General features: G+C 39.1%; 65 protein-coding genes (2 of these 65 running past the window's edge). 54 read left to right on the forward strand and 11 right to left on the reverse strand.

The genetic code is table 11. The features are described 5' to 3' along the window. From AC1DEF_RS02360 to AC1DEF_RS02375, 4 genes are all read left to right on the forward strand, one after another. Window positions 1-462: the 3' portion of an amino acid ABC transporter permease gene (locus tag AC1DEF_RS02360; protein WP_013059114.1), read on the forward strand. It extends 198 nt beyond the left edge of the window; 462 of the gene's 660 nt are visible here — the last part of the coding sequence; its start codon lies off the left edge, out of view; it ends in the stop codon at window positions 460-462. Beyond that, window positions 455-1,177, forward strand: coding sequence for an amino acid ABC transporter ATP-binding protein (locus tag AC1DEF_RS02365; protein WP_097824577.1), 723 nt, complete (start codon window positions 455-457; stop codon window positions 1,175-1,177). The genes AC1DEF_RS02360 and AC1DEF_RS02365 overlap by 8 nt, the downstream gene beginning before the upstream one ends. A 159-nt stretch (window positions 1,178-1,336) precedes the next feature. Then, window positions 1,337-2,287 (forward strand): aromatic acid exporter family protein, encoded by a 951-nt coding sequence (locus AC1DEF_RS02370; protein WP_013059112.1) that lies wholly within the window; start codon window positions 1,337-1,339, stop codon window positions 2,285-2,287. Window positions 2,288-2,385: 98 nt separating this feature from the next. Then, window positions 2,386-2,910, forward strand: a complete 525-nt coding sequence (locus tag AC1DEF_RS02375; RefSeq protein ID WP_043976277.1) for a L,D-transpeptidase — start codon at window positions 2,386-2,388, stop codon at window positions 2,908-2,910. Window positions 2,911-2,985: 75 nt separating this feature from the next. Here the strand turns inward: AC1DEF_RS02375 and prli42 are convergent, their stop codons facing one another. Further along, window positions 2,986-3,081, reverse strand: a complete 96-nt coding sequence (gene prli42, locus AC1DEF_RS02380) for a stressosome-associated protein Prli42 (RefSeq protein ID WP_149917156.1) — start codon at window positions 3,079-3,081, stop codon at window positions 2,986-2,988. Window positions 3,082-3,231: 150 nt separating this feature from the next. Between prli42 and mce the strand changes: the two genes are divergently transcribed. The 12 genes from mce (at window position 3,232) to rnz (ending at window position 17,400) form a co-directional block, all read left to right on the forward strand. Then, entirely contained in the window at window positions 3,232-3,657 is a 426-nt protein-coding gene (mce, locus tag AC1DEF_RS02385; protein WP_028411573.1) for a methylmalonyl-CoA epimerase, read from the forward strand. Further along, window positions 3,650-5,200 carry an acyl-CoA carboxylase subunit beta gene (locus AC1DEF_RS02390; RefSeq protein ID WP_043976280.1) on the forward strand — a complete coding sequence of 517 codons (1,551 nt, stop codon included), beginning with the start codon at window positions 3,650-3,652 and terminating at the stop codon, window positions 5,198-5,200. The genes mce and AC1DEF_RS02390 overlap by 8 nt, the downstream gene beginning before the upstream one ends. A gap of 25 nt (window positions 5,201-5,225) precedes the next feature. Next, complete coding sequence (locus AC1DEF_RS02395; protein WP_097824576.1) at window positions 5,226-6,344, forward strand: tripeptidase T; 1,119 nt, start codon at window positions 5,226-5,228, stop codon at window positions 6,342-6,344. A 225-nt stretch (window positions 6,345-6,569) separates the two neighbouring features. Then, a complete protein-coding gene (locus AC1DEF_RS02400; protein WP_097824575.1) occupies window positions 6,570-7,931 on the forward strand; it encodes an NAD(P)-dependent oxidoreductase in 1,362 nt (453 codons plus the stop codon). A 21-nt stretch (window positions 7,932-7,952) separates the two neighbouring features. Beyond that, entirely contained in the window at window positions 7,953-9,233 is a 1,281-nt protein-coding gene (gene preA / locus AC1DEF_RS02405) for an NAD-dependent dihydropyrimidine dehydrogenase subunit PreA (RefSeq protein ID WP_097824574.1), read from the forward strand. 19 nt (window positions 9,234-9,252) lie between these two features. Next, entirely contained in the window at window positions 9,253-10,671 is a 1,419-nt protein-coding gene (hydA, locus tag AC1DEF_RS02410; protein ID WP_097824573.1) for a dihydropyrimidinase, read from the forward strand. A gap of 33 nt (window positions 10,672-10,704) precedes the next feature. Next, window positions 10,705-10,917, forward strand: coding sequence for a hypothetical protein (locus tag AC1DEF_RS02415; RefSeq protein ID WP_097824572.1), 213 nt, complete (start codon window positions 10,705-10,707; stop codon window positions 10,915-10,917). A gap of 393 nt (window positions 10,918-11,310) precedes the next feature. Next, window positions 11,311-11,502, forward strand: coding sequence for a hypothetical protein (locus AC1DEF_RS02420; protein ID WP_013084957.1), 192 nt, complete (start codon window positions 11,311-11,313; stop codon window positions 11,500-11,502). 139 nt (window positions 11,503-11,641) lie between these two features. Further along, window positions 11,642-13,273 (forward strand): PucR family transcriptional regulator, encoded by a 1,632-nt coding sequence (locus AC1DEF_RS02425; protein WP_097824571.1) that lies wholly within the window; start codon window positions 11,642-11,644, stop codon window positions 13,271-13,273. Between the two features lie 207 nt (window positions 13,274-13,480). Then, window positions 13,481-14,950: a CoA-acylating methylmalonate-semialdehyde dehydrogenase gene (locus AC1DEF_RS02430; RefSeq protein ID WP_043976292.1), complete on the forward strand. Its 1,470-nt coding sequence runs from the start codon at window positions 13,481-13,483 to the stop codon at window positions 14,948-14,950. A gap of 93 nt (window positions 14,951-15,043) precedes the next feature. Further along, window positions 15,044-16,402, forward strand: coding sequence for an aminotransferase (locus AC1DEF_RS02435; RefSeq protein WP_477727297.1), 1,359 nt, complete (start codon window positions 15,044-15,046; stop codon window positions 16,400-16,402). 68 nt (window positions 16,403-16,470) lie between these two features. After that, window positions 16,471-17,400 (forward strand): ribonuclease Z, encoded by a 930-nt coding sequence (gene rnz, locus AC1DEF_RS02440; RefSeq protein ID WP_162214938.1) that lies wholly within the window; start codon window positions 16,471-16,473, stop codon window positions 17,398-17,400. A gap of 31 nt (window positions 17,401-17,431) precedes the next feature. Here rnz and namA read toward each other — a convergent pair whose 3' ends face one another. Next, complete coding sequence (gene namA / locus AC1DEF_RS02445; RefSeq protein ID WP_477727298.1) at window positions 17,432-18,448, reverse strand: NADPH dehydrogenase NamA; 1,017 nt, start codon at window positions 18,446-18,448, stop codon at window positions 17,432-17,434. 137 nt (window positions 18,449-18,585) lie between these two features. After that, window positions 18,586-19,434 carry a pyrroline-5-carboxylate reductase ProI gene (gene proI / locus AC1DEF_RS02450; protein WP_013059097.1) on the reverse strand — a complete coding sequence of 283 codons (849 nt, stop codon included), beginning with the start codon at window positions 19,432-19,434 and terminating at the stop codon, window positions 18,586-18,588. A 268-nt stretch (window positions 19,435-19,702) separates the two neighbouring features. On the opposite strand from proI, the gene AC1DEF_RS02455 reads away from it, so the two are divergent. After that, a complete protein-coding gene (locus AC1DEF_RS02455) occupies window positions 19,703-20,659 on the forward strand; it encodes an MBL fold metallo-hydrolase (RefSeq protein WP_016765515.1) in 957 nt (318 codons plus the stop codon). A 23-nt stretch (window positions 20,660-20,682) separates the two neighbouring features. Continuing rightward, a complete protein-coding gene (locus AC1DEF_RS02460; RefSeq protein ID WP_013084950.1) occupies window positions 20,683-21,477 on the forward strand; it encodes an SDR family NAD(P)-dependent oxidoreductase in 795 nt (264 codons plus the stop codon). A gap of 73 nt (window positions 21,478-21,550) precedes the next feature. Here the strand turns inward: AC1DEF_RS02460 and AC1DEF_RS02465 are convergent, their stop codons facing one another. Next, complete coding sequence (locus tag AC1DEF_RS02465; protein ID WP_013059094.1) at window positions 21,551-21,766, reverse strand: CDGSH iron-sulfur domain-containing protein; 216 nt, start codon at window positions 21,764-21,766, stop codon at window positions 21,551-21,553. Between the two features lie 130 nt (window positions 21,767-21,896). Here AC1DEF_RS02465 and AC1DEF_RS02470 point away from each other — a divergent pair, with 130 nt between their 5' ends. Further along, on the forward strand, window positions 21,897-22,235 hold the full coding sequence (locus AC1DEF_RS02470) for an iron-sulfur cluster biosynthesis family protein (protein WP_028410692.1): 339 nt from the start codon (window positions 21,897-21,899) through the stop codon (window positions 22,233-22,235). Here the strand turns inward: AC1DEF_RS02470 and AC1DEF_RS02475 are convergent. Then, window positions 22,232-23,143 carry an alpha/beta hydrolase gene (locus AC1DEF_RS02475; RefSeq protein WP_043976305.1) on the reverse strand — a complete coding sequence of 304 codons (912 nt, stop codon included), beginning with the start codon at window positions 23,141-23,143 and terminating at the stop codon, window positions 22,232-22,234. The genes AC1DEF_RS02470 and AC1DEF_RS02475 overlap by 4 nt on opposite strands. A gap of 68 nt (window positions 23,144-23,211) precedes the next feature. After that, window positions 23,212-24,108 (reverse strand): hydroxymethylglutaryl-CoA lyase, encoded by an 897-nt coding sequence (locus tag AC1DEF_RS02480; RefSeq protein ID WP_043976308.1) that lies wholly within the window; start codon window positions 24,106-24,108, stop codon window positions 23,212-23,214. Window positions 24,109-24,285: 177 nt separating this feature from the next. Here AC1DEF_RS02480 and AC1DEF_RS02485 point away from each other — a divergent pair, with 177 nt between their 5' ends. The 4 genes from AC1DEF_RS02485 (at window position 24,286) to AC1DEF_RS02500 (ending at window position 27,400) form a co-directional block, all read left to right on the forward strand. Next, the gene (locus tag AC1DEF_RS02485) at window positions 24,286-25,473 is read left to right on the forward strand and encodes an acetyl-CoA C-acetyltransferase (protein ID WP_043976310.1); all 1,188 of its coding nucleotides are present in this window, start codon (window positions 24,286-24,288) and stop codon (window positions 25,471-25,473) included. 235 nt (window positions 25,474-25,708) lie between these two features. Next, window positions 25,709-26,398, forward strand: coding sequence for a CoA transferase subunit A (locus AC1DEF_RS02490; RefSeq protein ID WP_097824567.1), 690 nt, complete (start codon window positions 25,709-25,711; stop codon window positions 26,396-26,398). Between the two features lie 20 nt (window positions 26,399-26,418). Continuing rightward, window positions 26,419-27,087 carry a 3-oxoacid CoA-transferase subunit B gene (locus AC1DEF_RS02495; protein WP_043976312.1) on the forward strand — a complete coding sequence of 223 codons (669 nt, stop codon included), beginning with the start codon at window positions 26,419-26,421 and terminating at the stop codon, window positions 27,085-27,087. 64 nt (window positions 27,088-27,151) lie between these two features. Continuing rightward, window positions 27,152-27,400: a YqkE family protein gene (locus AC1DEF_RS02500; RefSeq protein WP_016765509.1), complete on the forward strand. Its 249-nt coding sequence runs from the start codon at window positions 27,152-27,154 to the stop codon at window positions 27,398-27,400. Between the two features lie 27 nt (window positions 27,401-27,427). On the opposite strand, the gene AC1DEF_RS02505 is transcribed toward AC1DEF_RS02500, so the two are convergent. Beyond that, window positions 27,428-28,345, reverse strand: a complete 918-nt coding sequence (locus AC1DEF_RS02505) for an aldo/keto reductase (RefSeq protein ID WP_097824566.1) — start codon at window positions 28,343-28,345, stop codon at window positions 27,428-27,430. A 93-nt stretch (window positions 28,346-28,438) separates the two neighbouring features. Next, entirely contained in the window at window positions 28,439-28,603 is a 165-nt protein-coding gene (gene mciZ / locus AC1DEF_RS02510) for a Z-ring formation inhibitor MciZ (protein ID WP_013059085.1), read from the reverse strand. A 71-nt stretch (window positions 28,604-28,674) separates the two neighbouring features. Here mciZ and AC1DEF_RS02515 point away from each other — a divergent pair, with 71 nt between their 5' ends. The 19 genes from AC1DEF_RS02515 (at window position 28,675) to lysA (ending at window position 43,822) form a co-directional block, all read left to right on the forward strand. Then, complete coding sequence (locus AC1DEF_RS02515) at window positions 28,675-29,226, forward strand: NUDIX hydrolase (protein ID WP_013059084.1); 552 nt, start codon at window positions 28,675-28,677, stop codon at window positions 29,224-29,226. A gap of 323 nt (window positions 29,227-29,549) precedes the next feature. Continuing rightward, window positions 29,550-30,194, forward strand: a complete 645-nt coding sequence (spoIIM, locus tag AC1DEF_RS02520) for a stage II sporulation protein M (protein ID WP_013084941.1) — start codon at window positions 29,550-29,552, stop codon at window positions 30,192-30,194. A gap of 112 nt (window positions 30,195-30,306) precedes the next feature. Beyond that, the gene (fur, locus tag AC1DEF_RS02525) at window positions 30,307-30,759 is read left to right on the forward strand and encodes a ferric iron uptake transcriptional regulator (protein ID WP_013059082.1); all 453 of its coding nucleotides are present in this window, start codon (window positions 30,307-30,309) and stop codon (window positions 30,757-30,759) included. 194 nt (window positions 30,760-30,953) lie between these two features. Beyond that, entirely contained in the window at window positions 30,954-31,181 is a 228-nt protein-coding gene (locus AC1DEF_RS02530; protein WP_013059081.1) for a YqzK family protein, read from the forward strand. 6 nt (window positions 31,182-31,187) lie between these two features. Continuing rightward, on the forward strand, window positions 31,188-32,081 hold the full coding sequence (gene xerD / locus AC1DEF_RS02535; RefSeq protein ID WP_013059080.1) for a site-specific tyrosine recombinase XerD: 894 nt from the start codon (window positions 31,188-31,190) through the stop codon (window positions 32,079-32,081). Window positions 32,082-32,278: 197 nt separating this feature from the next. After that, a complete protein-coding gene (deoB, locus tag AC1DEF_RS02540) occupies window positions 32,279-33,460 on the forward strand; it encodes a phosphopentomutase (protein WP_477727299.1) in 1,182 nt (393 codons plus the stop codon). A 16-nt stretch (window positions 33,461-33,476) separates the two neighbouring features. Continuing rightward, on the forward strand, window positions 33,477-34,307 hold the full coding sequence (locus AC1DEF_RS02545) for a purine-nucleoside phosphorylase (protein ID WP_097824565.1): 831 nt from the start codon (window positions 33,477-33,479) through the stop codon (window positions 34,305-34,307). A 116-nt stretch (window positions 34,308-34,423) separates the two neighbouring features. Beyond that, on the forward strand, window positions 34,424-35,590 hold the full coding sequence (locus AC1DEF_RS02550; RefSeq protein ID WP_028410701.1) for a D-alanyl-D-alanine carboxypeptidase family protein: 1,167 nt from the start codon (window positions 34,424-34,426) through the stop codon (window positions 35,588-35,590). A 102-nt stretch (window positions 35,591-35,692) separates the two neighbouring features. Next, window positions 35,693-36,043 (forward strand): anti-sigma F factor antagonist, encoded by a 351-nt coding sequence (spoIIAA, locus tag AC1DEF_RS02555; protein ID WP_013059076.1) that lies wholly within the window; start codon window positions 35,693-35,695, stop codon window positions 36,041-36,043. Next, window positions 36,043-36,486, forward strand: a complete 444-nt coding sequence (spoIIAB, locus tag AC1DEF_RS02560) for an anti-sigma F factor (RefSeq protein WP_013084935.1) — start codon at window positions 36,043-36,045, stop codon at window positions 36,484-36,486. The genes spoIIAA and spoIIAB overlap by 1 nt, the downstream gene beginning before the upstream one ends. 12 nt (window positions 36,487-36,498) lie before the next feature. Further along, complete coding sequence (gene sigF, locus AC1DEF_RS02565; protein WP_013059074.1) at window positions 36,499-37,260, forward strand: RNA polymerase sporulation sigma factor SigF; 762 nt, start codon at window positions 36,499-36,501, stop codon at window positions 37,258-37,260. A 161-nt stretch (window positions 37,261-37,421) separates the two neighbouring features. Next, window positions 37,422-38,042 (forward strand): stage V sporulation protein AA, encoded by a 621-nt coding sequence (locus AC1DEF_RS02570; RefSeq protein ID WP_097824564.1) that lies wholly within the window; start codon window positions 37,422-37,424, stop codon window positions 38,040-38,042. Further along, window positions 38,032-38,454, forward strand: a complete 423-nt coding sequence (locus tag AC1DEF_RS02575) for a stage V sporulation protein AB (RefSeq protein ID WP_014458301.1) — start codon at window positions 38,032-38,034, stop codon at window positions 38,452-38,454. The genes AC1DEF_RS02570 and AC1DEF_RS02575 overlap by 11 nt, the downstream gene beginning before the upstream one ends. An 18-nt stretch (window positions 38,455-38,472) precedes the next feature. Further along, window positions 38,473-38,934 carry a stage V sporulation protein AC gene (spoVAC, locus tag AC1DEF_RS02580; RefSeq protein ID WP_097824563.1) on the forward strand — a complete coding sequence of 154 codons (462 nt, stop codon included), beginning with the start codon at window positions 38,473-38,475 and terminating at the stop codon, window positions 38,932-38,934. 13 nt (window positions 38,935-38,947) lie between these two features. Then, a complete protein-coding gene (gene spoVAD, locus AC1DEF_RS02585) occupies window positions 38,948-39,979 on the forward strand; it encodes a stage V sporulation protein AD (protein ID WP_097824562.1) in 1,032 nt (343 codons plus the stop codon). Next, window positions 39,967-40,317 carry a stage V sporulation protein AE gene (gene spoVAE, locus AC1DEF_RS02590; RefSeq protein WP_025750441.1) on the forward strand — a complete coding sequence of 117 codons (351 nt, stop codon included), beginning with the start codon at window positions 39,967-39,969 and terminating at the stop codon, window positions 40,315-40,317. Before spoVAD ends, spoVAE begins: the two co-directional genes overlap by 13 nt. Window positions 40,318-40,323: 6 nt before the next feature. Further along, a complete protein-coding gene (spoVAEA, locus tag AC1DEF_RS02595) occupies window positions 40,324-40,890 on the forward strand; it encodes a stage V sporulation protein SpoVABEA (RefSeq protein WP_097824561.1) in 567 nt (188 codons plus the stop codon). After that, window positions 40,883-42,364: a spore germination protein gene (locus tag AC1DEF_RS02600; RefSeq protein WP_097824560.1), complete on the forward strand. Its 1,482-nt coding sequence runs from the start codon at window positions 40,883-40,885 to the stop codon at window positions 42,362-42,364. The genes spoVAEA and AC1DEF_RS02600 overlap by 8 nt, the downstream gene beginning before the upstream one ends. A gap of 138 nt (window positions 42,365-42,502) precedes the next feature. Next, a complete protein-coding gene (gene lysA / locus AC1DEF_RS02605) occupies window positions 42,503-43,822 on the forward strand; it encodes a diaminopimelate decarboxylase (protein WP_097824559.1) in 1,320 nt (439 codons plus the stop codon). Window positions 43,823-43,872: 50 nt separating this feature from the next. On the opposite strand, the gene AC1DEF_RS02610 is transcribed toward lysA, so the two are convergent. After that, window positions 43,873-44,748, reverse strand: coding sequence for a DUF1002 domain-containing protein (locus tag AC1DEF_RS02610; RefSeq protein ID WP_013059065.1), 876 nt, complete (start codon window positions 44,746-44,748; stop codon window positions 43,873-43,875). A 388-nt stretch (window positions 44,749-45,136) separates the two neighbouring features. On the opposite strand from AC1DEF_RS02610, the gene AC1DEF_RS02615 reads away from it, so the two are divergent. Then, a complete protein-coding gene (locus AC1DEF_RS02615; protein ID WP_013059064.1) occupies window positions 45,137-45,571 on the forward strand; it encodes a peptidylprolyl isomerase in 435 nt (144 codons plus the stop codon). 244 nt (window positions 45,572-45,815) lie between these two features. Further along, complete coding sequence (locus tag AC1DEF_RS02620; RefSeq protein ID WP_013059063.1) at window positions 45,816-46,169, forward strand: GNAT family N-acetyltransferase; 354 nt, start codon at window positions 45,816-45,818, stop codon at window positions 46,167-46,169. A 74-nt stretch (window positions 46,170-46,243) separates the two neighbouring features. On the opposite strand, the gene AC1DEF_RS02625 is transcribed toward AC1DEF_RS02620, so the two are convergent. Continuing rightward, window positions 46,244-46,765 (reverse strand): DUF309 domain-containing protein, encoded by a 522-nt coding sequence (locus tag AC1DEF_RS02625; RefSeq protein WP_097824558.1) that lies wholly within the window; start codon window positions 46,763-46,765, stop codon window positions 46,244-46,246. Between the two features lie 132 nt (window positions 46,766-46,897). Further along, entirely contained in the window at window positions 46,898-46,996 is a 99-nt protein-coding gene (locus AC1DEF_RS02630; RefSeq protein ID WP_170836726.1) for a YjcZ family sporulation protein, read from the reverse strand. Between the two features lie 198 nt (window positions 46,997-47,194). Here AC1DEF_RS02630 and AC1DEF_RS02635 point away from each other — a divergent pair, with 198 nt between their 5' ends. From AC1DEF_RS02635 to AC1DEF_RS02680, 10 genes are all read left to right on the forward strand, one after another. Then, window positions 47,195-47,950, forward strand: a complete 756-nt coding sequence (locus AC1DEF_RS02635) for a segregation/condensation protein A (RefSeq protein WP_097824557.1) — start codon at window positions 47,195-47,197, stop codon at window positions 47,948-47,950. Next, the gene (scpB, locus tag AC1DEF_RS02640; protein WP_097824556.1) at window positions 47,947-48,519 is read left to right on the forward strand and encodes an SMC-Scp complex subunit ScpB; all 573 of its coding nucleotides are present in this window, start codon (window positions 47,947-47,949) and stop codon (window positions 48,517-48,519) included. Before AC1DEF_RS02635 ends, scpB begins: the two co-directional genes overlap by 4 nt. A 118-nt stretch (window positions 48,520-48,637) precedes the next feature. Further along, on the forward strand, window positions 48,638-49,786 hold the full coding sequence (locus AC1DEF_RS02645; RefSeq protein WP_097824555.1) for a D-alanyl-D-alanine carboxypeptidase family protein: 1,149 nt from the start codon (window positions 48,638-48,640) through the stop codon (window positions 49,784-49,786). Beyond that, window positions 49,779-50,378 carry a nucleoside recognition domain-containing protein gene (locus AC1DEF_RS02650; RefSeq protein WP_013059057.1) on the forward strand — a complete coding sequence of 200 codons (600 nt, stop codon included), beginning with the start codon at window positions 49,779-49,781 and terminating at the stop codon, window positions 50,376-50,378. Before AC1DEF_RS02645 ends, AC1DEF_RS02650 begins: the two co-directional genes overlap by 8 nt. Continuing rightward, on the forward strand, window positions 50,375-50,908 hold the full coding sequence (locus tag AC1DEF_RS02655) for a spore maturation protein (protein ID WP_013084923.1): 534 nt from the start codon (window positions 50,375-50,377) through the stop codon (window positions 50,906-50,908). The genes AC1DEF_RS02650 and AC1DEF_RS02655 overlap by 4 nt, the downstream gene beginning before the upstream one ends. A gap of 86 nt (window positions 50,909-50,994) precedes the next feature. Continuing rightward, a complete protein-coding gene (locus tag AC1DEF_RS02660) occupies window positions 50,995-51,720 on the forward strand; it encodes a pseudouridine synthase (protein WP_013059055.1) in 726 nt (241 codons plus the stop codon). Between the two features lie 197 nt (window positions 51,721-51,917). Beyond that, the gene (gene resA / locus AC1DEF_RS02665) at window positions 51,918-52,439 is read left to right on the forward strand and encodes a thiol-disulfide oxidoreductase ResA (protein ID WP_013059054.1); all 522 of its coding nucleotides are present in this window, start codon (window positions 51,918-51,920) and stop codon (window positions 52,437-52,439) included. Window positions 52,440-52,451: 12 nt separating this feature from the next. Continuing rightward, window positions 52,452-54,074, forward strand: a complete 1,623-nt coding sequence (gene resB / locus AC1DEF_RS02670; protein WP_097824554.1) for a cytochrome c biogenesis protein ResB — start codon at window positions 52,452-52,454, stop codon at window positions 54,072-54,074. A gap of 11 nt (window positions 54,075-54,085) precedes the next feature. Continuing rightward, entirely contained in the window at window positions 54,086-55,264 is a 1,179-nt protein-coding gene (ccsB, locus tag AC1DEF_RS02675; protein ID WP_025750430.1) for a c-type cytochrome biogenesis protein CcsB, read from the forward strand. 349 nt (window positions 55,265-55,613) lie between these two features. Continuing rightward, window positions 55,614-56,191 carry the 5' portion of a response regulator transcription factor gene (locus AC1DEF_RS02680; RefSeq protein WP_013059051.1) on the forward strand. The gene runs 139 nt beyond the window's last position, so the window shows 578 of its 717 coding nt (coding positions 1-578); the start codon lies at window positions 55,614-55,616; its stop codon lies beyond the right edge, outside the window.

Genomic DNA, 56,191 nt, shown 5'->3' on the forward strand with positions numbered 1-56,191 from the left:
CTAGTACTGCAATTATTATTAATATACTTTGGATTACCTCAGCTGCTCGGGTTTGATATTGCCCCGTTTCCAGCGGCCGTTGCTGCGTTCGGGCTAAACTCTGCAGCATATATATCTGAAATTATTCGCGCTGGTATTTTAGCTGTTGATAAAGGACAGCGTGAAGCGGCATTAGCGTTAGGAATTCCTTATCGCCGCATGATGGGACAAATTATTTTGCCACAGGCACTTAAAAATATTTTACCTGCTTTAATGAATGAGTTCATTACATTAACAAAGGAATCAGCTATCGTTACAGTTATCGGAGCACTCGACATTATGCGACGTGCTTACATTGTAGGTGGAGAAAAATTCGCCTACCTTGAACCGTTAATTTTTGCAGGGTTGATTTATTATGTAATGGTAATGGGCTTAACGCTCCTTGGTAAAGCAGTCGAGAGGAGAATGAGAAAAGGTGATTAATGTTGAAAATCTACACAAATCATTTGGTAAAAATGAAGTTTTAAAAGGTATTTCAACTACGATTAAAGAAAAAGAAGTCGTGGCTGTTATTGGCCCTTCTGGTTCTGGTAAATCTACTTTTTTACGCTGTATGAACCTGCTTGAAGAACCGACGAGCGGAGTCGTTTCAATTAACGGTCAAGTGATTACAGATAAAAAAACAAACATTATGCGTGTGCGTGAAAACGTAGGAATGGTATTTCAGCATTTTCACTTGTTTCCACATATGACAGTGCTTGAAAATTTGACGTATGCTCCGATGACGGTAAAAGGCGTGTCAAGAGAAACGGCTGTTGCTAAAGGCAAAGAATTACTCCAAAAAGTGGGACTTTCTCAAAAAGCCAACGAGTTTCCAAGTCGCTTATCGGGTGGTCAAAAGCAGCGTGTAGCTATTGCCAGAGCACTGGCAATGGAGCCGAAAGTGATGCTGTTTGACGAACCAACATCAGCATTGGATCCAGAGATGGTAAAAGAAGTACTAGATGTAATGAAGTCGCTAACAGAAACAGGAATGACGATGGTCATTGTAACGCATGAAATGGGATTTGCACGAGAAGTAGCGGATCGTGTGCTGTTTTTAGACGGCGGTGTTCTTGTTGAAGATGCGCCTCCGGCTGAATTTTTCTCAGCGCCTAAAAGCAAGCGTGCTAAAGATTTCTTAGAAAAGATTTTATAATAAAAAAGTGCAGGAAGAGTACGATCTTTTCTGCACTTTTTTTATTGGAATTTATACGGTAAAGCAAGATTTAAGGTTGTGTTATTTTTCTATTCGTGTTAATAAAGAATAGAGTATTTTATCACACTAAAAAGAAACCAACATGTAGGAGTCTAGAAAATGAAATTTAAAATTGGGTACCGGACAATTAAAACAGCCGTCGGTACATCACTGGCTATTATTATAGCTCAGTTCTTTCACCTCGAGTTTTTTGTATCAGCTGGAATTATCACCATTTTGTGCATTCAAAATTCAAAGAAAAAATCGTTGCGAAGTGCAAGCGATCGTTTTATTGCTTGTTCTTTATCCATTCTGTTTTCGTTTATATTCTTTGAAGGGATTGCTTATCATCCACTTGTTATAGGACTAATGCTGCTTTTGTTTATCCCGGTTACGGTTATATTCAAAGTTAATGCAGGCATTGTTACAAGCTCCGTTATTTTGCTTCATATTTACTCCAAAGGCAATATGACATGGGGAATCGTCTTTAATGAACTTGGCTTAATTGTAATTGGGATAGGTGTTGCCCTGCTTGTGAATTTATACATGCCAAGTTTAGATCAAGAGCTTCGCACGTATCAGCAAGAAATTGAAGAGAATTTCCGGTCGATGTTAAAAGAAATTGCCCTGTATCTCAGAACCAATGACAGCAGTTGGGACGGTAAGGAAATTGCAGATACGGTAAAAATTTTAGAAAAAGCAAAAAGCCTTGCGTTTCGTGATGTAGAAAATCATTTTGTGCGTGGGGAAAACTATTATTACCGCTATTTTAAAATTCGTGAAAAACAGCTTGAAATTATTGAGCGAACGCTTCCTCTCATTACCGCTATTGATTTGGTCGTAGAACAGCGCTACATGATTGCCGATTTCATTGAAGAATTAAGTCTATCCATCCACCCCGGTAATACAGCAAAATTATTTTTAGCCAAACTTCAGCATTTACGAGAAGCGTTTGCAGAGATGCCGCTTCCCAAAACGCGGGAAGAGTTTGAAGCGCGTGCCGATTTACTGCACGTAGTCAAAGAAATTGAACAATATTTGGTTATTAAACAAACCTTAAAAATAAGTTAAACAGTATGCATGTTGTTTATCTTGCTTACGAACACTAAACAAGACAAGAGATATCTCTCTTGTCTTTTATTTAGGACTAACGTAAGGTGGTGGATTACGTGCATGTGTTTGCTTTTATCCTTTTACTACTATCTCCGGTTTGGCCATTAGGAGAAACTCCGTTGCCAAATGATCCTTATATTATTATTAATAAACAAAGCAATGAGCTTGCTTATATTCAAAATAAAGAAATTAAACAAATTATTAAAGTAGCAACGGGGAAAACAGTTAATCTGACGCCCGAAGGGGAGTTCACGGTAACAGTAAAAGCTGTTAATCCTTATTATCGGAGAAGTAATATTGAAGGAGGCGCTCCTCAAAATCCTCTAGGTGTAAGGTGGATTGGGTTTGATGCAAGAGAGACTGACGGACGTATTTATGGCATTCATGGTACAAATCAGCCGGATTCCATCGGTAAATATGTATCGAATGGCTGTATTCGCGTAGAAAATCGTGAAGTAAGCCATTTATATGATCAAGTCCCGTTAGGTACAAAAGTATGGATTGTATCTACAGATCAATCTTTTGAAGAGTTAGCCGCTCAAAAAGGCATTGTGAATATACAGCAAAAGACTGGTGACTAGTCACCAGTCTTTTTTATATGTTTGCATTGCACAAAGAAGCAGCAGCGCATCTATGTTTTTAGTCATCAGTCTCGATTAAAACCACATGGCAAGTCCCGCTAAAAGCGTAGATATTAACATGACAAGAAGCATTAAAAACACAATGGTTTTTTGGATTTTCTTATTAGACATACAACCAAAGTCCTCCTACACGTTTTTTTCCTATTTTACATGTCTTCCGCTGCTTAGACAAGCAACTTTCTGTAGATACGCGAGCAGGAGATTTCTTTTGTTTTCAAGAATATGTGTAAATGAAAACGCTTTTTTAAAAGAGGTGAGAAAGTGATAAAAGGAATTGATCACATAGGAATAGCTGTAAAATCAATTGAAGGCAGCCTCCCGTTTTATGAAAAGGTATTAGGACTGTCTCTATTAAAAGTAGAAGAAGTAGAAGAACAAGGCGTAAAAGTTGCTTTTATTCAGTGCGGCAACGTAAAAATTGAATTATTAGAGCCGCTCTTTGAAGACAGTGCGGTCGGTGCGTTTATCAAAAAGAGAGGTGAAGGTCTTCATCATGTTGCTTTAGGTGTGCGCACGATTGAAGAACGGATTAACGAGTTAAAGGAAAAGGGTGTGCAAATGATTGACGATGTTCCGCGCAAAGGCGCAGGGGAAGCATCCATTGCTTTTTTGCATCCAAAGTCAGCAAACGGTGTTCTTTATGAGCTCTGTGAAAAAACACTAGAGGAGGAGAAGAAACATGGTTGACATTTATGATAAATTAAATGAATTGTACGATAAGCGCCGAAAGATCGAGTTAGGCGGTGGAGACGAAAAAATTGAAAAACAGCACCATAAAGGAAAACTAACGGCACGCGAACGAATTGAAATTCTTTTGGATGAACATACATTTGTCGAATTAAATCCGTTTATTGAACATCGGTGTGCAGATTTCAGTATGAATAATCAAGTAGGACCAGGAGACGGGGTAGTAACAGGTTACGGCAAGGTAAACGGTCGCTCAGTCTATTTGTTTTCACAAGATTTTACAGTATTTGGAGGCGCGTTAGGTGAAATGCATGCTAAAAAAATTGCGCACGTAATGGACTTAGCGGCTAAAACAGGCGTACCGTTTATTGGGTTAAATGATTCAGGCGGGGCTCGTATTCAAGAGGGCGTCATGTCTCTCGATGGATACGGTCATATTTTTTATCGAAATGCCATTTATTCGGGTGTCATGCCTCAAATATCTGTTATTATGGGTCCTTGTGCAGGCGGGGCCGTTTACTCACCGGCGATTACGGACTTTGTTTTTATGGTAGAAGAAACAAGTCAAATGTTCATTACAGGACCAAAAGTAATTGAAACGGTAACGGGAGAAAGCATTTCCTCTGAAAATCTTGGAGGAGCAGCTGTTCATAACGAAATTAGCGGTAATGCCCATTTTAGAGGCGCAACAGAACAAGAGGTGCTAGAACAAGTACGAACGCTCTTAAGCTATCTTCCTCAGTCTAGCCAAGAGCAGCCTCCTTTAGCCTCAAAGGCAGAGTCTGATCATTATCGTCCGGATTTATTAGACGTTGTCCCGTTTGATGCCGTGCGCCCTTACGATGTGCGTCAAGTCATTCACCAAGTAGTGGACGAGCACTCATTTTTTGAAGTGCAAAAAGACTTTGCAAGAAATATTGTCATTGGTTTTGCCCGCATAGATGGAAAAGTTGTCGGACTTGTGTGTAACCAGCCTAAAGTAATGGCAGGCAGTTTAGATATTAACTCCTCAGATAAAGCAGCAAGGTTTATTCGATTTTGCGATTCATTTAATATCCCACTTATTACATTTGAAGATGTTACAGGTTTTTTCCCAGGTATCAAGCAGGAACATGGCGGAATTATACGTCATGGTGCTAAAATTTTATATGCATACTCCGAAGCTACCGTTCCGAAAATCACGGTGATTTTGCGAAAGGCGTACGGCGGTGCATACGTAGCTTTAAATAGTAAATCGATTGGAGCGGACCTTGTGTATTCGTGGCCCAATGCCGAAATCGCTGTTATGGGTCCTCAAGGTGCTGCAAATATTATCTTTGCAAACGACATTCGAGGCAGCGAAAACCCAGATGAAACAAGACATGAAAAAATTGAACAGTATCGCGAGAAATTTGCTAATCCTTACGTAGCGGCAAGCGCTGGAATGGTGGATGATGTTATTGATCCTCGGGAAACGCGAATAAAATTAATACAAGCGCTTGAAATGTTGCACAATAAAAAGGAAGAGCGTCCAGCAAAGAAACATGGTAACATACCATTGTAGGTTATTTTTGGAGGGATTACATATTATGATTAATGAACAACGAATCGTTGATTTATTTATTGAATTAGTACAAGTAGACTCAGAAACAAAGCATGAAGAAAAAATTGCTGTTGTACTAAAAGAAAAATTTACCGCATTAGGCGTCGAAGTAGTAGAAGATGATGCCAAAGAAAAAACGGGCCACGGAGCCAACAACTTAATCTGCACATTGCCAGCTACAAAAGAAGGCGTAGACACAATCTACTTTACTTCTCATATGGATACAGTCGTACCTGGAAACGGTATTAAACCATCTATTGAAGATGGCTATATTAAAAGTGACGGCACGACAATTCTTGGAGCGGATGATAAAGCAGGCTTAGCAGCAATGCTAGAAGCCATCACCGTATTAAAAGAAGAAAACATCGCGCACGGAAAAATTGAATTTATTATTACAGTAGGAGAAGAATCTGGCTTAGTGGGCGCTAAAGCTCTTGATTCTAACCTCGTAACGGCAAAATTCGGCTATGCTTTAGATAGCGATGGCAAAGTGGGAGACATTATCGTTGCTGCGCCGACACAAGCAAAAGTAAATGCAACAATTTATGGAAAAACAGCTCATGCAGGTGTAGCTCCTGAACGAGGCGTTTCTGCTATTACGATTGCTTCAAGAGCCATTTCTAAAATGCCGCTTGGACGTATTGATGAAGAGACTACAGCGAACATTGGACGTTTTGAAGGTGGAACGCAAACGAATATCGTGTGTGACCGCGTCTATATTTTAGCAGAAGCTCGTTCATTAATTCCAGAAAAAATGGAAGCACAAGTAGCGAAAATGAAAGAAGCGTTTGAAACAGCTGCACAAGAAATGGGCGGACGTGCAGAAGTTGATATTAAAGTGATGTATCCAGGCTTCAAATTTGGTGATGGAGATCATGTTGTCGAAGTTGCTAAAAAAGCCGTGGCTAATATCGATCGTCCTTCACGCCTGCTTCAAAGCGGAGGCGGAAGCGATGCAAATGTAATCGCAGGCTTTGATATCCCAACAGTAAATTTAGCAGTTGGTTATGAAGACATTCATACAACAAATGAAAAAATTCCGGTAGAAGAACTGGTGAAGACATCTGAACTAGTAGTGTCGATTATTAAAGAAGTAGCAAAATAATAGTTGCAGCCTTGCTTTTATATAAAAGCAAGGCTTTTTACATAGTGAATAGTAAATAGTCTGAATTTTTTAACATAATGTATAATGAAGAAAAGACGGTCGTTTTGTACAATAAAGTTAGTAATACATTTTACCAAAGTAGAAGTTGAGAATAACGTATATAAAAAATATGTAAGCGCTTTCAATTTGAGTTTTATCAACAGATATCCTTGGGAGGTTGATGCAATGCAGTCACAGGAAAGTTTGCAGTCCATCATTCAAAACTTTAATGAAGTAGAAAAAGGGTTGTCAAATAGAGAAGCGGTCGAAGAATCTAATCGATGTTTGTACTGTTATGATGCACCCTGTATTCAGGCATGCCCTACAGGAATTGACATCCCGACGTTTATTAAAAAAATTGCATCGGGCAATTTAAAGGGGTCTGCCGAAACGATTATGTCTTCTAATCCCGTAGGAGCAAGCTGTTCGAGAGTTTGTCCAACCGATGAACTATGTGAAGGAGCGTGTGTGCTTAACCACTCAACCAAACCAATTATGATTGGAGATTTGCAGCGCTACGCAACAGATTGGGCTATTCAAAATGAACAGGTGCTGTTTGAGAAAGGAAAAGCAAATGGCAAAAAGGTAGCAATTGTTGGGGGAGGTCCGGCTGGTCTCTCTGCAGCAAGAGAACTGGCCCGATTTGGGTATGACGTAACCATTTTTGAAGCGGAAAAACAAGCAGGAGGGTTAAATACATATGGAATCGTGTCGTTTCGTCTTCCTCAAGCGATTTCATTCTGGGAAGTTGAACAAGTGAAAAATTTAGATGTAAAAATTAAAACAAACGTAAGAATTGGAGAAGATATTCTTCCAAGCGAATTGCTGCAGTCGTATGACGCGGTTGTATTAGCTATTGGTATGAGCAAGGTGCCTTCTCTATATGTTGAAGGTGAAGAGCTAGACGGTGTGTATGATGCGATTGATTTTGTGAAAAAAACGAAGTCAGAAGCGTTATCAACAGAATTTGTGGGTAAGCGTGTTGCCGTCATTGGTGCGGGAAATACTGCGATTGATGGTGCTACGTGTTCCGTGCGCTTGGGGGCTGAAAATGTTCAAATTTTATACCGTCGTACACGAGAAGAAATGACGGCTTATGATTTTGAATTTGAATTTGCGAAACAAGATGGTGTTGAATTCCGCTGGTTAACGGCTCCTATACGAATTATTGGAGATGAAAATGGTAAGGTGAGCGGGATTGAATGTGTAAAAATGACGTTAACAGATCCAGATGCAGACGGCCGAAGAAAGCCTGTTCCTGTTGAAGGTTCAACGTTTACCATTCCAGTCGATGCTGTTGTTAAAGCAATTGGTCAAGAACGGTATCTGTCTTTGATTCAACAATTTCAGCTGCATCATGAAGACGGAGTTGTCATAATTAATCAAGAGACGTTTCAAACATCCAATCCAAAAGTATTTGCTTGTGGAGACGTTATTTTTGGTAAAGGGCAAGGAGAAGCAATGGTTGTGACCGCTGCTCAGCAAGGAAAACAAACGGCGTTAAATATTCATATGCAGTTAACAAAAGAAACAATGGAAACAGCTTAAAATCAGGAGGAGGAGAAATCTATGGCAGATTTAACAACAAATTTAGCAGGTATTCAATCACCAAATCCGTTTTGGCTGGCATCCGCACCGCCAACCAATTCAGGTTATCAAGTGCAGCGTGCATTTGAAGCAGGATGGGGAGGCGCAGTTTGGAAAACGCTTGGTGATCCGATTTTAAATGTTTCCTCACGATTTGCTGCCGTTGGCTTCAACGGTCAGCGCGTAGCCGGCTTTAATAATATTGAGTTAATCACCGATCGTCCTCTTGAAGTTAATTTGAAGGAAATCTATGAAACGAAAAAGAAGTTTCCTAACCACGCAATTATTGCCTCTCTTATGGTAGAGCCTCAGCAAGAAAAATGGCATGAAATTGTCAAAAAAGTAGAAGACGTAGGAGTGGATGGATTAGAGCTGAACTTTGGGTGTCCGCATGGAATGGCAGAACGAGGGATGGGTGCTGCCTCTGGGCAAGTCCCTGATTTGGTTGAAAAACAAACGTATTGGGCTAAAGAAGTTGCCCAAACGCCGGTCATTGTTAAATTAACCCCAAATATCACAGATATCACCGTTACAGCAGAAGCAGCGGTTCGAGGCGGTGCTGACGCTGTGAGCATGATTAACACTATTAATAGTTTAGCAGGAGTAGACATTCATTCATGGAATACGATTCCACACGTAGCAGGAAAAGGCGCTCACGGAGGTTATTGCGGCCCGGCTGTTAAGCCGATTGCATTAAACATGGTTGCTGAATGTGCAAGAAGTCCGTTTATTAACGTTCCAATATCAGGTATGGGAGGCGTTTCGAACTGGCAGGAAGCCGTCGAATTTATGCTCATGGGTGCTACAGGTGTGCAAGTATGTACAGCGGCTATGCATCACGGGTTCCGCATTGTAGAGGATATGATTCAAGGTCTCAATTATTATTTGGATGAAAGAGGAATTGAAAAAGTAAGTGACATTGTAGGGAAAGCCGTTTCAAAATATTCCGACTGGGGCAACTTAGATCTCAATTATAAAGTAGTGGCTCGCATCGATCCGGAGACGTGTATTAACTGCAATAAATGTCATATTTCTTGTGAAGATACTTCTCATCAATGTATTGATATGCTGAAAGACCCTTCAGGGAAATCTTATTTAAAAGTAAGAGAAGAAGATTGTGTAGGCTGTAATTTATGTTCGATTGTATGTCCGGTGGACGGGGCTATATCCATGGTTGAATTACCGAATGAACAGCCTCCAATGACGTGGAATGAACGCCAAGCTGCTTTACAAGCGACGGCTGCACAGCGATTAGACGTATAAATACAAAGGGGATGAAGAAATGAAGAAAATCGTTAAAAATGGTGTGGTAGTCACAGCAACAGATACGTATAAAGCCGATATTTTAATTAAAAATGGAGTTATTTCGGCAATTGGCTCGGCATTTGAAGAGCAGGGCTGTGAAGTGATTGATGCAAAGGGTAACTATATATTTCCAGGAGGCATCGATCCTCATACTCATTTAGATATGCCGTTTGGAGGCACAGTTACAAAAGATGACTTTGAAACAGGTACAAGAGCAGCAGCTTTTGGAGGCACGACAACTGTTATTGATTTTTGCTTAACCAATAAAGGCGAACCGCTGCAAAAAGCGATCGGCACATGGCATGAAAAATCGACAGGAAAAGCGGCTATCGATTATAGCTTTCATCTAATGATTGGAGAAATCACGGAAGATGTATTAAATGAGCTTCCTACGATTATTGAAAAAGAGGGAATTACTTCTTTTAAAGTGTTCATGGCCTATAAAAATGTTTTTCAAGCAGACGATGCTACCCTTTATCAAACGCTAGTGCAAGCTAAAAAACTAGGGGCGCTTGTGATGGTACATGCTGAAAATGGAGATGTTATTGAGTATTTAACGGCACAAGCACTAGAACAAGGACAAACTGATCCTATCTATCATGCACTGACTCGTCCTCCAGAAATAGAAGGAGAAGCTACGGGAAGAGCCGCGGTGCTAACGGAGCTGGCTGACTCACAGCTCTATGTTGTTCACGTTTCGTGCGCTGAAGCGGTTAAAAAGATTGCTGAAGCAAGGGAAAAAGGCGTAAATATCTGGGGCGAAACGTGTCCGCAATATTTGACGCTTGACCAAACCTATTTAGAAAAACCGAATTTTGAAGGAGCAAAGTACGTATGGTCGCCGCCTTTACGTGAAAAATGGAACCAAGATGTTTTGTGGAATGCTCTGCGTAATGGCGACTTGCAAACGATTGGATCAGATCAGTGTTCGTTTGATTTTAACGGTCAAAAAGATCTGGGAAAAGGAGATTTTACGAAAATTCCAAACGGAGGCCCTATTATCGAGGATCGCATGAGTATTTTATTTTCAGAAGGAGTAGTGAAGAAACGAATTAATATCAATCAGTTTGTAGATATAACATCAACAAAAATTGCTAAGCTGTTCGGACTGTACCCGAAAAAAGGAACAATAGCGGTTGGCGCAGACGCGGATCTGCTTATATTTGACCCTTCTGTTGAACGTACGATTTCAGCAAACACACATCATATGGCAGTCGATTATAGCGCATTTGAGGGAATGAAAGTCACGGGTGAGCCGGTTTCAGTACTTTGCCGCGGGGAATTTGTCGTAAAAGATAAGCAGTTTGTCGGTCAAAAAGGCTACGGACAATTTACAAAACGAGCAAAGTTTAATGAGTTAAACACGGCTAACGAAGCTGAAAAATTAATGTTATAAAAACAGATGAAGAAATAGATCGGGGGCAGGGAAATGTCAAGTTACCATGAATATATGGCAGAGCGAGAAAAGATTGATTTTTTGCTGCAAAAAGGATTTAAAATAACAGCCGTAATGGAGAATCTAAGCGGGGCATTTGTGACGTTTGAACGCATCGAAAATAACCAAACCGAACAAGAAACCCTTCATATATTGACGGCGGATGCTAGAAAATATTTTTCATCCGTACTGATTCAACAAGTATAAAAACGGAGGCCGGGACAAAATTATTTTAGCTGAAGGAAGATCCGAACGATGAATCGTTCGGATTTTTTTATTGCTAGGGTGAACGTAGGTTTCATGTACGTAGGTGCTTCTAGCTGTTGATTGGAATTTTAATTATGTTTCAATCTCTTTATTTGTTTACTAATCCCTATAAGTTTTTTACTATATTGTCTGACAAAAGTGATCCGTTTTTGTGTTTTTTTCGTTTTGGATGTGAAACAAAATAACTAGATATTATCCATTGACTGTATTACAGTTGTTACATTTCGTTTACATCGAAAGAGAAAAGGTTTAGTTATCTAGTAAATTGTAGTAAATATTATAGTAGAACGTTTTCAAACTAAATCTATTAAATACGAAAAGGGTGTGACACGGATGGATCAAGCTATGCAGTGTATGACACAGGAAGAAACAAAAATCATTGATAAATTAAAAATGGAAATGTTAAATGCAGTGTCACTACAAGATTTGCGTTTTTATAAAAAAGAAATTCATCGAATTAAAGAACAAGCGGTTAAACGCCAAGGTTTTTTTAATAAATTACAGCAAACAGCTCAGAAGCTGTAACGATCCATTATCGTTACAGCTTTTTTCGTTTCTTTCATTAAATATTTTATTTCTTCTAAATATTTAATATAATGTAAGAAGATATAGCTTTTGTTCTACACATATGCGAAATACGCGTTAATGATCCAGGAGACATGATGTGAAATTCGCTAGGGGCGGTGTTGACTTGAAATCATATTTAACAGTAACAGAGATTTTAACAAGGAAACATTTTGTAAACTGTGAAGTAATAGCTGGAGAGAAAGGGCTTACTAATTCTGTTAAGTGGGTGCACGTGATGGAAGTGACGCGCATTAATGAGCTGCTAAAAGGAAACGAGCTCATTTTATCAACAGGGGTAGGCTGGGGAGAAGATTCTCAATCTTGTTTATCATTTCTTCAGCAATTAATTTCTTGCAAGGCATCAGGACTGTGTATTGAACTTGGCACTTATACTTCTAAGATTCCGCAAATTGTAATTGATAAAGCGAACGAATGTGATTTTCCGATTATTTTATTTCACGAGGAAGTTCCGTTCGTTGAAATTACGCAAGATGTTCACTCGCTTTTAATTAATCAGCACTATCAAATGATTTCCGATTTAGAACAGTATTCTCATAGGCTAAATCAGCTGCTGTTAACAGTTAATGATCCGGCCCTCATCTTACAGTGTTTATATGAATCTACGGGGCTTCTTGTCGGCCTTAAAGTTTCAAATGAATTGTTTACCTTTGCTCCTGAGATGGACTTGCTCAAACAGCAGCTTCTACTTCATTATATAAGCAGGGAAAATGAAAGTCCGCATTTTACTGAGCAGCCTATTCATTTATTAGGACAAGATTATGCTCAGCTATATGTTGCTTCTATAAATGAAGCGTTAACAGAACTTGAAGTGCTCACCGTTGACCGAACGGCGACTGCACTTGCTCAGCATTTTTTGAAGGACCTGTATGTTGAAGAGAAAAAAAGAGTAGATGAAACCGAATGGATGACGAAATGGATGAACGGAGAGTTAACTCTTGAACAAATAAAAGACTCTATGCACGAAGTGTGTTCAGATTCGCCTATCCGCGGAGGTGTCGTTGTTTGCTGTAAGTGGCAAAAGCGGGAGAAGTTTGATCGAACATATTTTAAGCTGATCTTGCGAAGCATTTTTGAACAAGAAGGCTTTCACTTATTAGTCTCCGAGCGAAATCGGGAAGTATTATTTATTCTTTTGAACAAACGAATGGTTAGCACGTGGAGAGAGAGACTAGAAAACAGCCTTCATCGCTGGATGAATCAATATGAATCGGATGAAAATTCAAAGAGGAACGCCATTAGCTTTATCGGAATTGGCCAATACTGTGAACAGCTTGACTGCATGCATAAAAGCTATGAAACGGCTAAAGAAACGATTTCGATTCAAGAAATGCTGCAAAAACAAACCATTATTCATTTTTATGATGATTTGCATATGTACCGGATTATTTCGCTTTTACATCAGCATGAAGACCTACAGGAAGTGGTGTTTGAATATCTGCAGCCCGTTATTACATATGATGAAACGTATAATGCAAAACTCATGGAAACATTAAAAATTTATTTAGCATGCAACGGATCTAAACAAGAGACGGCTAAGCGTTTATACATTGTCCGGCAAACGCTGTATCACCGTATCGAAAAACTAGAAAAGCTGCTGGGTGAAGACTTTATGGAGCCGGAAAAACGACTGGCAATTGAGTTTATGATTATGGCATATGAATATTTGTTTATGATGAAAAAGTCGCGCGCGGAATTTATAAACGGATAAGTAAGCAGCTGGAAACAGCTGTTTTTTTATGTTGAGGATGATTTTACTATATGTTCATTTTAGTTCATGCTTTCTCCTAGTTCACTGCGCAAAATGTGAAACGAGAATCTAGAGTTGTTTCACATTTTGTCTAATGCAACCACCATTTATTTATTCAATAATAAAGGTAGATTTGTCATTTCTTATTTTTTGAGGAGGCCAAGCGATATGTCAGTTGTGAATAATGATACGCAAGTTTTAAAAAATTACGTGGGCGGAAAATGGGTTGATACGGCAGGGGGAAAATTTGGAGAGGTAATTAATCCATCGACGGGCGAAGTCATTGCAAAAGTACCGCTTTCTACAAAAGAAGACGTAGCCAATGCGGTGGAAACAGCTCAAAAAACATTTGAAACATGGCGTAACGTTCCTGCTCCAAAACGAGCAAGATTAATGTTTGCGTTTCAGCATTTACTAGTTAAGCATCATGAAGAGTTAGCTAAATTAGTGGTACAAGAAAACGGCAAGGCTTTTAAAGAAGCTTACGGTGAAGTACAGCGCGGTATTGAATGCGTGGAGTTTGCCGCGGGTGCTCCTACTTTATTAATGGGGGAATCATTAAATAACATAGCGGAAGAAATTGATTCTGAGATGTTCCGTTTTCCACTGGGTGTCGTTGGCGGCATCACACCTTTTAACTTTCCGATGATGGTACCGCTTTGGATGTTCCCTCTTGCCATTGTATGTGGAAATGCGTTTGTATTAAAACCGTCTGAGCGAACGCCGCTTTTAGCAACGCGACTTGCTGAACTTTTTACAGAAGCAGGAGCACCGGATGGATTATTAAATATTGTGCACGGGGCACACGACGTTGTGAACGGATTAATAGAGCATGAAAAAGTTAAAGCGATTTCATTCGTCGGATCGCAGCCGGTAGCAAAATATGTTTATGAACAAGCTGCATCTCAAGGGAAACGAGTTCAGGCTTTATCTGGAGCTAAAAATCATCATGTTGTGATGCCAGACTGCGATATGGATAAAGCGGTATCACATATTATCAGCTCCGCTTATGGAAGTGCCGGCCAGCGATGCATGGCGTGCAGCGCAGTGGTCGTGGTTGGTGAAAAAGGCGATGAATTCGTCGCAAAATTAAAGCAAAAAGCAGATGAATTAATTATGGGAAGCGGCTTTGATGATGAAGTGCTTCTAACGCCTGTGATTCGAAAAGAGCACCGTGATAAGGTGCTGGATTATATTGAACTTGGCATGAAAGAAGGAGCGGAACTCATTCGTGACGGACGTAAAGAAATGGATGAACATACGGAAGGCAATTTCTTAGGAGCAACAATTTTTGACCGCGTAACTCCTGATATGACCATTGCTAAAGAAGAGATTTTTGCACCTGTACTAAGCTTGCTTCGTGCTGACACATTAGATGAAGCGCTTCGCTATATGGAAAAATCCCGTTTTGGAAATGGAGCAACGATTTATACCAAAGATGCAAAAGCGGTGCGTCAATTTAGAGAAGAAGCAGATGCTGGTATGCTCGGTATTAACGTAGGAGTACCTGCTACAATGGCCTTCTTCCCATTCTCCGGTTGGAAAGACTCTTTTTACGGAGATTTGCATGTCAACGGCAAAGACGGTTTGAACTTCTTTACACGTAAAAAGATGGTTACATCACGCTTTGACTTTTAACATATAGATGAATATAGCAAGTGGCTTCGGCATTTTGTCGAAGTCTTTTCATACAGAAAAAAATACCGCGCTAGCGATTTGGGAGTGGATAAGATGGTACAGGTCAGTCAAAATGAAAAAGATCTGCGTGCAAAAGATGAGCAGTATGTATGGCATGGAATGAAACCATACAGTCCGGATGCAACGATGGTAGCTACAAAAGCAAAAGGTGCTTGGATTACAGATGAGCAAGGAAATCGCTATTTAGATGCAATGGCAGGGCTTTGGTGTGTAAATACCGGGTATGGACGGGATGAGTTAGCGCTCGCAGCCTATGAGCAGCTAAAAGAACTGGCTTATTTTCCCCTCACTCAATCTCACGTACCTGCTATCAAACTGGCAGAGAAGCTAAATGAAATGCTAGGTGATGACTATGTTATCTTCTTTTCAAACAGCGGATCTGAAGCAAATGAAACGGCTTTTAAAATTGTGCGTCAGTACCATCAGCAAAAAGGAGAGCATTCTCGCTACAAATTTATTTCGCGTTACCGAGGGTATCATGGGAATTCAATGGGCGCACTAGCAGCAACGGGCCAAGCTCAGCGTAAATATAAATATGAACCGCTTGCCCCTGGCTTTATTCACGTTGCCCCGCCTGATTCGTACCGAGGGCAAGATGACTACGATGCACCGAAAGAACAGCTTCAATCTGTAAAAGATATTGACAATGTTATGACGTGGGAGCTAAGTGAAACGATTGCCGCTGTTATTATGGAGCCAATTATTACAGGAGGAGGAATTCTTTTACCGCCTCAAAATTATATGAAAGGCGTAAAAGAAACGTGTGAAAAACACGGTGCACTTTTAATTGCAGATGAAGTTATTTGCGGCTTTGGACGTACAGGAGAAGCCTTTGGTTTTATGAATTACGATGCAAAACCAGATATCATTACCATGGCAAAAGGAATTACAAGCGCATATCTTCCGCTCTCTGCAACTGCTGTTAAAAAAGAAATTTATGAAGCGTTCAAAGATAGCGATCAGTACGAGTATTTTCGCCATGTTAATACATTTGGAGGAAGTCCAGCTGCGTGTGCACTGGCATTAAAGAATTTAGAAATTATGGAGAGAGAAAATCTTTTTGACCGTTCTAAACAGCTTGGAGCTTACGTATTAAGTGAGCTAAAGCCGCTTATCGATAGCCACCCATACGTTGGAGACGTAAGAGGTAAAGGGCTTTTAATTGGAATTGAACTTGTAGCTGATAAACAAACGAAGGCACCGTTAGACGTTAATCTTGTAAACGAAGTGATTGCTAAATGCAAAAGCAAAGGAGTCATTATTGGAAAAAATGGAGCAACGGTGGCCGGCTATAATAATGTTCTCACCCTCTCGCCGCCTCTCAACATTGAGGAAAGTGATATTGAGCTGTTATTAGCTACTATTACGTATGCGCTTGACAGCATCAAATAGGTAAGTTTGCAAAAAGCCTGTATAATATACTTACAGGCTTTTTGTGCGTGTGAAGGAGGAAGTAGAAAATGGAATTGTTATTTTTAGGAACGGGTGCAGGAGTACCGGCGAAACAGCGGAATGTTTCATCTCTTGCGCTCGAACTTTTGCAAGAAAGAGGGGCGGTGTGGCTTTTTGATTGTGGAGAAGCAACTCAGCATCAAATTTTACATACAACCGTTAAACCGAGGCGAATTGAGAAAATTTTTATTACGCACCTTCACGGTGATCATATTTACGGATTGCCTGGACTCCTTGGAAGCCGTTCGTTTCAAGGCGGAGAATCGCTGCTTACTGTATACGGGCCAAAAGGAATTAAAGAATTTATTGAAGTCACGCTGGCTGTAAGTCAAACTCATCTGCAATATCCTCTAGAGATTGTTGAAATAGAAGAGGAAAGTGAAAGTGGAACGATTTTTGAAGATGAAACTTTTTCAGTGGAGTTTGGCAAACTTGAACATGGCATTTTATCTTATGGATATCGAGTTGTCGAAAAAGATTTGCCAGGATCACTGGACGTTCAGCGTTTAAAAGAGATGAATATTCCCCCGGGGCCTCATTATCAGCAGTTAAAGGAAGGGAAAGAAGTAGTATTAAAAGATGGGCGTATAATCAATGGTCAAGAATTTGTAGGAGAGCCTAAAAAAGGGAAGGTCATCACGGTTTTAGGAGATACAAGAAAGTGCATGCAAAGTGTTCAGCTTGCTATGCATGCAAATGTTTTAGTCCATGAAGCTACTTTTTCAGCGGGAGACGAGGAGCTTGCTTACAACTATTTTCATTCTACTGCAAAAGAAGCCGCTGAAATCGCTAAAACAGCATCGGCCGAGCGTCTTATTTTATCTCATATTAGTTCGCGTTACCAAGGAGACGCAGTCAGCCGGCTAGCAGAAGGAGCAAAAGAAATTTTTCCAAATACCGACATAGCAGAAGATTTGAAACGGTTTACGATTTCATAAAAAAAGACGAGGATATCCTCGTCTTTTTTTTTTACCATCCGCGTTCGTACTGAACGGGTGCTGAAATTGTTTCATTTAGTTCTTTTGCCGCCGTGCGCGGGAAGTACGGATCGCGCAGAAGTTCGCGCGCAACAAAAATTAAATCAGCGCGTTCGCTTTGCAGAATCTCTTCTGCTTGTCGTCCTGTTGTAATTAATCCAACTGCGCCTGTATCAATATTTGCCTGCTGCTTAATTTTATCTGCAAACGGCACTTGATAGCCAGGGTATACGTTGATTGGAGCGTGTACAAGAGCACCGGAACTAACATCGATTAAGTTGACGCCTTGTTCTTTCATCCATTTTGCAAATGCAACGTGATCATCGACTGTTAATCCGCCTTCTGTATAGTCAGAAGCAGAAACACGGACAAATAAAGGGCCGTCCCACTCTGTTTTCACAGCTTCAATAATTTCCTTTAAGAAACGATAGCGATTTTCTGCGCTGCCGCCATATTCGTCGCTGCGTTTATTGCTTAGCGGCGATAGAAATTGATGTACTAAATAACCGTGTGCAGCGTGAAGTTCGATAATATCAAATCCAGCTTCTTTTGAGCGTCGAGCGCTTTCTTTAAAGGTAGAAATCGTTTCATGAATTTGTTCTGTGGTCATTTCCACAGGTTTTTTACTTTTATCATCAAAAGCAATAGCGGAAGGAGCATAAATATCGCCTTCAACAGTTGCTTTACGTCCTGCGTGTGCAAGTTGAATAGCTGTTTTTGCACCGTTTTCTTTTAGCTGTGTCACAAGTTTCGTTAATCCATCTTTTTGTTCATCATTCCAAATTCCCAAGTCTTGAGCTGAAATACGACCCTGTGGCACGACAGCTGAGGCTTCAACCATAATGAGACCTACTTGTCCAACCGCACGAGTTGTGTAGTGAACCATATGAAAGTCGGTTATTACGCCGTCTTCCTTTTCGCATGAATACATACACATTGGTGACATTACAATTCGGTTTTTTAATGTTACATCTTTCACTGTATAAGGTGAAAATAGTTTTGTTGTCATTCGGTTTAACCTCCAATTATTTCGATACTCTAAACAAAATTTATTATATCACCGCATTGAATTTTCTTTCACATAATCTGCTTATCCATTTTTAATCATAAAAAAACCTCTTTCTTTTTTTAGAAAGAGGTGAACCTTTACGAACGTTTACTCGAGATTTTTTCGTCAATCGTATCTCCTAAATATTTGGAGCGAATTGTAGCTTGTTCAATACACTGCATCATGGCTTCTTGGAAGTTATGAGAAATAAGCTGTTCGATTCCTGCTTCCGTTGTGCCGCCCGGACTCATCACTTCTTTTCGAAGTACGGCTGGCGTTTTAGGTGACTGTTTCAGCATTTCTGCAGCACCGATAAGAGTTTGAAGAATTAGTTCATTTGACACTGACGTATCCAAGCCTTGTTTTTCAGCTGCTTTTTCCATTGCTTCTACTAGATAGTAGACATACGCTGGGCCGCTTCCAGATAGTCCTGTTACAGCGTGAAGCTGCTCTTCCTCTACAGTTGTAACCGTACCAATCGTTTCAAATAAAGCAGTAGTAACGTTCATATGCTCTGCTGTAGCAAACTTGCCGGGTGCAATGGCTGTAGCCGATAATCCAATAGAGGCCGATGTATTTGGCATAGCTCTTACAACCGCTACTTCTTGGTCAAACAAGTTTACAATTGTGGCAGTCGATACACCTGCTAAAACAGAGAGAACGAGGTGGTGCGGACGAATATAAGACTTAATCGTATCGATGCTTTCCGCTACGTCTTTTGGTTTAATAGCAAGCACGACGATATCGCTTTTTTCGATTAACAAGGCATGATTACGCGTAATGTTAATTTCATATGCGTTTCGAAGTTCGTGAAGTCTTTTATCGTTGCTATGATTTGTTACGGTGATTTGATTGGGGCGAAGCTTTTTATCTGACAGCAGCCCTGAGATCATAGCTTCAGCCATTGATCCAGCTCCAATAAAGGCGATGTTTAAATCCGTTTTCATTAAAAGTTCCTCCAGTCATTTGCTATCCAATGAAAACAGATACTGAGATTTCAGTATCTGTTAAAGGTTTGTGTTTGTGTATCTCTTCTTTATAAAATGCATAGTTATCTAAAGATATGAATAAAACTTCACTATATTTCTGTCATTATGCAATGAAAAAGAGAAGGATGTCAATGTAATTTTCAGAAAACGAATGCAATTGTATAAATAATAGGAAAAATCGTGTAAACTTAAAAGAAAATGCGATGGTAAAGGAGCAAAAATACAGATGAATGAGCAATTATATAAAATTGTGCTGCCTACTCCTTTTGCGGTAGGAGATGTGAATGTTTTTGTTATAAAAGGTCAGACCGTTACGCTAATTGATGCTGGTATTAAAACGGAGGCGGCGTGGTCTGTATTTAAAGAAAAGCTTAATGAAATAGGATTAAAACCAGATGATATTAAGCAAGTTGTCCTAACTCATCACCATCCTGATCACGTAGGAATGCTTGATTTTTTTGATAAAGATATCGCCATAGTCGGTCATGCGAAAAATCAGCCTTGGATCTCCCAAAATCCAGATTTTTTTGAGTGGTACGATGCGTTTTTTGAAGACCACTTTATGAAAGCCGGCGTAGATGAAAGGTTTCGCCCTTATTTAAAACGTTTAAAAGCATCAATGAAGTATTCATGTCATCGTTCTCTTACAACTTCTGTGCAGGAAGGAGATTACATTCCGGGCCTAGAGAGTTGGAAAGTACTTGAAGTACCAGGTCATGCTCAAAGCCATATTGCATTATACAATGAAAGAACAGCGGTTATGATTGGAGGAGATTTACTGTTAAAGCATATTTCATCTAATCCGCTCATTGAACCTCCTATGAAACCAAGCGGCGAGCGACCTAAAACGCTTCTTCAATATAATCATTCATTAAGACGTCTGCTTGATTTAGAGATAAACTGTATCTATACAGGTCATGGAGATGAAGTGTTACATGTTCGCGAACTTGTACAAGAGCGGTTACAAAAGCAGAGCGACCGAGCGGATAAAGTGCTTAGCATGATAAAAGAACGTCCTCAAACAGCATTTGATATTTGCAAACAGCTATTTCCTACTATTTATGAAAAAGAACTAGGGCTAACTCTTTCTGAAACAATTGGTCAGCTCGATTTTTTAGAAGATGCAAATAAAATCAGTACACATGAAAAAGAAAGTACGCTTATTTATTCTGTGTGCTCTTAACTTATAAAAAAGGTGTGTTATATTTGAAATCCTCGTTAAAGAACCAACATGTCGTGATTACAGGCGCTTCGGGAGGTCTTGGAGAGCATTTAGCTTATGAAGTGGCCAAAAGAGGGGGCGTCCCCGTTTTACTTGCACGTACAGAAGAAAAGCTGCACCGAGTAGCCGAGCAAATTAGTCAAAAATATGGGATTACCTCTTACATATACAAAGCTGACGTAGCGAACGTAGAGGAAGTCAAAAGAGTCGTTCAGAAAATGATGAGTGAAATTAAGCGTGTTGATGTCCTGATTAATAATGCAGGCTTTGGTGTATTTGAAGAAGTGAAAGAAGCATCGATTAAGACAATTGCCTCAATGTTTCAAGTCAATGTTATTGGATTAATTGCATGTACACAAGAAATTTTAGCTTATATGCTAAAAGAAAACAAAGGACATATTATTAACATTGCTTCTCAAGCAGGCAAACTTGCGACGCCTAAATCCAGTGGCTATTCAGCTTCTAAACATGCCGTGCTAGGGTTTACCAACAGCCTGCGAATGGAATTAGCGAAAACAGATATCTATGTAACGGCAGTGAATCCAGGTCCTATTCAAACCAACTTCTTTTCAATAGCAGACCAATCAGGAAACTATGAAAAAAGTGTAGAAAAGTTTATGTTAACCCCTCAATACGTAGCTGAAAAAACGGTCAATATTATTGGGAAACCAAAACGAGAAGTCAACTTGCCTAAGTGGATGAATATAGGCTCGAAGATGTATCAGCTTGCCCCGGGGCTCGTAGAAAAATTGGCAGGGGATGCGTTTAATAGAAAATAACCTGTGCTTTAACCACAGGTTATCAATGTTTTTCGTTAATGGTTTCGTTCAGTAAGGCTGTATTTCTATGAATCTACTGCTCGTCTAAAATTTTTGCAGCGCGCACACAAGAGTCAAATTTTCCTTTATGATTTCCGTCGCAAAAGGGCATCTTTTGCGACTGGCCACATCGGCATAGTGAAAATGTCGGCTTTGTTTCAAATTTGTTGCCGTCTGCATCAATTAATTCAACGTCTCCAGTGACACGGAAAGAGCCGTTATCCATTACTTTAATTTGTACTTTTGACATAAAAAAACCTCCTTTTTGTACACATCTATATGAAGCGCCAGAGTTTAATGAAAGCGAGATGTGTATTATACTCATTATATAAGCAATTTTCGTTTGTTTATACAATTAGTTTAAAAGGAGTTAAAGGAAAATGAATATTACCTTTACTGATAAAGCGATAGCAAAAGTACAAGAAAAGTACGGGAAAGATTCTTCACTATATTTAAAATTAAAATACGATACGGATGGATGCGGCTGTGTTGTGAGCGGTGTAACGACGCTATGGATTGTTGATGAAAAAGAGAGCGATGATGTAACCATTGAGACGAATTTTGTTCCTGTTCTTGTCGAAAAAACAAAGCAAGTATTTTTAGATGATAATATGACGATTGACTACAATGAAAGTGCCTATGCGTTTATGCTAAAATGTCCTTCTCAAATTTTAAATCCGCGCATGTCATTTATCGATAAAACAAAAGAAGCGCTTTAAAGCGCTTCTTTTTGTATTTTTTCTAAAAATGATTCAATAACTTGTTCATATTCCTCTGGATTATCAGCATACGAGCGGGCATGAGTGCCTACAGGTGCTAAATACATCCGTTTTGCTCCCATTTTTTTGGCATGCAGCTGCTCCGTCATTTTAGGAAGAATATAGTCATCTTCTTTACTATGGATAAACAGAACAGGATGTTTGATTTGATCTACGACTGAAATAGGTGATACGTCTTTAAATGAGTAACCTTCTCGCCATTTTAAAATAATATTAGCTGCTGGCATGACAAGCTGTTTGGGCAGGTGGAAATCTTGTTTTAAGCGATAGGCAAGAAGTTCTTCCAAGTCAGAAAAAGGGCAGTCGACAATATAAAAATCAGCTCCGTCTTCCATTCCAGCATACAAAAGAGTGGTCGCAGCTCCCATAGACTCCCCGTGAATCCCAAGGGAAATAGTTGAACCGAATTGTTCTTTTACCCAATGAACAACGGATTGAAGGTCCAGTTTTTCATAATAGCCGTAGCTCGTTGTTTTCCCTTCAGACTTGCCGTGTCGGCGATGATCATAAAGAACGACGTTCCATCCAAGCTTTAGAAAAAGCCGAGCATATTTCATAGAGTTCAGTGAATGAACTGTAACTCCGTGCGAAAGAATCATAAATCGGTTGTGTTCGTGTTGTTTAATAACGGTCCCAGCTATGTTATAGCCTAAAGAAGAAGGAAGCACAAATGCTTCTTTAGGAAGAGTGCTATAGACTTTCTCATCATAAAAGCCATCTTCCGTATCGCGGTCAATAATAACTTTGTCGGTCTTTTTACGGATGTACATCATTTGATTTGTAAAAAAGATGCCAAGAGCGGCAAATGCTCCAAAAACACTTCCTATTAATAATAGCCATTTTTTCATGATTAGCGGCTCCTTTTGTTAATATAGCTATTATTTATTATAGCATCGCTCTCATAAAAACCTAATTTTTAACGCTGTGCAAATAAAGAGTATTGCTTGCTTTCAATCGGTCTTGAAATGTGAGGAGCGATAAAGGCGACCGCTTCGAGCAGCTTTTCTTCATTAATAGAAGTGGAAATACCCATTTCATGAAGCATAAAGACGAGATCTTCCGTAGCTACGTTTCCCGTTGCTCCCTTAGCGAATGGACATCCACCTAACCCCCCAGCGGATGAATCGAACCTGTTAATACCGGCTTGCAGAGCTGCATAGATATTTGCAATGGCTAATCCTCTCGTATCGTGAAAGTGCGCAGCAAGTAGCGTGTGGGGAAAGTTTTGTTTTAATTTCGAGAAAAGTGAAAATACATCTTTAGGGTTTGCCATACCAATTGTATCAGCAACGCTTAGCTCATTCACTCCAGCTTCCACAAAGCTTTCGCAAAGGGCCAGCACGTCGCGTTCGTGTATTTTTCCTTCATACGGGCAATAAAAGGCGGTGGAAATGCAAGTTCGAATAAAACATTCTTGCTGCTTGAGCTGCTGAATGAGAGGAAGCAGCGTTTGTACAGCTTCTTTGGTGTTTTTGTTAATATTTTTTTGATTAAAGGTATTGCTTACGCCAATAAACAGCGCAACGGAGCGGCAATTAGCTTGCAGTGCTTTTTCCAAGCCTTTTTGGTTCGGTACAAGCACAATGTTTCGGCATGTATCAGGCTGAAATGTATCTGCAACAGTAGAAGCATCTTTCATTTGAGGAACCCATTTTGGAGAAACAAAGGATGTAATTTCGATTTCGGATAGTCCAGCTTCTTTTAATTTTTTGATAAAATTAATTTTTTTTTCAGTTGGAACAAAATTCTTTTCATTTTGAAGGCCATCTCGTGGACCAACTTCTATAATTGTTACTTTTTCAGGAAATCCCATAAACCGCTCTCCTCCTACATTGTAAACGCTTACTAATATTTATTTTAATTCTAAAAAATTAAAATTCAATAAAAATTATAAATTTTTACAAAAAAAGAGGAATTTCGCAAGCGATGTCGAAATTAATACAGGTGACAGTTAATCACAGTAATCAAACAGTAAGGAGAGGTTTTCGACATGGGTCAAACAGAAGTAGTCATTGTAAGCGCTGTACGTACAGCAATCGGCAGCTTTGGGGGAAGCTTACAAAATGTATCCGCAACAACTTTAGGTGGTACTGTAATTAAAGAAGCTTTAAACAAAGTAGGGGTATCAGCAAACGAAGTAGATGAAGTTATTATGGGAAATGTCCTACAAGCAGGTTTAGGACAAAATCCAGCACGACAAGCAACTTTAGCAGCAGGTTTACCTGAAACTGTTTCAGCATTAACCATCAATAAAGTATGCGGATCAGGACTAAAAGCAGTACATCTCGCTACACAAGCGATTCTTGCTGGGGATGCTGATGTGATTGTTGCTGGTGGAATGGAAAACATGAGCCAAGCACCATACTTATTAAAAAATGCACGCAACGGGTTTAAAATGGGCGATCAAAAAGTAGTTGACAGCATGATTCAAGATGGATTATGGTGTGCATTTAACGACTACCATATGGGCGTTACAGCTGAAAATCTGTGTGATAAATATGAAATTACTCGTGACGAACAAGATGCGTTTGCAGCTTCAAGTCAGCAAAAAGCAGAGGCAGCTATTCAATCTGGTCGTTTCAAAGATGAAATCGTGCCAGTAGAAGTGCCTGGAAGAAAAGGTCAAGTAACTATTTTTGAACAAGATGAGTTCCCACGTGCAGGCACAACGGCTGAAAGCTTAGGGAAACTACGTCCAGCCTTCAAAAAAGACGGTTCTGTAACAGCTGGTAATGCATCTGGTATCAATGACGGTGCAGCGGCAGTAGTGGTAATGAGCCGTAAAAAAGCAGACGAGTTAGGCCTAACACCATTAGTGTCAATTAAAGGTAATGCAACTGCCGGAGTAGACCCAAGCATTATGGGAATCGGTCCTGTAAGCGCAGTGAAAAAGGCGCTGGAAAAAGCTGCTGTTTCATTAGAAGATGTTCAATTAGTAGAAGCAAACGAAGCATTCGCTGCACAGTCAATCGCTGTGGATCGTGAACTTCAATTTAATCATGATATTTTAAATGTAAACGGTGGAGCAATTGCGCTTGGACATCCTATTGGTGCAAGTGGTGCACGTGTCCTAGTTTCACTTATTCATGAAATGCAAAAACGCGACGCAAAACTTGGGTTAGCAACGTTATGTATTGGCGGAGGCCAAGGCGTTGCAACAATCGTTGAACGTCCTTAATTTGATATAGTTTTAACAAACATTAAAGCTATATCACAACGCCACAGATTCCAAACATACAGCTTTGGAACTCGTGGCGTTTTTGTTTTTCCTTTAATTTGTCTAGTAATATAACTTTTTTGACAAAAAAATGATTAAATTATAATTTTCAGTTATATATATATTTAAAAAGAAATAAAAATCTTTTATAATAGATTAGAAAGCGTTTTCAAAAATAACGAAGGGGTGGTTATGTATGAAACAAGTACATACGTCGTTTAAAGAAGCGGTAAAAGATATTCACGACGGTGCTACGATTATGGTCGGTGGTTTTGGTTTATGTGGAATTCCGGAGAATTTGATTTTAGCGTTAGTTGAAACAGGGGTAAAAGATTTAACCGTAATTTCAAATAACTGCGGCGTAGACGACTGGGGACTTGGACTGCTTCTGAAAAACAAACAAATTAAAAAGATGATTGGTTCTTACGTGGGAGAAAATAAAGAGTTTGAAAGGCAAGTATTGTCAGGAGAAATTGAAGTAGAATTGCTACCTCAAGGCACGCTAGCTGAAAAGATTCGCGCCGGCGGAGCGGGCATACCTGCATTTTATACACCAGCGGGAGTGGGAACACCCATTGCTGAAGGAAAAGAAGTTCGCGTGTTTGAAGGAAAAGAATATTTACTAGAAGAGGCGTTAAAAGCTGATTTTAGTTTGGTTAGAGCTTGGAAAGCCGATCATATGGGTAACTTAGTGTATAACAAGACAGCGCGCAATTTCAGCCCAATGATTGCAGCAGCAGGAAAAATGACGATAGCAGAAGTGGAGGAACTTCATCCAACAGGCTCACTTGATCCAAATATTATTCACACACCTAGTGTATATGTTCAATCGTTAATTATTGGTGAACAAGAAAAACGTATTGAGCGTTTAACCGTTCAAAAATAACAAAAGGGGAGAGATTTTTCATGATTGAAAACGGCGTGAACGTGAGAGAGCGAATTGCAAAACGTGCTGAAAAAGAAATTTTGGACGGATTTTATGTAAACCTTGGAATTGGTATTCCAACGCTTGTGGCTAATCATATCTCAGATAATAAAACGGTGGTGCTTCAGTCCGAAAACGGTCTGTTAGGCATTGGACCATATCCGAAAGAAGGAGAAGTAGATCCTGATTTAATTAATGCAGGTAAAGAAACCGTCACGGCGACAACAGGCGCTTCTTATTTCGATAGTGCTGAATCGTTTGGAATGATCCGCGGAGGGCACATTAATATTGCGATTTTAGGAGGAATGGAAGTCTCAAAAACTGGTGACTTGGCAAACTGGATGATTCCTGGAAAAATGATTAAAGGAATGGGCGGTGCAATGGATTTAGTTCACGGAGCACAGCGCATCATTGTTATTATGGAACACGTGACGAGAAAAGATGAGCCTAAAATCTTAAATGAGTGCAGCCTCCCTCTGACAGGAAAAGAGGTAGTGGATCGCATTATTACAGATCGAGCGGTCATTGATATTACGGCAGAAGGTCTAAAGCTTGTTGAAGTAGCGAAAGGCTATACGATAGAAGATATTCAACAATCTACAGAGCCAACTTTAATTATTGATGAACATGTAAAACTAGATGCATTTTGATTTTTGGTAACAAAAGCAAGAATATGATACAATATCTCTCAATTAAAGTAGCGGGGGAATTGTGATGGCTAAAAAAAAGCAAAAACAATCAGCACAAAAACAAAATGATCAGCTCAGTATCAAAGATCAGCTAAATGATAGCTTATTAAAACAGCTTCAAGCTAAAAAACAGGCGCTTTCTTTAAAAGAAGAAGAGCAGAAAGAAACAGAGCGTAAAGAAGCTGCTCGAATTCGAAAAGAAAAAGAAAAAAATAAGTCGTTTGAAGAACTGTTAAATGAAAGTGATTTGAACTGGTCTGAATTTAAAAAATAAAAGCGCCGGTAAAGGCGCTTTTATTTTTTAACGGTGAGCTTCGTATTGATTTGCTTTAAAGATTGATTGCAGCTTGCTAATTTCAGTAGGCTGAAGCGGGGAAGCCTCGACAGCTTTGACGTTTTCACGAAGCTGTGAAGAAGAGCTTGCTCCTGCTACAACCGAGGCTACCGTAGGATTAGCTAAACAGTATTGAAGTGCCGTTGAGTTTAGAGAGTGAGTTGGTCGTACGTGACGCAATTCTTCTATCGTTTTTGCTAATTCCGTACCGCTATAATCTAAGTAGCCCTTGCCCTCGAATGCAGCAAGTTTTTGCTCTCCTTTTTCGGTTAGCAGCCCTTTGGCTACTGGACCTCTCGCTACAACGCTAATGCCGTTGTCATGTAAAAGAGGAAGTGCACTTTCTTCAGGGCGTCTGTCTAACAAGCTGTATTGCATCATGACGCTAACAATAGAAGAATTTTGCACATACTCTCGAATCACATTTGGACGGATAGATGAAATGCCATAGTAGCGAATGACGCCTTCTTGTTTTAATTCTTCAAATGCTTCAATCGTTTCCTCAATATTGTCTTCAATGGTTCCTCCGTGCAGTTGATATAAATCGATGTGATCTGTTTGAAGACGGCGCAGGCTTTCTTTTACTTCTTCTTTTATGTAAGCTTTAGACGGATCCCATGTCCAGCTGTCTTTTGCATCATTCCAGCGATTCCCCACTTTTGTGGCTAAAATAATATCATTTCTGCGTTTTTTTAGGGCTTGTCCCACAAACTCCTCGTTTAAGCCAAAATCATATAAATCTGCTGTATCGAAATAATTAATGCCATATTCGAGAGCTTCATCAATCATATTGACAGCGTGTTTTTGTTCCGTTCCAAGAGACATGCATCCTAAACCTAATGTACTGACAAGCAAGTCTGAAGTACCTAAGCGTCTTTTTTCCATATATGTCACTCCTTATTTTTTACTTGTTTCTATCTATTGTAGCGCTATGATAGAGGGAAACTCAAATAAGAAGATTAGAAAACTGCAGCACAATTAGTGTCTGCAGTCTGCTTGTTTGTAAGAATTAAAATTTTGAGAGATAGCGTTCGTCCATTCATCTACATACTGAAATTGTTCGCCGTATTCTTTTAACTTTTGCTTGATTTCCCATGCTTTACCGACCAAAATGATTTGCTTCTCGTGAACATAAACTTTCATTTTTTCTACCTCCCAAGGTTCGTATGATAGAATATATGTAAGAGTCAAAAAAATAGAACGAGGTGTAGAAAATGGATCATTTAACAGAAAAAATGCTGTCTTCTGAAAAGCTATTTGGAGGCAGAGTGATTGATTTGTACTTAGAAGAAGTAGAGCTTCCAAACGGAAAAACGAGTACAAGAGAAGTAGTTAAGCACCCTGGAGCTGTAGCTGTCATTGCGTTAACAAGCGACCACAAAATGGTTATGGTCAAACAGTATCGCAGGCCGATGGATCGTATTTTAGTCGAAATTCCAGCCGGCAAGCTAGAAAAAGGAGAAGAGCCGATTGTGACGGCAAAACGTGAGTTAGAAGAAGAAACGGGCTATACGACAGATTCGCTTAGCCATATTATTTCTTTTTATACATCACCAGGTTTTGCGGATGAGTTGGTGCACCTTTATTTAGCGGAAGATTTAAAAGTGATGACCACCAAAGCGGAATTAGACGAAGATGAATTTGTTGAAGTGATGGAAGTTACGGTAGATGAGGCCCTTACTCTTATTCAAAACAAGGAAATTTATGATGCAAAAACAGCCTATGCTGTGCAGTACTTACAGTTAAAAAGCGGGTTAGGAGAGTAAGAGAGTTTTTTTTTACATACGAACGGCAATCTAGCAATTAGAGGTTTACATTGAAACGTCATTTGGTGTGAGAAAAAACAGGCATGCGTGTATCTCTAACTAAAAAAAATGTGTGACAACCATATTTTAGTTAAAGGAACATCCGAACGATGAATAGAGATTCTTGATAGGGAATCAAATTCGTTCGGATTTTTTTAAGGTGATGGTGAATGTAGATTTCATTATGTTTCATCCTCTTTTTTATTTGATAGATTCAAAAGATTCTTGGCATAGTTTTTGTACTCTATCATACACTCTATTAAGCGATTAATAGGAGGAAGACGATGAGAAAAAAACAATTGCCATTATCGTATGCAAGACATTTTCAAGAAAACAGTTCTATTTATTTGTTTGTGACCGTGCTGTTTTTAATGGGAATCATTTTTGGGGCTATTGTTGTAAATAGTTTAACGCTTGATCAAAAAGAAGACCTGTACTTCTATTTAAACCGGTTTTTCGGACAGGTAAAGAGCGGAGAAGTAGCAAGCAGCGTTGAAATGTTTCAGCAAAGTTTTTTTCATAATGTTAAATACTTGGGGCTCATTTGGATATTAGGAATCGCCATTATTGGTTTGCCTGTAGTGTTAATTTTGCTGTTTTTAAAAGGAATGGTGATTGGTTTTACCGTAGGCTTTTTAGTCAATCAAATGGGACTCTCTGGGTTTGCGCTATCTTTTGTATCTGTTATGCCGCAAAATATCTTTCTCATACCGGCATTTCTGATCTTGTCTGCAGCTTCAGTTGCCTTTTCTTTGAAGCTTGTGCGGCAGCAGTTTTTTAAAAAAGCAGCGGAGCCTATTTCCGCCTCATTTTTACGCTACAGCGGAACCATGATTGCTATGATATGTTTGGTTGCCTGTGCAGCTACAATTGAAGCTTACGTATCACCTACTTTAATGAAAAGTGTAATGGCTCTATTAAATAAATAAGAATAAGTATTAAGTAAAAAGAATTCTTTTTTCTTATTAATAATAACTTTATTTTGACACCCTCGACACATCTGATATAATGGATTAGTGAATGGCGAGGGAGGGAATAATTATGGAAAGTCGAATTGAGCGAATTAAGCAGCAGTTGCACTCAGCTAGCTATAAATTGACACCTCAACGTGAGGCGACTGTAAGAGTACTTCTTGAACATGAAGAGGATCATTTAAGTGCCGAAGATGTATATCTCCTCGTCAAGGAAAAGTCTCCGGAAATTGGATTGGCAACTGTTTATCGTACGTTAGAATTGTTAACTGAACTTAAAATTGTTGATAAAATAAACTTTGGCGATGGCGTTTCTCGCTACGATTTAAGACAAGAAGGAGCCGCACACTTTCATCATCACCTTGTGTGTATGGAATGTGGATCTGTGGACGAAATTCAAGAAGATTTGCTTGAAGACGTTGAAGAAATTGTGGAAAAGCAATGGAATTTTAAAATTAAAGATCACCGCTTGACATTTCATGGCATTTGCCATCGCTGTCAGGATAAAGAAGACAAGCAGTAAAAGCCTTTTCCCTAATGGAGAAGGTTTTTTGTTGTACATAAATAAAAAAATAACGAGTTTATAAGCTACATGGTTTTATAGAAAGAAAGGAAATGAGCAGGAGAGAACTCAGTGTATAAAGGCAAGAAACATGTATAAAACCTGTCCCAATTGGCATATCTTCTAATAGAATCAAAAATTGGAGGAATTGTTTCATGAAATCATGGGCTGAAATGGTATATAATACATGTAAAGTATTTATCTTATTTACCGGGTTTACTCTTTTGTTTTATTTTGGAATGATATGGGTATCTCAAGAGTATCAAAATTATAAACGTTATGATGAGCCGTCGGGTTCAGCAGTTAAGGTCATGCAAGCAAGTGTGAACAAAGATCAGACGTGGTTAGAGCGTTTATTTATGTTTTATCAAAACGGGGAGTAGAGGCTATTGAATGATCAAATTCAAGATTTTATTCATTATTTAGTAGTAGAGCGGGGACTAGCGAAAAATACAATTGATTCGTATGAACGAGATTTAAAAAAGTATGCTCAATATTTAGAGCATGTAGAGCAGCTCAAATCATTTAATGAAGTAACAAGACTCCACATCGTTAATTTTCTGAAATATTTAAGTGATCAGCAAAAGTCATCTAAAACGATTGCGAGACATGTGGCTTCAACTAGATCTTTTCATCAATTCTTACTAAGAGAAAAAGCAGCGGATACAGATCCATCTGTTCATATTGATACCCCGCAGCTTGAGCGCAAGCTGCCAAAAGTGCTAAATGCAGAAGAAGTAGAGGCGCTGTTAAATGTGTTTGATACTTCGACGCCTTTTGGCATACGAGACAAAGCGATGCTTGAGTTGCTTTATGCTACTGGAATTCGTGTGTCTGAACTCGTTAACTTAAATATTGATGATGCACATTTGACGATGGGATTTATTCGTTGTATCGGAAAAGGAAATAAAGAAAGAATTGTCCCCATCGGAAGGTTGGCAACGGAGGCTATCGAAGAGTATTTACAGCATAGTCGGAGTGTTTTAACAAAGCAAAAGGAACAGGACAAAGCACTCTTTGTTAATCATCACGGAAGGCGTTTAACAAGGCAGGGGTTTTGGAAAATATTAAAAAAGTTAGCTTCTGAAGCAAAAATTGAAAAAGAATTAACTCCACATACGTTACGGCATTCGTTTGCTACTCATTTGTTAGAGAACGGCGCGGACTTGAGAGCCGTTCAAGAAATGCTGGGGCATGCGGATATTTCGACCACTCAAATTTATACACATGTTACAAAAGCACGTTTAAAAGATGTATACAATCAGTTTCATCCGCGAGCGTAGGAAGATTCCAATGTCCAATGAGTTCATAGACATTGGTTTTTTTGATTGAAAACACTTTCATTTATGTGTACAAAAAAATAAAAAGCGTCTATACTAATAGAGAGGTCAGACTTCTGACCAATAAGAGAAGATGGTTAAATTATTTCCAAACGGGAATTTTATAGAGAATAAATAAATTGATATTTGGAGGGAATAAAATGGCGCATACATATAAACGCGTATTTTTAATTGTCATGGATTCAGTGGGTATCGGTGAATCACCGGATGCTGAAAAATACAATGATAAAGGTGCGGATACGTTTGGTCATATTGCAGAGCACTGCAACGGTCTTCGTATGCCTAATATGGCTAAGCTTGGCCTAAGCAATATCCGTGAAATTAAAGGAATCGATAAAGCCGAAAAACCGTTGGCTTACTATACAAAAATGCAGGAAGGTTCTGCAGGAAAAGATACAATGACAGGTCATTGGGAAATTATGGGTCTCAATATTGATACGCCTTTTAATGTATTTCCAGATGGATTTCCAGAAGAACTGATTTCACAATTAGAAGAAAAAACAGGTCGAAAAATCATTGGGAACAAACCAGCGTCTGGTACAGAAATTTTGGATGAGCTAGGAAAACAGCATATGGAAACAGGTGACTTAATCGTCTATACATCAGCAGATTCTGTTTTGCAAATTGCTGCTCATGAAGAAATTGTTCCAATTGATGAATTGTACAAAATTTGTGAGATTGCTCGTGAATTAACGCTTGATGATCCATATATGATTGGACGTGTTATCGCTCGCCCGTTTTTAGGTGAACCAGGTAACTTTACACGTACATCCAATCGTCATGACTATGCATTAAAGCCTTTTGGACGTACAGTAATGAATGAATTAAAAGACAATGACATCGATGTTATTGCTATCGGTAAAATTTCTGATATTTACGACGGAGAAGGGGTAACAAAATCTCTTCGTACCAAATCGAATATGGACGGCATGGATAAGCTAGTTGATACATTAAACATGGACTTCACAGGCTTAAGCTTCTTAAATTTAGTTGATTTTGATGCTCTCTATGGTCATCGCCGCGATCCACAAGGATATGGGCAAGCACTTGAAGAATATGATGCACGCTTAGAAGAAGTATTTGATTTATTAAAAGAAGATGATTTATTGATTATTACAGCGGATCATGGAAATGACCCTGTTCATCATGGGACAGACCATACGCGTGAATACGTGCCGCTTCTTGTGTACAATAAAGGCATGCAAGAAGGAAAAGAACTTTCTATTCGTCAAACGTTTGCGGATATTGGCGCAACGGTAGCAGAAAATTTTGGCGTAGCAATGCCTAAGCATGGAAAAAGTTTTTTAAAAGAGTTGAATTAAGCAGGGGGAATGGAGTATGAAAAAAGAATATATTGAAAAAGCAGCAGCATATATTAAAAATCAATCAGCTGTTACACCAACAATTGGGCTTATTTTAGGCTCTGGACTAGGGGTATTAGCTGACGAAATTGAAGGCGCGGTAAAAATTCCGTATAACGACATTCCTGAGTTCCCGGTTTCAACAGTTGAAGGTCATGCAGGTCAATTAGTAATAGGTACTATTTATGACGTACCGGTTGTAGCTATGCAAGGACGTTTTCACTTTTATGAAGGGTACGCTCTTGATAAAGTAACATTTCCAGTGCGCGTAATGAAAGAAATCGGTGTAGAAACGTTGATTGTAACGAATGCAGCGGGCGGAGTAAACGAATCCTTTAATCCAGGAGACTTAATGATTATTTCTGATCATATTAATAATTTTGGAACCAATCCTTTGATTGGACCTAATGACTCTGATTTCGGAGTAAGGTTCCCGGATATGTCAACTGCTTACTGCAAGGATCTTCGTCAATTAGCGAAGAAGGTAGGAGCTGATTTAAATATCGCCTTACAAGAAGGTGTATATGTAGGAAATACAGGTCCAACATATGAAACGCCTGCTGAAGTGCGTATGCTTCGCATTATCGGGGGAGACGCGGTCGGTATGTCTACAGTGCCAGAAGTTATTGTGGCACGCCATGCAGGTATGAAAGTGCTAGGTATTTCTTGTATTTCTAATATGGCAGCTGGTATTTTAGATCAGCCGTTAAATCATGAAGAAGTAATTGAAACGACTGAAAAAGTAAAACAGCAGTTTTTATCGCTTGTAAAAGAAGTAGTAAAGCAGCTTCCAGCTTATCAAAAATAAGAAGAAAATATGACTTTAAGCATCGAGAATTTCTCGATGCTTTTTTTATTTCCCTTAGTATAAATCGATTATACCTTGGAAAAAATAGGTTGTATAAAGAATGGAGGTTTGTGGAGATGAAGCGAACTATTGTAAAGTTACTCGTTGTCATATTTTTATTTCCACTTATGACGCAACCTGTTTTAGCCGCAGAAAAAAAGAATTCCGAGCTTGCTGACAGTGCTAGGTCAGCTATTTTAATTGAACGGGATACAGGAAAAATTCTATACGAAAAAAATAGTAATCAAGAACTTCCCCCTGCCAGTATGACTAAAATTATGACAATGATTTTAATTATGGAGGCTTTGGATAAAGGGAAAATTACCTTAAAAGATAAAGTGCGGGCAAGTGAATATGCCGCTTCAATGGGAGGCTCACAAATCTTTTTAGAGCCCGGAGAAGAAATGACGGTAAATGATTTGCTAAAAGGGATTGCGATAGGTTCCGGTAACGATGCTTCTATGGCAATGGCTGAATATTTAGCTGGATCAGAAGAAAAATTTGTAGCAAAGATGAACCAAAAAGCCAAAGAGCTTGGTTTGACTCATACAAAATTTCAAAATCCGACAGGCCTGCCTGTAGAAAATCACTATAGTACAGCTCATGATATGGCCATGATGGGCAGAGAGCTGCTAAAGTATGAAAAAATTATTAACTATACAAGTAAATACGAAGCTTATTTGCGCACGGATACAGATAAGAAGTTTTGGTTAGTAAATACAAATCGCTTAGTAAAGTTTTATCCCGGCGTTGATGGACTCAAAACCGGATTTACAGGTCAAGCTAAGTATTGCCTAACAGCTACCGCTAAAAAGGGAAATATGCGAGTGTTAGCGGTTGTATTCGGTGCAAGCACGCCAAAAGATCGCAATAATCAAGTAACCAAAATGTTAGACTACGCATTCAGTCAATATACAACGAAGCCTTTATACAAAAAAGGAGACGTTATTACCAAGATAGATGTAAACAAGGGGAGCGAAGATCAGGTAACAGCTGTTACGTCCGAGCCTATTTCTGTTTTATTGAAAAAAGGAAATGCAGCCAAAGACGTTAAAACAGAAGTGAAAATGAACGAGAAGCTAAATGCGCCTATTCAAAAAGGCGACAAAATTGGAACGTTGACCATTAAGAAGGATAACAAAGTAGTTAGTTCTTCACCGCTTCTTGCAAAAGAAGATATCGATGCTGCTTCTTGGTGGAAGATATTCAAACGTACATTCTCTATTTTCTCTCAAACATCTTAAACAGCTAAATGTGACGAAATAGAACTAGTTTTGTCGGTGAGAAGGATTCTATTCTGTCGGCAGCGAAAGACTGACTATAAGATTTCCGAGGAGGTTTGTATAGTGAGTCTTTCGATTGAATTGGAATTCAAACAAGATGTCTTGTTGGTTCGATTAACAGGAGAATTAGATCATCATACGGCAGAAGAGCTAAGAAGCAAAATCACCGAAGCGATAGAGAAGGAATCTATCAGCCATTTGATTTTAAATTTACAGCATTTAACCTTTATGGACAGCTCTGGCTTGGGGGTTATTTTAGGGAGATACAAACAGGTTCATAATAACGGCGGGGAAATGGTTGTATGCGCTATTTCTCCTGCCATAGAACGTTTGTTTAATATGTCAGGCTTATTTAAAATTATTCGTTTTGAACCTAATGAAGAAAACGCGCTTCAAAAATTGGGGGTGGCATAATGAAAAATCAAATGAACCTCCAATTTTCCGCGCTTAGTCAAAATGAATCGTTTGCTCGCGTCACGGTAGCATCATTTATTACGCAGTTAGATCCAACAATGGATGAGTTAACAGAAATTAAAACAGTCGTATCTGAAGCAGTAACAAATGCTATTATTCACGGCTACGAAAGCAATCCGGATGGTGTGGTATATATTTCTGTGACGCTTCATGAAGACGGTGTAGTCGAGCTGATGATTCGTGATGAAGGAATTGGTATCGATAACGTGGATGAAGCCAAGCAGCCTTTATACACAACGAAACCAGATCTAGAACGTTCTGGAATGGGTTTCACCATAATGGAAAACTTTATGGACGAAATTCGAGTGGAGTCTACTGTATTAGAAGGTACGACCTTATATTTAAAAAAGCACTTAACAAATAGTAAAGCGCTATGTAATTAAGGAGACTTGCCAATGGATGTGGAGGTCAAAAAAAATAAAAACGAACCGTATTTAAAGGATCATGAAGTTAAAGACCTCATCAAGCGCAGTCAGCAAGGTGATCAAATTGCACGAGATACAATCGTCCAAAAAAATATGCGGCTCGTTTGGTCGGTTGTTCAACGTTTTATTAACCGTGGTTATGAGCCCGATGATTTATTTCAAATTGGATGCATAGGGCTATTAAAGTCCGTTGATAAATTTGACTTATCGTATGATGTTAAATTTTCAACATATGCTGTTCCAATGATTATTGGTGAAATTCAGCGATTTATTCGTGATGATGGCACGGTAAAGGTTAGTCGTTCTCTGAAAGAAATGAGCAATAAAATACGTAAGGCAAAAGACGAGCTTTCCAAATTACTTGGACGCGTCCCTACAGTCGCTGAGGTTGCAGAACATTTGGATCTCACTCCTGAAGAAGTAGTGCTAGCTCAAGAAGCTAATCGTGCTCCTTCATCTATTCACGAGACCGTCTATGAAAATGATGGAGATCCAATTACCCTTCTTGACCAAATTGCTGATCATACGGAAGCGAAGTGGTTTGATAAAATTGCCTTAAAAGAAGCAATTGAAGAACTTGATGAGCGTGAAAAGCTCATTGTCTATTTGAGGTATTACAAAGATCAAACTCAGTCCGAAGTGGCCGCAAGGCTGGGAATTTCTCAAGTTCAGGTATCGAGGCTTGAGAAGAAAATCTTAAAACAAATGAAGCTGCATATGAATGATACGTAATACTTAAGAAGCAATCCGTTTTGCTATTCAAACAAGAATAGTGAAACGGATTGCTTTTTTCATTTGGTAATTAATGGTCTGTTCAGAAACGTGAATTAGAAAATTTAAGAAAATCCATACTACACGTACAGGGAGATAATGAATCGTAAGGTGTGATATGAATGGAAAACGTTCTTTATCTTAAAATGAGGCATCGTATTCAAGTAAAACCTGATCAGGCTGTAAATATTGGACAATTAGCAATGGTTATAGCAGGAGATTCTGTTCAAAAGCAAATTGAAAAGCTAGTTGTATATCAAGTCAGTATGAGTGATCGAAATATTATCATTGTTGATTTAATGAAGGTAATTCAAAAAGTTGCCTCTCAGTATCCGCATTTAGACATTCAGACGATTGGACCCGCTCAAACGATTGTAGAGGTCGTGTATAAAAAGAAACAATATTCCTTTTTGTTTTTTCTAGCTGTTTGGTTTCTTCTCTTCATCGGAGCTGCTTTAGCAATTATGAACTTTCACGAAGATGTGAGTATGAGACAAGTACATCAAAAATTGTTCTATATGCTGACCGGTCTGAGAGATAAGCAGCCTTTGCTGATTCAAGTGCCTTACTCTATCGGTTTAGGCCTGGGAATGATTCTGTTTTTTAACCATGTCTTTAGAAAACGAATTAATGAAGAGCCTAGTCCTCTCGAAGTCGAAATGTTTAATTACCAGCAAGACTTAGATCAATACGTCATTATGCACGAGAATAAAGAAAGTATGAAAAAAATTGATGATCATTAACATTGTGATGACCATTGTAATTGGACTTGCGGGAGGACTGGCTGCAGGTGCTGGGTTTGTAGCATTTTTAACGGTGCTGGGCATTATTCCGCGTTTGATGCAGCTGACCAAAACCATGAAATATATTCAAGCATATGAATGGGGAGTGGTGGGTGGTGCTGTTACAGGCGGGTGGTGCAGTCTTCATCAATACACGTGGCAGTTTCCTGCGGTGCTTATTATGATCATAGGTCTAACGAGCGGTATTTTTATTGGGATGCTGGCAGCAGCGTTAACAGAAGTGCTTAATGTATTGCCGACGTTAACGAAACGGATAGGAATGGAAGGCAAGCTTATTTTATTGTTAATGGCCATTGTACTAGGCAAAGTATGCGGATCATTATTTCATTGGATTTATTTTGTTAATCAATAAGAAAAGGATGTATGTAACATGGCAAATAATCAAAAATTAAAAGATAACTATCAAGAAAGCATTAAACCATTTCAGCCTAAACCTTCATATGTGGCAAATTGCCTAAAAGCCTTTTTGGTAGGGGGAATCATTTGTACATTAGGACAGGTAATTCAAAATTTCTATATTGCATTTTTTGACTTTAATGAAAAAAATGCAGGTAATCCTACCGTTGCAACCCTTATTTTAATATCTGCGCTCTTAACTGGGTTTGGGATATATGATCGTATTGGTCAATTCGCAGGTGCAGGTTCAGCCGTCCCTGTTACGGGTTTTGCCAATTCCATGACGAGTGCAGCGCTCGAACATCGAAGTGAAGGGATTGTTCTCGGGGTTGCGACGAATATGTTCAAGCTAGCTGGAAACGTAATCGTATTTGGAACGGTTTCCGCTTATATTGTAGGAATCATTCGATACCTTTTTAAAACTTATTTGCTATGAAAAGAGGGGGATTATGAGAAAAACTGGAAAGCAAACGTGGGTTTATGAAAATCCTATTTACATTAATGCTACAGGAACAGCAGTAGGACCAAAAGAAGCAGATGGACCGTTAGGAGAAACATTTGATATTACACATAAAGATTTGCACTGTGAAGAAGACAACTGGGAGTTAGCTGAAAGAAGGCTGATGACGGAATCTATTGATTCCTGTTTGCAAAAAGTAAATTTATCATATGAAGACGTTGATTTGTTTTTGGCTGGAGATTTATTAAATCAAAACGTAACGGCTAATTTTGTAGCCCGACATAACCAAATTCCATTTCTATGCATGTTTGGCGCTTGCTCCACATCAATGGAAACGCTCGCAACGGGAGCAGCTCTTGTAGATGCAGGGTTTGCTAATCGTGTTATTGCATCAGCGAGCAGTCATAACGCAACGGCTGAGCGCCAATTTCGAAATCCTACCGAGTACGGAGGACAAAAACCAGATACAGCAACGGCAACCATTACGGGAGCAGGGGCAGCGCTGGTCTCGAAAGAAAAAGGTATTGTCCGTCTCACGTCTGCAACGATTGGTCGGGTAATGGATTACGGGATTAAAAATGCAAACGACATGGGTTCTGCTATGGCACCAGCTGCTGCAGATACCATTCAAAGACATTTGGAAGACTTAAACGTTGCTCCAAGCGAGTATGATCTTATTTTAACAGGAGATTTATCTGGTGTAGGAAGTCCAATCTTAAAACAGCTGCTCAAGGACGAAGGCTACGATATATCAACCAATCATAATGATTGCGGATTAATGGTATATCGCCCTGATCAAAATGTATTTGCAGGAGGAAGCGGCTGCGGCTGCTCGGCTATTGTCACGTATGGGCATATTTTAAATGAATTAAAATCAGGAAACTTAAAGAAAGTGTTTATGGTGGCAACAGGAGCTCTTTTAAGTCCAACGATGATTCAGCAAAAAGAGTCAATTCCAACAATTGCTCATGGCGTCGTCTTAGAACATATTGGGGAGGGGGATGATCAATGGAGTATGTAATAGCTTTTGCTGTAGGAGGAATCATTTGCGTTATTGGGCAGCTGCTGCTTGATTTTGCTAAGCTTACTCCAGCGCATGTTATGAGTTCGTTTGTAGTTGCAGGAGCGATTTTAGATGGATTTGGTCTTTATGATAAGTTAATTGAATTTGCTGGCGCCGGAGCGACGGTTCCAATTACAAGCTTTGGTCATTCTTTGCTGCACGGAGCGATGAAGCAAGCGGATGACCATGGATTTATCGGGATTGGGATTGGGATTTTTGAACTTACCTCGGCTGGAATTTCAGCAGCTATTTTATTTGCTTTTATTATCGCGTTAATCTTTAAACCGAAAGGATAAAAGATTATGAAAAAAAGAAGGATCATTATTGTAACGGATGGCGATGAATATGCTCGCAAAGCAATTGAGCATGTAGCTAAATCGGTTGGTGGCAGATGCATTTCGAGGTCATATGGAAACCCTACTACGTTAACAGGCAGTCAAACGGTAGAGCTAATCCTTCAAGCACCATATGATCCCGTCTTTGTGATGTTCGACGATAGCGGTTTCTTAGAGGAAGGACCGGGAGAGATCGCTTTGCTACACGTAGCAAAGCATCCTCAAGTAGAAGTTCTTGGAGTGATTGCCGTGGCATCACGTACTCATCAAAGCGAATGGACAAGAGTGGATGTAACCATCGATCGTTTTGGAGAAATATCGCATTACGGCGTGGATAAAAGCGGAATTCAAGAGTTAGAAGTCGGACGAATTAATGGAGATACAGTTTACTGCTTGGATCAGCTCGATATTCCCTTAGTTGTAGGAATTGGGGATATCGGCAAAATGGCTAGGATGGATGATGTTAAACTGGGATGTCCTATTACAGAAAAAGCGGCACGACTTATTTTAGAAAGGAGCGGTTCGTTTGGGTAAGCCAGCAGAGCAGAAAACAGCTATTTTTTCAAAAGTGCAAAAAAACGATCAGTGGTTCAAAGAAAACGCTAGTATGAATACAAGCTTTGATGTGGGCGTGCGTAAACTACTTATTCTGGATCGAGAAGTTCATGTTTACTATGTAACAGGACTGTGCGATAGTTCATTTATTATTGAAATTACAAAAGTGCTCGTTCAAATTAATGATAATGAAGTTGAACGAGCGAAGCTAAAGGATATTGTTGAAAACCGTCTTATTCATCAGCAAGTAAAGCCTTTAAAAACGCTGGATGATGGAATGGTTTCTGTTTTATCAGGACTGTTATTCGTTTTAATTGACGGTGAAGAAGTTGGCTTTGAAGTCGATGTGCGTACGTATCCCGGCAGATCGCCTGAAGAAGCGGATACAGAGAAAGTGATTCGCGGAGCAAGAGATGGATACACTGAAAACATCATTATCAATACAGCGTTAACGAGAAGACGAATCCGTGACGGAAGATTTCGTTTTGAAATTATGAAGGTAGGCGAACGTTCGAAACTGGACGTAGCGATTGGGTACATAAAGGGGGTAGCTGATCCAGGACTGGTTAAACTGATAAAAGATGAACTGGAAGCTATCGATGTAGATGGTTTGCCTATGGCTGACAAATCCATTGAAGAGTTTTTAGTCAAACAAGGAATTAATCCTTTTCCAATGGTACGCTATACAGAACGTCCGGACACAGCAGCAGCTCATGTACTAGAGGGGCATGTCATTATTATTACCGATACATCACCAAGCGTTATTATTACACCAACTACGCTGTTTCATCACGTGCAGCATGCAGAAGAATACAGGCAGTCTCCTTCTGTAGGTACCTTTATACGCTGGATACGGTTTTTAGGAATTCTTGCGTCTCTTTTCTTATTACCGCTATGGCTGTTATTTGTACTTGAGCCAGATCTGCTGCCGGCAAAATTGCAATTTATTGGGCCAAACGAAGCAACAAATATTCCGACAGTTATCCAGATTTTCTTAGCCGATCTAGGGGTTGAGTTCCTGAGGATGGCCGCCATTCATACGCCGACACCGCTTGCTACTGCTATGGGTTTAATTGCTGCAGCACTCATTGGACAGATTGCCATTGATGTAGGATTGTTTGTTCCGGAAGTTATTCTTTATGTAGCTATTGCGTCCATTGGTTCTTTTTCAACGCCAAGCTATGAGTTAGCAGTAGCAAATAAAATGCTGCGATTGTTTCTGTTAATTTTTGTGGCGGCCTTTCATACTCCAGGGTTTCTTATTGCAACAACGTGTATCATTCTCTATATGGCGCGATTAAAATCATTGAATACGCCTTATTTGTGGCCGTTTCTTCCATTCAACCCGCAGGCTTTATGGCAGATTATTATTCGTACACCGGTTCCTGGAGCAAATCCGCGACCTAGTATTGTGCATCCGCAGGATAAAGACCGCCAGCCTGCAAAACCTTAAACAAAATAGGTGGTTGAAACCTGTATGAAGATGTGATAGATTTGTTTTAAATATGGAAAATAATAAATATTTAGACAGTTAGCAGCGAATTGCCGTTAACTGTCTTTTTTACACTATACACAGGAACGGGGTCTAAACATGTTTTTACACGGAACAAGTCGCATAAATAAACAGGGCCATCTTGAAATTGGTGGAGTTGATACGCTTGAATTAGCATCAAATTTTGGGACACCCCTTTACGTATATGACGTGGCTTTAATTCGGCAGCGTGCTAGAGGATTTAAAGAAACATTTGAAAAGCATGGGGTAAAAGCACAGGTCGCTTATGCAAGCAAAGCTTTTTCTACAATTGCCATGCTCCAAGTCGTTCATGAAGAAGGTCTTTCGTTAGACGTTGTTTCGGGAGGAGAACTGTATACGGCTTTAGCAGCTGACTTTCCGAAAGAACGGATTCATTTTCATGGAAACAATAAAAGCCGAGCAGAACTAGAAATGGCCATCAAAGAAGATGTAGGATGCATTGTAGTTGATAATTTTTATGAAATTGCATTGCTTCAGGAAATAACGGAACAGTATCCAAAAAAGATGCCTGTTCTTCTCAGATTAACACCCGGAATTGAAGCTCATACACATGATTATATCTTGACAGGGCAGGAAGACTCGAAGTTTGGGTTTGATCTTCAAAACGGTCAAGCAGACGAAGCTGTGCGTCTTGTGCAAAATAGCAAGGGGCTAGAACTTTTAGGTATTCACTGTCATATAGGATCTCAAATTTTTGAAACAACCGGATTTATTATGGCGACTCAAAAGCTTTTTGCAAAAATGAAAGAGTGGAAACAACGTATAGAATTTGTTCCGCAAGTATTAAATTTAGGCGGCGGCTTTGGCATTCGTTATACGGAAGAAGATCAGCCTATTCCTGTTTCGCAGTATGTGGAAGTTATTATAGAAGAGGTCAAAAAGCAGTCTAAACAGTTAGAGGTAGAAATCCCTGAAATTTGGATTGAGCCCGGCCGCTCTCTTGTAGGAGATGCTGGAACGACTCTGTATTCAATTGGTTCTCGTAAGCATGTACCTAATGTACGTGAATATGTAGCCATTGACGGAGGAATGAACGACAATATCCGTCCTGCGCTGTATCAAGCGAAATATGAAGCGGTCATTGCCAATCGAATGAATGATGAGAGTGATGAGCTTGTATCTATTGCGGGTAAGTGCTGCGAATCGGGGGATATGCTGATGTGGGATGTACACCTTCCAAAAGCAAACCCAGATGATTTATTAGCGATGTTTTGTACAGGCGCATACGGTTATTCTATGGCAAGTCACTATAACCGTTTGCCAAAGCCAGCTGTCGTGTTCGTGGAAGATGGAGAAGCACAGCTAGTCGTAAAACGCGAAACGTATGAAGATATTGTAAAAAATGACGTGAAATACAAGGTGACGGTAAAAAAGTAACGAGTGATTAACGTAAAAAAAAGAGCCTCTTGTTCAAGAGGCTCTTTTTTTTATGAGAATAACGATTTAATAGCATTAATAATATCAACAAAGAATTGCTTTAATTTATCAAGAAATGATTGGCCTTCTTCTGACTGAAGAAATGTTGTTACTTTTTCCTTTGTCGCAGAAAGTTGGTCTTTTACTTGATTCCAATCGATGTTCATATCTTTTAAACGATTGAAAAAATCAACAAGTGTATTAAGCTCTGAATCTGTTAATTTAATACCTAAATCATCAGCCACTCGCTGAATTAACGTGCGTAAATCGTCCTTTGTTTGAGGATTTTCTTTGGCAATTTCTTCTTTAATCGTTGCCATAAACTGCGCTGCTTTTTCTTTACCGATTTTTTCACCAAGCTCAGATGTCTGGACCATCTCTTCATTGGCTGCTTTTTTTACTTCTTCTGGGATTTTTTGATCTGTTTGAACTTCATATGCTTTCATAATACCTGTTAAAGCAGCTGTACCAGATACTTCAAATGGAGCGGTAATCTGGATTTTTGCATCTTTAACGCCGGCGGTCATCAAAGCATTAATATACATGTCGTCTGTAATACCATTAATATTTTGAGTTGATACGCTTAAACCTGAATCTTTTGAACCAAGGGTAATACTAGAAGATGAAATAGCACGAGATCCAATAGTAGCCTTTGGAATAAAGTCACCTAAATATTCATGCTCTTCTTGGTTTGTCACGGTTACTGTTTGAGCATTGCTTGGCGCATCAAGGTCATTTAATACCTGTTGCTTCTGAGAGCTGGTTAAGTCCTGACCTAATGTAATAATAACATCGCCCGGAGCAGCATCTGCAAAACTTTTTAAGGGTGCGGTTAGGAATAGAAGAAGACCTAATGTCACCATCATTGCTTTTATCGTTAATTTCAAACCTTTTTCCTCCTTTAATCCCATACTTGCCCTATTATAATACGGGCAGGTCTGAAGTAACAGAGTCAATTCATCATTTTCCCATAAATCAGTCTAGAGGCGTAGATTTCTATATGAAATGAAATCTATGTATCTCCATCACTGTATTAGACGGATGATACTATAAAAAGTTTCATCTCACAACTACTATTTTTTATTTAGAGCCCTACGAGAAGAAAGTGAAAAAGTGCATTCATTGAATTCATGAGCTTGTTTGTAGTAGAATAGAGTGAGTTTATAAATGTAAGTGTTCTACTCTAGGTGGCACTTACAATTTTTACGTTTTGCCGCTTTGATAGGGAAAACAGAGCCTATAGCGGTACTAATACATATATTGGAGGTCATTTATATGAAAAAAGCAAGTATTCTAATGGAAAATGGCGAAAAAATTCTAATCGATTTATTTCCGAACGAAGCACCAGGAACAGTAGAAAACTTTGAAAAGTTAGCTAATGAAGGATTCTACAATGGCGTAACGTTCCACCGCGTTATCCCTGGATTTGTTTCTCAAGGAGGAGACCCAACTGGTACAGGTGCTGGCGGCCCTGGCTACTCAATTAAATGTGAAACAGAAGGAAACCCTCACAAACACGAAGCGGGTTCTCTATCAATGGCACATGCTGGTAAAGACACAGGCGGCAGTCAGTTCTTTCTTGTTCATGAGCCACAGCCTCATTTGAACGGTGTTCACACTGTATTTGGAAAAGTAACAGAAGGACTTGATACAGTGTTAAAAATGAAAAATGGCGACGTAATGAAAGAAGTAAAAGTCTGGGAAGAATAAGAGCATACTGCTATAAATGGATATTAGCTAATAAAACGTCATAACAACCTTTTACAGGGGGTTACGGCGTTTTTTCTTCGCGCAACAGCTCAAAAAGCGTAATAGATTAGGTTTCTCATACACGCATGACATAGGACAAGCTTTTGTGTAATATTGCTATTTACTTATAAATTTTGTATGATAAAAGCAGTAAAAAACGCAGCGCATTAATTTGTAGGAAAGTTTGAGGACGAGGGAGAATCGTATGCTTATTCGCTATAAACGAAACTATGAAAAAATTGCCATGGGTCTTCTATCGTTTGTACCTACGGAAAAAGATTTAAAAAAACTTCAACAAACGATGAAAGAATATGAGCAAAACGAACATTGGCAGCTGTATCTTTGGAAGCAAGAAGAAGATATTATTGGGATTGTTGGCATTTCCATGCTCGATAAAAGTTTGATTGAGGTTCAACACGTCAGTGTAAACCCTTCACACCGCCAACAGGGCATTGGCAAAAAAATGATTAAAGCTCTTAAAGAAATGTATACGACTGCACAAATTAAGCCGAGTGAAATTATCGCTCCGTTTTATGAAAAGTGTCAGGCGGATGAATAAAAAAAGCATGATTAGGTAAGGTGTGAAAGCTTCTTTCACATCTTAGTCATCATAAAACAACAGGTAGCTAGAAGCTACCTGTTGTTTTGTTTTGCCAATAAGTTCGCTTGCCTTTCCGCAATCACATCTGACCGATCTCGCGTGCTGTGACGATGAACAATCGCATCATTTTGCAGATTAGAAGCTGATAACCAGACAAGCTGTTTATCAGTGCTTCTTTGTTTGCAAGCTCGTAATAATGCTGGATCTTCAATGGGCAAGTTAATACTTTTATATGGCTGATAGGTATCGATTAAAGCTAATTGTTTGCGAAGAAGTTTAAGCAGTGAAGGATAATTAAGTCCAAGCTGTGCAATATTTTCTTCTTCCTTCGTTAAAATTGCCAGCGTCTTTTGCATCGTTCTTTTGGCTCCAGCGAAATTTTGGCGTCGATGATGATAGAGTGAAACAGCAATTTGAATAAGGCCAACCCAAATAATATTGCGGTGTCCTCTTTGGTCTTTTTTCCAGTGTTCTTCTAGCAGTTCATGACATTCAAAGTAATCCCGGTCGCCATGAAAATGAACTAAATAATCAATATAGGCTTGTGAATACAATCTTGTTCCCTCCTGGTAAGGCTCTATATGTAGTGTATCACAAAAATTAGCTATTCATCAGCGCGGTGCCTTTAAAGAGACAAACGTGCTCAAGGTATGGCGAACACGTTTGTTTTTATTCAATATGTGTGGTTAGAAGCGTAAGCAAGAACAACCAACAATAATTAATAAAATAAACAGTACAACAATTAAAGCGAAACCGCTACCGTATCCACAAGATTTTTCACCCATGCGAGTTCCTCCTTCAGCCATTTCAAAATCTTATTACCTTGACATCATATGTATGTTTAAACTTTTTGTATGGGCAAATGACCTATTTTTACGTTAATTTGTATTGGACATGTGTCTATAATCCTCTATACTAATGATAGTAACGTTATATAAAGCAGCAGAAATGATAAGCAATTGAAAAGTGTTGGTGAGATAAAAGTGGAGTATAGTGTAAAAGTAGATGCGTTTGAAGGACCTTTAGATCTTCTTCTGCATTTGATTAACCGATTTGAAATTGATATTTACGATATCCCAGTAGCGACAATTACTGAGCAATATATGATGTTTATACATACAATGAATGAGCTTCAGCTAGACGTTGCCAGTGAATATCTAGTCATGGCAGCAACTTTGCTTCAAATTAAAAGTAAAATGCTTCTGCCTACGTATGAAGAAGATATGGATGAAATTGAAATGGTCGATGAAGAAGATCCGCGTGAAGAATTGATGCAGCGCTTAATTGAATATCGAAAGTTTAAAGAAGCGGCTGTAGAGCTTCAAAAGCTGGAAGAAGACCAAAGTCATGTGTATACAAAACCTCCAAGTAATGTGCAAATAAATGCAGAAGAACGTACGCAGCTTCAGGATGAAGGATTGGATATATCACTGTATGATATGCTAAGTGCTTTTCAAAAGTTGATGAAACGAAAGCAAAATAAAAAGCCTATGCAGACGAAAATAGCAAGGCAAGACATTCCAATTGACAAGCGCATGAGTGAAATTGTGAATGAATTAAAAGTGTTTAAAGGGAAAAAAAGTTTTTATCAGCTGTTTCCTTATCAAGAGCGTGATCATATTGTTGTAACGTTTTTAGCTGTGCTGGAATTAATGAAAGAAAATGAAATCGTTGTGGAACAGCAGCACAATCTAGATGAGCTTTATGTATCGTATCGAGAAAGGAATGAAGAGGAATGACAACGAAAAATCTACAGGCTATTATTGAGAGCTTACTTTTCGTTTCTGGTGATGAAGGTCTATCCATTAGCCGGTTAGCTGAGATTATAGAAAAGCCTCATGAAGACATTCAAGGTGCTTTGGAGAGCTTAGAGCAAGAGTGTAAGTTCAGAGGAGTTACACTTGTTGAAATAGGAGGGTCCTATCAGCTTGTCACAAAAAAAGACTATGCACCATATATTGAGAAGCTCGTAGAAGCTCCCGCTAATCAATCATTATCACAAGCAGCGCTTGAAACGTTAGCTATTGTAGCGTATAAGCAGCCAATTACAAGAGCTGAAATCGAAGAGATTCGCGGAGTGAAAACGGAAAGACCTCTTCAAACTTTAATTGGAAAAGTTTTATTAAAGGAAGTGGGACGAGCGGAAGGCGCAGGGCGGGCCATCTTATACGGAACGACAAAAGAATTTTTAGGCTATTTTGGCCTTAAAAGTATCGAAGAGCTGCCGCCGCTTCCAGAAGATTTATTACAAGAAGGAACCGATCAAGAAGCAGATTTGTTTTTTCAATCGTTTCAAGAAATGAAGTGAAAATGTAAAAGAACATAGAGTTTTTTCTATGTTCTTTTTTGTATGGACAAATCTTTTCATTCATAACCAAAAAAGACGAGCATAAACTTGTACAAACAGGTAGAGGGACGGGGATGACATGAAAAGAAGCAAAAAAAGTATCATCTATCTATTTATTGTATTGCTATGTCTCAGCGGTTGGCCTTCCATATCATCTGCAGCGGGGAGCGTAAGTGCTCATAGTGCTATTTTGATGGAACAGAAATCAGGGAGAGTGTTATATGCTAAAAATGCAGATCAAGTTAGCCGAATTGCTAGCATTACAAAAATTATGACAGCAATACTGGCGATTGAATCTGGCAAAATAAATAAAACAGTTACCGTGAGCCACAGCGCAGTTGGTGTTGAAGGTTCTTCTGTGTATTTAGTTGAAGGTGAAAAAATAAAATTAAAAGATTTAGTATATGGCTTGATGCTTCGTTCAGGTAATGATGCTGCTGTAGCTATCGCAGAAGCCGTTGGAGGAAGCGAAGATGGATTTGTTTATTTGATGAATAAAAAAGCAGAAGAAATTGGCATGACAAACACAACATTTCAAAATCCGCATGGATTAGACGATCATGAAAATCATCGCTCAACTGCGCACGATATGGCTCTGCTCATGCGCTATGCAATGAATAATAAAATTTTTAAAGAGATTTCAGGAACAAAAGTCTATCGAATGAAGCATCCTGAAGAGAAATGGGATCGAGTGTGGAAAAACAAAAATAAACTGCTGACAACACTATATGCATACTGTACTGGCGGAAAAACAGGGTATACAAAATTAGCAAAACGAACGCTTGTGACAACTGCTACAAAAGATGGAATGGACTTAATTGCCGTAACGATTAATGCTCCAGATGATTGGAACGATCACATTTCCATGTATGAAAATGCATTTGATAAATATGATATGACCAGTTTAGCTGCAAAAGGAGAATTGGTAGATATAAAGGATTCTTTCTATAAAGATCAGTTGTATATTAAACGAAATGTCGTCTATCCGCTCACAAAGAAAGAACAAAGCTCTGTAGAAGTAAAAACAACGTTAATTCAGCCTAAAAAGCAGTGGAAAGAAACAGGGGAAGTTCCAAATGTGGTAGGAAAGCTCGATATTTATAGAAGTGGAGAGACGATTGACAGTGTTCCAATTTATTTCGAAAAGCAGTCCGAGCAGCAAAAAGGTTTTTTTGATAAAGTGAAGCGATTAATGTTTATTCAGTCTGGAGCCAAAACAGATGGTTAATATTATTTGGATGCTGCTGACCATTATCGGAATTGTTTTTGCGATTATAAATGGAAAAATCGGTGATGTAAACAAAGCAATTTTTCAAGGAGCAGGCGAAGCAGTGACCATCAGCATTGGGTTAATCAGCGTCCTTGTCTTTTGGTTAGGGATGATGAATATTGCTCAAAGTGCAGGGCTTCTCGACAAGTTAGCGAAACTGTTTCGACCCATCATTACAAGACTTTTCCCTGATGTTCCAAAAGATCATCCGGCCTTAGGGTACATATTGTCCAATATGATGGCGAATATGTTTGGGCTCGGGAATGCGGCAACTCCTCTTGGCATTAAAGCGATGGAGCAGCTTAAAAAGCTAAACGGCGATAGAGACGAAGCAAGCCGTTCTATGATCACACTTTTAGCACTTAACACAACCAGTTTAACACTTATACCAACCACAGTTATTGCCATTCGGATTACGTATAACTCGGCTAATCCTACTGAAATTGTCGGTACCACGCTTTTAGCAACTGTTGTAGCTACGATAGGAGCTATCATCATTGATCGCTTCTTTTATTATCGACGTACACGAAAAGGAGGAAAACGAAAATGACTATGCTTAATCAAGTATCATTGATGTTTATTCCTCTTATTGTAGGATGCATTTTACTTTATGGAACCTATAAAAAAATTCCTACGTATGAAAAGTTTGTAGAGGGAGGGAAAGATGGATTACAAATTGCTTTTTCCATCATTCCTTACTTAGTCGGCATGTTAGTGAGCATCTCTATTTTTCGAGCTTCAGGAGCGCTTGATTTTTTCTTATCTGTTTTAAAACCTATGCTGCAAGCAGTCGGCGTTCCGGCTGAAATTGTACCTTTAGCTCTTATCAAACCGATATCTGGAACGGCTGCTCTTGGTATCACGACGGATCTAATTTCTACATACGGACCTGATTCTTTTATCGGTCGTTTGGCATCGACCATGCAGGGAAGTACAGATACCACATTTTATATTTTAACGGTTTATTTCGGAGCGGTTGGCATTAAAAAAATGGGAGATGCGCTGAAGGTTGGTTTACTGGCAGATTTGGTAGGAATTATTGCCTCAGTTGTCATTGTAATCCTTGTGTTTGGCCGGTAAGAAATCGAAAATTCTACCTCTGAGTGGCAAATACACTTGTGTATTACTTCGTAAACAAGTAAGATGTTACAAGAGGTGAAGTGTTAATGGAACGATTACAAAAAGTGATTGCTCACGCAGGTGTAGCATCAAGACGTAAAGCTGAAGAATTAATCGGCCAAGGCCGAGTGAAAGTAAATGGAAAAGTTGTAAGAGAATTGGGCACGAAAGTAGGTCCTAACGATAAAATTGAAGTAGACGAAGTGCCTGTAGAAAGCGAAGCGCCCGTTTATTTTATGTTATACAAACCAAGAGGCGTAATTTCAGCTGCTAACGACGACAAGGGAAGAAAAACAGTCGTTGACTTCTTTCCACATGTAGAAGAAAGAATTTATCCAATTGGACGTCTAGACTATGATACGTCGGGTTTACTTCTTTTAACAAACGACGGTGAATTTGCTAATCAGCTAATGCACCCTAAATTTGAAGTGGACAAAGTGTATGTGGCTAAAATTAAAGGAATTCCAAGTCGTGAAAAAATCAGACAGCTGCAGCGCGGTGTGATGCTAGAGGACGGAAAAACAGCACCAGCTCGTGCAAAAGTTCTTTCTATTGATAAAAGCAAGCAGACGGCGATTGTGGAATTGACGATTCATGAAGGGAAAAATCGTCAAGTACGTCGCATGTTCGATGCAATTGGGCATTCTGTCTTAAAATTAAAACGTGAACGCTACGGACCTTTAGATTTACGCGGATTAAATGCAGGAGAAGCTCGTGAGCTTACAGCGCATGAAGTCAAACAATTATATTCAATGTCTCAAACAGGTAAGTAATTTTCACTTACCTGTTTTTTTTATGAAAAATGTCGTGAATTAGAAAAACAAGCAAGGTTTTTTGAAAAAATGTCGAACTTGTAGAATGAGAGGAAGACTTCACAGAAACGTCGAAATATTATTGGAAAGCCACTACCACAAAAATGATATAATGGTAGAAAAAAGTGTATTGAAAGCGGTTAAAAGGAGTTCGTGCCATGAAAAAAAAGCGCTTGATTATTCGAACAGTTATATTGGCAGTTTTGCTGTGCGCGGTTGGATATACCCTTTATGCTCAATTTTTTGCTGATAAACAAAAGGTATCAGTAGGAGATAAGGCACCTGACTTTATATTAAGAGATGTTAATGGAGAAACTCATCAGCTATCAGATTACAAAGGCAAAGGAGTTTTTTTGAATTTTTGGGGAACATGGTGCAAGCCCTGTAAACAAGAGATGCCGGCTATGGAAAAGCAGTATGCATCATATAAAAAGCAAGGTGTCGAAATTCTAGCTGTTAACGTTGCAGAAACGAATATAGCAGTAGAGCAATTTGCTAAACAGTATGAGCTATCTTTTCCGATTTTGATGGATAAAGATTCACAAGTATTGGGTGCATACGGAATAGATCCTCTGCCGACTACATTTTTAATTGATAAAAACGGAAAGATTGTAGACAGTTTTATTGGGGGATTGGAAGAATCTAAAATAAAAGAATATATGGAAGAAATTAAACCATAGGGAGTGTTGACAATGAAACACGTAAAATGTGAATGTGGACACGTTAACCCGCATGGTACGATTTTGTGTGAAGCCTGTGGTAAGCCGATTGCAGAAGAAACAACTGATAAATTAGTAGATATGCGTTATGAAGGAAGCGCAAGGCGATCGCAAACGTACAATAAAACAGTTATCGATAAAATATGGAACTTTTTCTCTTCTGTAAAAGTAGGTATTTGGATCATTATTGTGACGCTTGTTGCGTCTGCAGTCGGAACCATTTATCCTCAAGAAGCTTACATACCTCCTAATGTGACAGCAGATGAGTATTACCAAAAGGAATATGGATGGACAGGAGAGCTTTATTATAAGTTAGGTTTTCATCATCTCTACGAATCGTGGTGGTACTTGCTTTTAATTGCTGCTTTAGGAATGTCGTTAGTCATTTGCAGTTTAGATCGAGTAGTGCCTTTGTACCGAGCTCTAAAAAAGCAGAGTGTAACAAAACATCCAAACTTCTTAAAAAGACAGCGTTTATATAGCACTTCATCATCGTGGACCGATCAAGATTATGAACATGTAAAAAGTATGCTTAAAAAAAGAAGATACTCTATTCGTGAAGAAAACGGCAATCTGCTGGCTGAAAAAGGACGCTTCTCAAGATGGGGTCCATACGTTAATCATATCGGTCTCATTATCTTTTTACTAGGTGCTATGCTTAGGTTTGTACCAGGTATGTATATAGATGAAGTTCTTTGGATCCGTGAAGGTGAAACAAAAGTTATTCCTGGGACGAACGGAGAATATTTTTTGAAAAACCATCGTTTTACTGTTGAAACGTATGATAAAGATAGCGAAAGCGCCGTGTTTCAAGAAGCAATTGATCGTGCAGGGAATAATAAAGTAGCCAAAAAATATGAAGCGGATGTTAGTTTGTATAAGCGCGAAGGAAAGCTTATACCGGGAGCAGATCCAAAATTAAAAAAAATAAAAGATTCAGAGATTCGTGTGAATCAGCCGCTTAAGTTTGAAGGATATGCCATGTACCAAGTGGACTTCAAGTTAAATGAGTTTAGCTCTATGTCTTTCCATTTAACAGATAAAAATGAAAATAGAAACGTTGGTTCACTTACAGTAGATTTACATAATCCAAAAGAAACATATGATCTAAAAAACGGATATAAAGTCAAGCTCATGAGTTACTTTCCAGACTTTTTCTTTGATGATGAAGGAAATCCAAATACAAAGACCAGAGTACCTAACAATCCCGCTTTTGTATTTAAAATGATTACCCCTCAGCATAAAAAAGGGGAAGTTGCTTTTGTTGGAATTAGAGAGAACTTGGAGCCGCTAGGAAATAACGATTATAAAATGACCTTTGCTGGTGTGGAAACGAAAAATGTAACGGGATTAACCGTTCGCAGAGACTATACGCTTTGGTTTTTAGGAATTGGCGGAGCCATCTTTATGATTGGTGTGGTTCAAGGGATGTATTGGAATCATCGCCGCATGTGGATTCAAAAAGTCAATAATGAGATATGGTTGGCCGCACATACAAATAAAAACTGGTATGGGCTAAAAAAAGAACTAAATGGTTTATTAGAATCAACATCCCTTACACAGCTGAAGGACCAAAATGATAAAGAAACAAAATAGGAGGAAAAAGCATGGATTACGCGAGTATAAGTAGTAATTTACTGTATGTGGCGTTTATTGCTTATTTAGTTGCAACCTTTTTTTTCGGAGGAGCTATTCGAGATAAGCGAGCAGCTCAAAAGAAAACAAAGTGGGCAACGTTTGGAATTGCGGTTACCATCATCGGCTTTATTGCACAGATTGGCTACTTTATTACAAGGTGGATTGCATCAGGCCACGCTCCTGTTAGTAATTTATTTGAATTTACGACGTTTTTTGGCATGATGCTTGTTGGCGCATTTATTGTTATTTACTTTATTTATCGTCTTAGCATGCTTGGATTGTTTGCATTGCCGGTGGCTCTTTTGATCATTGCTTATGCAAGCATGTTTCCAACTGAAATTACGCCGCTGATACCGGCTCTTCAAACGAATTGGCTGCATATTCACGTTACAACCGCAGCTACGGGTGAAGCCGTGCTTTCCATTAGCTTTGTTGCAGGATTGATTTATTTAATCAAAACGATTGACCAATCCAAGCGAAATAAAAAAGCATTTTGGCTGGAATTCATCCTGTATACGCTTATTAGTACGCTTGGGTTTGTAGCGGTGACGCTGGCTTTTAATGCGGCTCACTACGAGTCATCATTTAATTGGATTAATAAAAGTGGAGAACAAGAGCAAGTCGTATATCATATGGTTCCGCTAGTGGGGCCGCATCAAAGTGAGTGGACAGCCGGGAACGATATACAGCCGCTTATTGATATGCCCGCTATTATCAATGCTAAAAAATTAAATACGGTTATTTGGTCGTTAGGCGGCGGCTTTGTCTTATATTGGCTGATTCGTTTCATTTTACGGAAGCGAATTGGAGCCGCGCTGCAGCCGCTTGTGAAGCAGGTAAACAGCGACTTGCTTGATGAAGTAAGCTACAGAGCAGTGGCAATTGGGTTTCCTATTTTTACACTAGGAGCACTTATTTTTGCTATGATTTGGGCTCAGATGGCCTGGACGCGCTTTTGGGGGTGGGACCCTAAAGAGGTGTGGGCGCTGATCACATTTTTATTTTACGCTGCTTTTCTTCATCTTCGGCTGTCTAAAGGGTGGCACGGTGAAAAATCAGCTTGGCTTGCAGTTGGCGGATTTGCCATCATTATGTTCAACTTAGTGGCTGTGAACCTAATTATTGCAGGTTTACATTCATATGCGTAACCTTTAAAAATAGAATAGAGGCTGAAACAAAGATATTTTAGTTGAAGGAAGATCCGAACGAATGAGATTCTTGATGGAGAATCTCATTCGTTCGGATTTTTTCATTGAGATGGTGAACGCAAGTTTCGTGTATGTAGGTGCTTATAGCCGTGGAACAAGCGATCCCTACTAGCTTCTTTATTTTATTTATTCAGCTGTAGATTGCATGGATTTCGTTGCGTCTCAGCCTCTTTTTGGTAAAAAAAGCTGTTTTTCGTAAAGGTGTTCACGAATTGTCACATTGTTTGGGTATCATAAGTAGAACTCGCCGGTTTTTTTTTGTACACTAAGACTAGGAGGTTGAAAATACATGCAAAACGAACAAAGGTTACTGCTAGTAGACGATGAAGATCGCATTAGACGATTGTTAAAAATGTACTTAGAAAAAGAAGGATACATCATTGAAGAAGCAGCCGATGGGCATGAAGCAATCGAAAAAGCGTTACACATAGATTATGATTTGATTGTATTAGATTTAATGATGCCCGGCATAGATGGTATTGAGGTTTGTAAACAAATTCGGGAGAAAAAAGCAACTCCTATTATCATGCTTACAGCTAAAGGGGAAGAAGTAAACAGAGTCCAAGGGTTTGAAGTAGGCACAGATGATTATATCGTTAAGCCGTTTAGCCCAAGAGAAGTGGTTCTTCGCGTAAAAGCACTGCTTCGACGTTCTTCTCAAGCAACGTTTATTCAACCAGAAACGAGCGTGAAAAATCTTATTGTCTTTGATCACTTAACGATTGATAATGATGCACATCGCGTTACAGCAGACGGAAAAGAAGTTAACTTAACTCCAAAAGAATATGAATTATTATGCTATCTTGCAAAAACGCCAGATAAAGTATATGACAGAGAGCAGCTGCTGCGTGAAGTATGGCATTATGA

Source organism: Priestia sp. 10L35, from assembly GCF_056395685.1.

Excerpts from the sequence above, each read along its gene's own strand:
- AC1DEF_RS02370 (WP_013059112.1), top strand. The coding sequence starts at position 1,337 with ATGAAATTTAAAATTGGGTACCGGACAATTAAAACAGCCGTCGGTACA.
- prli42 (WP_149917156.1), bottom strand. The coding sequence starts at position 3,081 with ATGTCTAATAAGAAAATCCAAAAAACCATTGTGTTTTTAATGCTTCTT.
- AC1DEF_RS02390 (WP_043976280.1), top strand. The coding sequence starts at position 3,650 with ATGGTTGACATTTATGATAAATTAAATGAATTGTACGATAAGCGCCGA.
- AC1DEF_RS02395 (WP_097824576.1), top strand. The coding sequence starts at position 5,226 with ATGATTAATGAACAACGAATCGTTGATTTATTTATTGAATTAGTACAA.
- AC1DEF_RS02400 (WP_097824575.1), top strand. The coding sequence starts at position 6,570 with ATGCAGTCACAGGAAAGTTTGCAGTCCATCATTCAAAACTTTAATGAA.
- preA (WP_097824574.1), top strand. The coding sequence starts at position 7,953 with ATGGCAGATTTAACAACAAATTTAGCAGGTATTCAATCACCAAATCCG.
- hydA (WP_097824573.1), top strand. The coding sequence starts at position 9,253 with ATGAAGAAAATCGTTAAAAATGGTGTGGTAGTCACAGCAACAGATACG.
- AC1DEF_RS02415 (WP_097824572.1), top strand. The coding sequence starts at position 10,705 with ATGTCAAGTTACCATGAATATATGGCAGAGCGAGAAAAGATTGATTTT.
- AC1DEF_RS02420 (WP_013084957.1), top strand. The coding sequence starts at position 11,311 with ATGGATCAAGCTATGCAGTGTATGACACAGGAAGAAACAAAAATCATT.
- AC1DEF_RS02430 (WP_043976292.1), top strand. The coding sequence starts at position 13,481 with ATGTCAGTTGTGAATAATGATACGCAAGTTTTAAAAAATTACGTGGGC.
- AC1DEF_RS02435 (WP_477727297.1), top strand. The coding sequence starts at position 15,044 with ATGGTACAGGTCAGTCAAAATGAAAAAGATCTGCGTGCAAAAGATGAG.
- rnz (WP_162214938.1), top strand. The coding sequence starts at position 16,471 with ATGGAATTGTTATTTTTAGGAACGGGTGCAGGAGTACCGGCGAAACAG.
- namA (WP_477727298.1), bottom strand. The coding sequence starts at position 18,448 with ATGACAACAAAACTATTTTCACCTTATACAGTGAAAGATGTAACATTA.
- proI (WP_013059097.1), bottom strand. The coding sequence starts at position 19,434 with ATGAAAACGGATTTAAACATCGCCTTTATTGGAGCTGGATCAATGGCT.
- AC1DEF_RS02455 (WP_016765515.1), top strand. The coding sequence starts at position 19,703 with ATGAATGAGCAATTATATAAAATTGTGCTGCCTACTCCTTTTGCGGTA.
- AC1DEF_RS02465 (WP_013059094.1), bottom strand. The coding sequence starts at position 21,766 with ATGTCAAAAGTACAAATTAAAGTAATGGATAACGGCTCTTTCCGTGTC.
- AC1DEF_RS02470 (WP_028410692.1), top strand. The coding sequence starts at position 21,897 with ATGAATATTACCTTTACTGATAAAGCGATAGCAAAAGTACAAGAAAAG.
- AC1DEF_RS02475 (WP_043976305.1), bottom strand. The coding sequence starts at position 23,143 with ATGAAAAAATGGCTATTATTAATAGGAAGTGTTTTTGGAGCATTTGCC.
- AC1DEF_RS02480 (WP_043976308.1), bottom strand. The coding sequence starts at position 24,108 with ATGGGATTTCCTGAAAAAGTAACAATTATAGAAGTTGGTCCACGAGAT.
- AC1DEF_RS02485 (WP_043976310.1), top strand. The coding sequence starts at position 24,286 with ATGGGTCAAACAGAAGTAGTCATTGTAAGCGCTGTACGTACAGCAATC.
- AC1DEF_RS02490 (WP_097824567.1), top strand. The coding sequence starts at position 25,709 with ATGAAACAAGTACATACGTCGTTTAAAGAAGCGGTAAAAGATATTCAC.
- AC1DEF_RS02495 (WP_043976312.1), top strand. The coding sequence starts at position 26,419 with ATGATTGAAAACGGCGTGAACGTGAGAGAGCGAATTGCAAAACGTGCT.
- AC1DEF_RS02500 (WP_016765509.1), top strand. The coding sequence starts at position 27,152 with ATGGCTAAAAAAAAGCAAAAACAATCAGCACAAAAACAAAATGATCAG.
- AC1DEF_RS02505 (WP_097824566.1), bottom strand. The coding sequence starts at position 28,345 with ATGGAAAAAAGACGCTTAGGTACTTCAGACTTGCTTGTCAGTACATTA.
- mciZ (WP_013059085.1), bottom strand. The coding sequence starts at position 28,603 with ATGAAAGTTTATGTTCACGAGAAGCAAATCATTTTGGTCGGTAAAGCA.
- AC1DEF_RS02515 (WP_013059084.1), top strand. The coding sequence starts at position 28,675 with ATGGATCATTTAACAGAAAAAATGCTGTCTTCTGAAAAGCTATTTGGA.
- spoIIM (WP_013084941.1), top strand. The coding sequence starts at position 29,550 with ATGAGAAAAAAACAATTGCCATTATCGTATGCAAGACATTTTCAAGAA.
- fur (WP_013059082.1), top strand. The coding sequence starts at position 30,307 with ATGGAAAGTCGAATTGAGCGAATTAAGCAGCAGTTGCACTCAGCTAGC.
- AC1DEF_RS02530 (WP_013059081.1), top strand. The coding sequence starts at position 30,954 with ATGAAATCATGGGCTGAAATGGTATATAATACATGTAAAGTATTTATC.
- deoB (WP_477727299.1), top strand. The coding sequence starts at position 32,279 with ATGGCGCATACATATAAACGCGTATTTTTAATTGTCATGGATTCAGTG.
- AC1DEF_RS02545 (WP_097824565.1), top strand. The coding sequence starts at position 33,477 with ATGAAAAAAGAATATATTGAAAAAGCAGCAGCATATATTAAAAATCAA.
- AC1DEF_RS02550 (WP_028410701.1), top strand. The coding sequence starts at position 34,424 with ATGAAGCGAACTATTGTAAAGTTACTCGTTGTCATATTTTTATTTCCA.
- spoIIAB (WP_013084935.1), top strand. The coding sequence starts at position 36,043 with ATGAAAAATCAAATGAACCTCCAATTTTCCGCGCTTAGTCAAAATGAA.
- sigF (WP_013059074.1), top strand. The coding sequence starts at position 36,499 with ATGGATGTGGAGGTCAAAAAAAATAAAAACGAACCGTATTTAAAGGAT.
- AC1DEF_RS02570 (WP_097824564.1), top strand. The coding sequence starts at position 37,422 with ATGGAAAACGTTCTTTATCTTAAAATGAGGCATCGTATTCAAGTAAAA.
- AC1DEF_RS02575 (WP_014458301.1), top strand. The coding sequence starts at position 38,032 with ATGATCATTAACATTGTGATGACCATTGTAATTGGACTTGCGGGAGGA.
- spoVAC (WP_097824563.1), top strand. The coding sequence starts at position 38,473 with ATGGCAAATAATCAAAAATTAAAAGATAACTATCAAGAAAGCATTAAA.
- spoVAD (WP_097824562.1), top strand. The coding sequence starts at position 38,948 with ATGAGAAAAACTGGAAAGCAAACGTGGGTTTATGAAAATCCTATTTAC.
- spoVAE (WP_025750441.1), top strand. The coding sequence starts at position 39,967 with ATGGAGTATGTAATAGCTTTTGCTGTAGGAGGAATCATTTGCGTTATT.
- spoVAEA (WP_097824561.1), top strand. The coding sequence starts at position 40,324 with ATGAAAAAAAGAAGGATCATTATTGTAACGGATGGCGATGAATATGCT.
- lysA (WP_097824559.1), top strand. The coding sequence starts at position 42,503 with ATGTTTTTACACGGAACAAGTCGCATAAATAAACAGGGCCATCTTGAA.
- AC1DEF_RS02615 (WP_013059064.1), top strand. The coding sequence starts at position 45,137 with ATGAAAAAAGCAAGTATTCTAATGGAAAATGGCGAAAAAATTCTAATC.
- AC1DEF_RS02620 (WP_013059063.1), top strand. The coding sequence starts at position 45,816 with ATGCTTATTCGCTATAAACGAAACTATGAAAAAATTGCCATGGGTCTT.
- AC1DEF_RS02630 (WP_170836726.1), bottom strand. The coding sequence starts at position 46,996 with ATGGGTGAAAAATCTTGTGGATACGGTAGCGGTTTCGCTTTAATTGTT.
- scpB (WP_097824556.1), top strand. The coding sequence starts at position 47,947 with ATGACAACGAAAAATCTACAGGCTATTATTGAGAGCTTACTTTTCGTT.
- AC1DEF_RS02645 (WP_097824555.1), top strand. The coding sequence starts at position 48,638 with ATGAAAAGAAGCAAAAAAAGTATCATCTATCTATTTATTGTATTGCTA.
- AC1DEF_RS02650 (WP_013059057.1), top strand. The coding sequence starts at position 49,779 with ATGGTTAATATTATTTGGATGCTGCTGACCATTATCGGAATTGTTTTT.
- AC1DEF_RS02655 (WP_013084923.1), top strand. The coding sequence starts at position 50,375 with ATGACTATGCTTAATCAAGTATCATTGATGTTTATTCCTCTTATTGTA.
- AC1DEF_RS02660 (WP_013059055.1), top strand. The coding sequence starts at position 50,995 with ATGGAACGATTACAAAAAGTGATTGCTCACGCAGGTGTAGCATCAAGA.
- resA (WP_013059054.1), top strand. The coding sequence starts at position 51,918 with ATGAAAAAAAAGCGCTTGATTATTCGAACAGTTATATTGGCAGTTTTG.
- resB (WP_097824554.1), top strand. The coding sequence starts at position 52,452 with ATGAAACACGTAAAATGTGAATGTGGACACGTTAACCCGCATGGTACG.
- ccsB (WP_025750430.1), top strand. The coding sequence starts at position 54,086 with ATGGATTACGCGAGTATAAGTAGTAATTTACTGTATGTGGCGTTTATT.